This is a genomic window from Streptomyces sp. NPDC007917, assembly GCF_042959105.1.
Classification (GTDB): Bacteria; Actinomycetota; Actinomycetes; order Streptomycetales; family Streptomycetaceae; genus Streptomyces.
This window is the reverse complement of record NZ_JBIBKK010000002.1, coordinates 228,869-285,663: the sequence shown is the minus strand read 5'-3', so window position 1 is coordinate 285,663 and position 56,795 is coordinate 228,869. Positions and strand designations below refer to the sequence as shown.

The following is a 56,795-nucleotide window of genomic DNA, read 5'->3' as shown; positions in this document are numbered from 1 at the left end:
CGGTGAAGGCGACCGAGCATTCCAGGCCGCGGGGCAGCCCGGGCAGCACCGTGACGGCCCCGTCGGCGGGCGGGAAACGTCCGTCGGCGGCGTCGAGGAAGGAGGTGAGCAGCGGATGAGGTGGCGCGAGAGTGGTCCGGTGGGCGTCGAGGAAGGCCAGCAGGCCGGCGTTGAACCGCTCCGGCTGCTCCAGGTTCGGCAGGTGGGCGGCGTCGTCGATGACGGAGAGGGCGGAGCCGACGACGGACTCGTGGATGAGCCGGGCTTGTTCCACCGGCGTACAGGGGTCGTCCGCACCGACCACCACGAGGGTCGGTACCCGCACCTCGTGCAGGGCGCGGCGGTAGTCCGGCCGTTCGGCCCGGCCGCGCAGCGCCGCGGCGGCGCCGGCCGGGGCGGTGCCGCGCACCATGCCCAGGACGTGTTCGGCGACCTCGGGCAGGTCGGCCACGTGGCGCGGCAGGATCATTTTGTCGATCACCTCGGCCGCGTATCCGTCCATGCCCTCGGCGAGCAGCCGGTCGGCGAGCGCGGTACGGAAGGCCCTGCCCTGGTCGGTCTCGGCGATCGGAGAGGTGTCGGCCAGCACCAGCGCGGCCACCTTGTCGGGGTAGCGCTGGTGGAACTCCATGGTGATCTGCCCGCCCATCGACAGCCCGACGACCACGGCGCGCGCCACGCCGAGATGGTCGAGCACGGCCGCAAGGTCCTGCGCGAAGTCCGACAGCAGCGTCTTACCGGGTACGACGGTGCTCTCTCCGTACCCGCGCAGGTCCGGAACGACCACCCGATACCCCGCGGTCACGAGCGCGTCGACCTGCCGACGCCACATGCCGCGGTTGAACGGATGCCCGTGGACCAGCAGCACCGGCACGCTGTCAGGACCACCGAGATCGTCGTAGTGGACGGTGACACCGGCCGCGACGGCGACGGTGCCCGGCCTGGACCCGGTCGTTCGTGTCGGAGCTGCGCTGGGGGAGGCCATGGCGGTCGTCTCTCTGCTCAGGTGCGGGGCTTGACGGCGTGCAGGATGTGCAGTCCCCGCGGCCCGGTGTCCGTGTGCAGTATCTCCAGGCCGGCGGCCCGGTAGGTCGGTGCCGCCTCGGCGTAGCGCCGGCGGCCGGCCTCGGTGATGCTCGCGGCCACCGCCCGCCCGTCGCCGGGTGCGGCGGCCCGCTCGGCCAGGTTCTGGGCCTCCAGCCGGGCCACCAGGCGGGTCACGGGTTTCACGTTGGAGGGGCCGGTTCTGGAAGGCACGCTCGTGCGCCTGGAACCTCTGAGCGAGGGGTGTCGTAAACGGCTCGGGTGTCCTGGGCGCTGGGGTGTCAGTCGGTGATGACGGGGCTGCGGTGGATCCACTCGTCGCCGTTGACCGCCTGGTGCATGAAGGCGGCCACATCCGCGCGGCTGATCGTCGGGTTGCCCTTCATGGGCAGCCGGTCCCCGGCGCGGTAGGCGCCCCGGGCGGGGCCGTGGGTCAGCCGGGTGGGACAGACGATCGTCCAGTCCAGCGTGGTGGAGCGGATGCGCTCGTCCGCGATCTTCTTGTCGGCGTAGATCGACCGCAGCAGCGTACGGTAGATCGCCTTCTGGGTGGTGCTCGCCCAGTCGTAGGTGTGGCCGACACCGAAGGACGACAGCCACACCAGCCGGGACACCCCCGTCTGCTCGGCCGCGGCGATGACGGCGGCCGAGGAGCGCGTGAAAAGTTCCTCGGCGCGTACCGACGTGCTCCTGCCGAGCGCGGAGACGACCGCGTCATGGCCGGCCGCGGCCGCGGTGAGGTCGTGCTGCGAGGTGGCGTCCCCGGTCACCGGCGTGACCTTCTCGGCCAGGTCGCCCAGGTTCGCCGGGGTGCGTACCAGGGCCGTGACCGTGTCACCGGAGCGCAGTACCAGGTCGGTCAGGAGACGGCCGGTGGGGCCGGTCGCGCCCAGGACGAGCAGCTTCATGGCAGAGGGACCTTTCGTGGGACGGGCGCCGTCAGGGGTGGCACCGTCAGTGGTACGGGGAGACGAAGGGGCGTGTCGGGACCGCGTCGAGGGCGGCGAGGGTTTCCTCGTCGAGGGTGATCGCGCCCGCTCGCAGGTTCGCCTCGAGGTGGTGGGCGTCGGCGGTGCCCGGGATGAGCAGGACGTTGGGGGCTTGGTGCAGCAGCCAGGCCAGGCCGATCTGTGCCGGTGTGCGGCCCAGCGCCTGGGCGGCGGCCTGCACGGCCGGTTCGTCGGTCACCTTCGGCAGGCCCGGGAGCGCGCCGCCGAGGGGGAAGTAGGGCACCCAGGCGATCTGCTCGTCCGTGCACAGCCGGCGCGTGTTCTCCTCGTCGCGCGCCACGAGGCTGTAGGCGTTCTGTACGCAGACGATGCCCGCGGGCAGCGCGCGGCGCAGGATGTCGAGGGTCACGCTGCTGAGCCCGATCGAGCCGATCTTGCCTTCGTCGCGCAGGGCGATCAGCTCCGCCAGCTGGTCGTCGAGGTCGACTACCTGGTCGTCCGGGACGGGGATCGTGATCCCGGCATCGGCGCGGCGGAGGTTCACCACGGGGATCTGCTCCAGCTGGAGCGTGGCGAGGCTTTCCTCGACGCTGGTCCGCAGCTCCTCGGGCCGCTGCGCCAGACGCAGCGGTGTCGGGCCGCCGGGGTCGGAGGCGGCGCCGACCTTGCTGACGATCAGGACGTCGTCCTGGGGCCGCAGCGCCTCGCGGATGATGTCGTTGACGAAGCCGGCGCCGTAGAACTGTGCGGTGTCCACGTGGTCGACGCCGAGCTCGACCGCGCGGCGCAGCAGGGCGACGGCGGTGCTGCGGTCGCCACGCAGGCGCTCCAGCTGCATCGCGCCGTATCCGACGCGCGAGACCGTGCGGCCGGCCATCGAACCGGGGCCTCCGGGGCGCGGGACCCCGGCCGGAGCGGTCTCGGAGGTGGGGGTGCCTTCGGACGTCATGACGACCTGCTCTCGTGAGAGAATGAGGGAAACGGAGGTTCCTCCGTTACAGCCACCGTAACACTACCGGAGGTGCCTCCGCTTTGAGTGGGTCCGAAACACCCCCGACCCGCGGTCCGGCGGGCTCGCCCGATCCCGCCGGGCAACCGGTCCGTCGCGACGCGCGGCGCAACCGCGAAAAGCTCATCGCCACCGCCCAGGCCGCCTTCGCGGCCAGCGACGGCCCGGTCGCGCTGGAGTCCATCGCCCGCCAGGCCGGAGTCGGGATCGGGACCCTGTACCGCCACTTCCCCACCCGCGAGAGCCTCGTCGACGCCGTCTACGCCGCCGAACTCGACAGCGTCACCGCGAGCGTCCCCGCCCTGCTCGAACAGCACCCCGCCGATGTCGCGCTCCGGGCCTGGATGGGCCGCTACGCGACCTTCGTCGCCACCAAACGGGGCATGAGGGAGACCCTGCGCGCCGGGTTCGCCTCCGGGCGCATCGCACCACCCTCGCGAGAGCGCGTCACCGTCACGATCGCCAAGATCCTCGAACAGGGCGCCGAAGCGGGCACGCTCCGTGGTGACGTCGTCCCCGACGACGTCACCACGATGCTCGTCGGTGTGTTCCTCGCCATCACGGCCGGCGCCCCCCAGGAGCAGACCGATCGCCTGCTCGACCTCCTCACCGACGCTCTCCGCCCGCGAGCGAGCGCCGGTCCAAACGCGTGATCAGCGGGCGACGTCGCCGTCAGCCGTGTCCACGCCCTGGAAGGTGATCGGCCATTTCGGTGAGCTTCTGGCGCACCCCGCGCCGCGCGATGCCGAGTCTCTCCGGCTCGCGGACGACGGCCTTCGCCGCCTTCTTGCCCTGCGCGGCCATGGTCCGCGGAGGGATGGGGGCGATTTCGGGGTCGACCTTGAATTCGAGCACCATCGGCCGGTCGCTCGCCAGAGCCAAGTCCCACGCGGAGCCGACCTTCGAGGGTGCCTCGCAGCGGATGCCGTCCAGCCCCAGCAGTTCGGCGTAGGCGGCGTAGGGGACATCCGGGATGTCCTGCGAGCCGGGGTATTTCGGATCGCCGGCCATGGCCCGCTGTTCCCAGGTGACCTGGTTGAGGTCCTGGTTGTTGAAGACGCAGAAGACGAACGGCGCGGGCCCGGACAGGCGGTCGAGATACCGCTTGACGGTGATCATCTCGTTCATGCCGCTCATCTGGAACGCGCCGTCCCCGACGAAGGCGATGACCGGGCGCTCGGGACAGGCGAAACGGGCGGCGATGGCGTACGGCACCGCCGGCCCCATGGTGGCCAGGGTGCCGGAGAGAGACGCGCGCATGCCCTCGCGGAGCCTGAGGTGGCGGGCCCACCAGTTGGTGCCGGAGCCGGAGTCGGCGGTGACGATGGCGCCGTCGGGCAGCCGAGAGGAGAGCTCACTGGCGACGGACTGGGGGTTGATGACGCGGTCGAAATGCTGGCGTGCGCGCCGGTCGCAGACGTCGTTCCACTCCTGCACGTCTTTTTCGATCTGTTTGCGCCAGTGGCGTGCGTCCTTGCGGCGCAGATGCGGCAGGAGGGCCTTGAGCGTCTCCTTGGCGTCGCCGACCAGATGGGCGTCCATGGGATAGCGGATGCCGATCATCCGTCCGTCGATGTCGATCTCGACGCCGCGGGCCTGGCCCTCCTCGGGGAGCCATTCGGAGTACGGGAAGCTGGTGCCGATCATGAACAGGGTGTCGCAGTTCTGCATCATCCTGTCGCTCGCGGTGCTGCCGAGCAGGCCGATCGGGCCGGTGACGAAGGGCAGGTCGTCGGGCAGCACTTCCCGGCCCAGCAGCGCCTTGGCCACGCCTGCGCCGAGCAGTTCGGCCGCCTCGGCCACCTCGCCCGCCGCCTCGGCCGCGCCCTGTCCGATGACCATGGCGACCTTCTCGCCCCTGTTCAGGACGTCGGCGGCGCGGCGCACCTCGTCCGGGTCGGGGAGTACCCGGGGGCGGCTCCAGCCAACGCTGGAGAAGACCGCGCCGTGTGTCCTGGGCGGCGAGGGCTGGGCGTCTTCTTCCTGGACGTCGTCGGGGACGATGACGGTGGCTACGCTCCGGGTGGTCAAGGCCGTTTTGAAGGCCCGGTCGATGACATGGCGGGCCTGTGCCGGGTGCACCACCATCTCGCAGAATTCGGAGACGTCGGCGAACAGGCGGTCCAGGTGGATCTCCTGCTGGTAGTGGGCGCCGAGGCTGAGCCGCTTCTGCTGGCCGACCAGGGCGACCACCGGCTGGTGATCGAGCTTGGCGTCGTAGAGGCCGTTGAGCAGATGTACGGCGCCGGGCCCGGAGGTGGCGGTACACACCCCGACCTGCCCGGTGAATTTGGCGTGGGCGCACGCCATGAAGGCGGCCATCTCCTCATGACGGACCTGGATGAACTCCGGGTCGCCCTGCGCCCGGTCGAACGCCCCGAGCAGACCGTTGATCCCGTCTCCGGGATAGCCGAACACCCTGTGGATGCCCCAGTCGCGCAAGCGTTCGAGCATGAAATCCGAGACCTGCGCCATGGCGTCCTCCTTGGTCGTTCCTCGAGCGCTCGGAGTCTCCGGGGCCGCACCGCTGTGGCCTCCCTCTCGATGGGTCCCCTCGGATAACCACGACGAGCGGGATCAATCACGGGCGGATCAATCACGGGCGGCGCCCCCGGCCTCGCCGGCCCGCCGCCCGAACCCTCCTCCGAACGGTGGAACACGCGTTTTGACGCCGGCGCTCCCAGGGGACCTCTCTGTGGCGACCGGCCTGGCGGGCGGCGACCAGGAGGTGGAGGCGCGGTGTCGGCGTCACGTGAGCGGTCCCGGGCGAAGGGCGCGGTGGCGCGCGGCGAGCGGGTGGCGGTGGCGCTCGACGGCCGGCTGCCCCTGATGAAGGCCGGCAAGGAGGCGCTGCGCAAGGCCTTTCCCGACCACTGGTCCTTCCTGCTCGGTGAGATCGCCCTCTACAGCTTTCTGGTGCTGGTGGCGACCGGTGTCTACCTCACCTTCTTCTTCGACCCCAGCATGTCGGAGCTGCCGTACGACGGCTCCTACGCGCCCCTGCGCGGCAACTACGTGTCCCAGGCCTACGCGTCCGTCCTGCGCGTCAGCCTCGACGTCCGGGGCGGTCTGCTCATCCGCCAGATCCACCACTGGGGTGCGCTGGTGTTCGTCGCGGCCATCGGATGCCACCTGCTGCGCATCTTCTTCACCGGCGCCTTCCGGCGTCCCCGCGAGGTCAACTGGACGATCGGCTTGACGCTGTTCATGCTCTCGCTGCTGGAAGGCTTCTGCGGCTACTCGCTCCCCGACGACCTGCTGTCCGGCACCGGGCTGCGCACCTTCCAGGGCATCGTGCTCTCGGTCCCCGTGATCGGCACGTACCTCAGCTTCTTCCTCTTCGGCGGCGAGTATCCGGGAGACGACATCATCCCGCGCATGTACCCCGCCCACATCCTGCTCTTCCCAGGTCTGCTCATCGCCCTGATCAGCGCGCACCTGATGCTGGTGGTCCACCTCAAGCACACCCAGTGGTCCGCCCCGGGGCACACCAACCGCAACGTCGTCGGAAAGCCGCTGTTCCCCCAGTACGCGGCCAAGTCCCTCGGGCTGTTCCTGTTCCTCGCGGGCGTGCTGTCGCTGCTGGCGGCCCTCATCCAGATCAACCCGATCTGGGAAGTCGGCCCCTACCGGGCCGACACCGTGTCCATCGACGCGCAGCCCGACTGGTACGTCGGCTTCCTGGAGGGAGCCCTGCGGCTGATGCCCGCCGCCGAGACGGACCTGTGGGGACACACCGTCGTCTGGGACGTCTTCCTCCCCGGTGTGGTGCTTCCCCTCGTCCTCTTCGCGGTCCTGTACACCTATCCCTTCTTCGAGCGCTGGGTCAGCGGCGCCACCGGGGAACACCACCTGTGCGACCGGCCCCGCAACCAGCCGACCCGCACCGCGCTGGGGGTGGCGGGCGTCTGCTTCTACGCCGTCCTGCTCCTCGCCGGGGGCCAGGACGTCCTGGCGTATGTCCTCAAGGTGCCGGTCGAGGCGCTGACGTACACCTTCCGTGGCGCCCTGTTCGCCCTTCCCGCCTTCGCGTACTGGGCCACCAAACGCCTGTGCCTGGGGCTGCAGGCGGCTGACCGGCGGCGCCTGCTGGAAGGGGAGGGCACCGGAGAGCTGCGCTGGACGGCCGCGGGCGGATACCAGGAGGGCCGCACCCTGCTGTCCGCCGAGACGGCACACAGGATGCTGGTGCGGGACACCCCTCGCCCGCTCACCGGTGGTGTCGAACCCGGCCGCCCCTCCCGCCGGCGCCGACTGCGTAACGCGCTGAGTGCCTGGTACGTCCGCGACCGGATCGAACTGCCCACGACCGATGGACAGCGCCGTGAGATCGCCGCCGTCACCGCCGGCCCCGAGGAGGTGTCGCAGGAGGGGAAAGAAGGTGAATGAGCTGTTTCCTCCCTCCGCGTTCGGGTGACTCGCTGAGAGAACACAAGGCCCTACGAGGAGGGACACGGCGATGAGCGACGCGGACACCGAACGCAGGCTCGCGGCACAGATGCCGGAAGGGGACGTGGTCGGGATCCTGCTGGAACAGCACGCCCGGATCCGGGACCTTTTCGCGGATGTGAAGAGCGCGGAGGGCAAGCACAAGCAGCAGGCGTTCGACGAGCTGCGGGCCCTGCTGGCGGTGCACGAGACGGCCGAGGAAATGATCGTACGGCCGGTCGCGCGGGAGACCGCCGGGAAACAGGAGGCCGACGCCCGCAACCACGAGGAGGCGGAAGCCAACAAGGTGCTCGCCGCGCTGGAGAAGATGGACGTCACGAGCGCCGAGTTCGACATCCGCCTGGCGGAGTTCGAACGAGCCGTGGTGGACCACGCCGAACACGAGGAGAACGAGGAGTTCCCCCTGGTGCACGAAGGGCGCAGCGAGGACCAGCTCAGGCGCATGGGCACCATGCTGCGCGCGGCCGAGAAGGTCGCCCCGACCCATCCGCACCCCACGGCGGCCGGCTCTCCGGTGGCCCAGTGGAGCGTGGGCCCCTTCGCCTCCCTGGTGGACCGGACCCGGGACGCCATCAACGCGGCGACGCCGGGCCGCTGAGCCGGGCCGGGTGGCGTTGCCGGGTGTCGCGTAGTTCTTCGGCGGTGGCCCAGCGCCAGGTGACGGCCATCGCGACGGCTCCGAGGGGCAGCATGCCCACGATCATCGACAGACCGCCGACGGCGTCTCCCTGAGCGATCACCAGGAGGGCGGGCAGGTCGAGGAGCGGGATGGTGAGGAAGAGATAGGGGCAGCGCCCCGGCTCGCTGAGCCGGTGTCGGCCGCCGAGCACGGGAAGCCAGAAGAGGAAACCGCTGCCGATCAGGGCGGCCTCCCAGAACCAGTGGATGGCCGCGGTCGCCACTCCGTGGAATGCCGCGCCGAGGGTGGTGGCCGTGTGCATGACCAGAAACAGCGGCAGGGCCACGCCCGCGGGGAGGGAGACGTGGTGCCACACGGGGTGCGACCGGGTGGCCCGGATGATGCCGGGGACCAGGGCCGCGACGACGAATCCGGGCACCCCCATCGCGAGAGCGTCGTCCATCAGCCGTCCATCCCCGCCATCACCCGTCCCGTCCGGAACGCCTCCACCAGGCGACGGGCCAACCGGCGTCCATGACATGGGCAACTTTACGTCGGTGCGCATCAGTATGTGGTGTTTGCTGACTGCTCTGGAGGGTTGGTTTCCCTCGGCCTGGCTTCGGTGCCGGAAGTCGTACATGTCGTCGCCTCATGCCGCTCGAACCCGGCTGTGGTCGTTGTTCGCCCGGTCTTCAAGCGATGGGCACAGCTGTTACACACATGGCCCGCGTAGACCCCGGCCGGGGTGCCGATCTCCGCGTCGGTCATGACCGTCGTTGGCCGAAATGACGTGCACCACCTCGCGAAAAGGGCGTGGTGTCTTGCCGTAAGAGTGACCGTCCTGTGAGGGAAAGGCACCGATGACGTGCTCGAACAGGGCCCTCGCATGATCGGAAAGTTGCGGAATGCCCGGTTCCGGAGATTGGCTGATTCGCCGCGCCGCGTGCCCCGTGGTTACATCCCTTCCGCGCCCAGGCATCCACGAATCCCAGGTCCTCCCGGGATCTCGTGACCATGCCCAGGGAGCCGACGTCCGTCGGCACCCATGCGCGGTCGGAAGCTCAACGAGACTGTCACCCAAGGGAGACGCAACAATGAACAACGCGCCCAAGGTCGCCACCCAGGAGATCTCCGACGCCGAGCTGGACAACGTGGCGGGCGGGATCGGTCTGGTGGGCGACACCCTCGGCACCGTCGACTCCCTCACCGGCGCCGTCGGCATCGCGGCCACCGCCACCACCACGGTCGACGGTGTCACCGGCCTGAACACCACCGGCATCATCGGTGGAGCCGTCAACAGCCTCTGAGGCCGGTACGCCGCCTTCCCTGTGCCCCGGGCCCGCCTGGTCCGGGGCATTCGGCGGTCCGCGGCCGTATCCACGCCCACTTCCGGAGCCGGAGCCCGGGCATCCGGCCACTTCTCCCGCGGTTGAGGAAAGACTTTCGTGCAGTTCCGCCAGCAGGCGCTCGCCAAGCTGCAGTCGGCAGAGGACATCGATCTGCCGGTGCGCTACGCCCGCCCCCAGGGATGGCTGGCGCTGGCGGTCACGCTGGTCGTGATGGCCGGCGCCGCCGTATGGGCCGTCACGGGCACCGTGTCGAACACCTTGCAGACCACCGGCATCCTCACCCACGGGCAGGGCAGCTATGTGCTGCAGAGCCCCATCGCCGGCCAGGTGACCTCCGTCCTCGCACAGGAGGGCAGCACCCTCCGGGCGGGCGCACCGCTGCTGAAGGTCCGCACCGCCCGCGGCACCACGGTGGTGCGCACCATCGCCGCCGGCCGGCTCACCACCCTCTCCGTCTCGATCGGCTCCGTCCTCGCCACCGGCGCGAACGTCGCCTCCGTGGAACGCATGCGCCACTCCGGAGACCCGCTGGTCGCCACCTTGTACGTACCGGCGGACCGGGCGGCCTCGGTGCGGCCGGGAGCGTCGGTGGACCTCAGCGTGCAGTCCGCGCCGGCGCAGACCTACGGTGTGCTGCGCGGTGAGGTCAGGGCCGTGGGCCGGACGGCCCTGACGCGCCAGCAGATCGGCTCCTACCTCGGAGCCGAACAACTCGGTGAGGAGTTCTCGAAACACGGCCCGCCGGTCGCGGTCCAGGTGCGCCTCCACCGCACCTCCGCCACCCGCTCCGGCTACCGCTGGTCGTCCCCCGAGGGCCCGCCGTTCACCCTCGGCTCCATGACCCTGACCGGCGCCACCATTCACCTGGCCGCCCAGCACCCCGTCGATTGGCTTCTCCCGTGACCGCGACGCATGAGGGCGGACCGCCCCGCCCCGCACCCGCCGGAAGCAGCGGGGCGCGCCGCCCCCAGCCGGCCCGCGGACGGCGGCGCGCCCCGCGCGGCGGATCCGGGCCGGGGAAACCCCGGCGCCGGGCGGTGCGCACCCCCACCGTGCTGCAGATGGAGGCCCTGGAGTGCGGTGCGGCGTCGCTCGCCATGGTGCTCGGACACCACGGACGCCATGTGCCGCTGGAGGAGCTGCGGATCGCCTGCGGTGTCTCCCGGGACGGGTCGCGCGCCGGCAATCTGCTCAGGGCCGCCCGGAGCTACGGTCTGCGGGCCAAGGGCATGCAGATGGAGTTCGAGGCCCTCGCGGAGGAGGTGCGGGCCCCGGCGATCCTGTTCTGGAACTTCAACCACTACGTCGTCTACGACGGTATGGGACGGCGGTTCGGCAAGCGCGGCGTCCACATCAACGACCCCGACAAGGGGCGCCGTTTCGTCCCCGTCGAGGAGTTCGACACCAGCTTCACCGGAGTGGTCCTGGTCTTCGAACCCGACGAGTCCTTCCGCCGGGGCGGACGCCGCCCCGGTGTGCTGGGCGCCCTGCCCGCGCGCATGCGGGGCACCAAGGGCACCCTGCTCGCCTCGCTGCTGGCCAGCCTGCTGCTGGTGGCGGTGGGGGCCGCGGTCCCGGCGCTCAGCCGCACCTTCATCGACACGTTCCTGATCGGCGGCCAGGACTCGATGCTGGGGCCGCTGTTCGCGTCCATGGCGGTGGCGGTGGTGCTCACCGCCGTACTGACCGGCGTCCAGCAGGCGAATCTGCTGCGCGGACGCATCATCTCCTCCACCCTCAGCAGCGCGCGTTTTCTGCGGCATCTGCTGCGGCTGCCCGTCACCTTTTTCGCCCAGCGCAGCCCTGCGGACCTGGTCCAGCGGCTGCGCTCCAACGACACTGTCGCCGAGACGCTCGCCCGCGATCTGGCCGCCGCGGCCGTCGACGGGGTCGTGGTGGTCCTCTACGCCGTACTGCTGTGGGCCTATGACCCCCAACTCACCCTGATCGGCGGTGGGTTGGCGCTGCTCAACGTGGTGGCGATGCGGGTGGTGATCCGGCTGCGGGCCACCAGGACCCAGAAGCTGCGGGCGGACACCGCGCGGCTGACCACCACGTCGTACACCGGTCTCCAGCTCATCGAGACGGTGAAGGCCACCGGCGGGGAGACGGGCTACTTCCGCCGCTGGGCGGGGCAGCACGCCATCACCCTGGAGGAGCAGCAGCGCCTCGGGGTGCCGAGCGCCGCACTGGCCGTGGTCGCCCCCACCCTCGCCACGCTCAACAGCGCCCTCATCCTGTGGATCGGCGGGCTGCGGGCCGTCGAGGGCCATATCTCGATCGGTCTGCTGGTGGCCTTCCAGGCGCTGGTGGCCCGCTTCACCGCGCCCATCGCCCGGCTCAACGGTGTGGCGGGCCGCATCCAGGACTTCTCCGCCGATGTGACCCGGCTCAAGGACGTGGAGAACTTCCCGGTGGACTCCCTCTACACCCGCGACGAGCCGCGCGAGGACACCCGAAGGCTGACCGGACAGGTGACGCTGGAGAACATCACCTTCGGCTACAGCCCGCTGGACCAGCCGCTGCTGCGCGACTTCTCGCTGTCCGTCGGCCCCGGCCGGCAGGTGGCGCTGGTCGGCGCCTCCGGCAGCGGCAAGTCCACCGTCTCCCGGCTCGTCTCCGGCCTCCACACCCCCTGGGAGGGGGTCATCCGCATCGACGGGCAGCGTCTTGAGGACATCCCCCGCGGGGCGCTGGCCGCCTCGGTCTCCTTCGTCGACCAGGACGTCTTCCTGTTCGAGGGAACCGTGCGGGACAACGTGGCGCTGTGGGATCCGTCCATCCCGGACGACGCGGTGGTGGACGCCCTGCGGGACGCCGCGCTCTACGACGATGTGATCGCCCGGCGCCCGGAGGGGATCCACTGCCGGGTGGAGCAGGACGGCCGCAACTTCTCCGGCGGCCAGCGGCAGCGTCTCGAGATCGCCCGCGCCCTGGTCCGCCGCCCCAGCGTGCTGGTGCTTGACGAGGTCACCAGCGCCCTGGACGCGCGGACCGAGCAGCTCGTCATGGACAATCTGCGCCGCCGCGGCTGTGCCTGTGTGGTGATCGCCCACCGGCTGAGCACCGTGCGGGACAGCGACGAGATCGTCGTCCTGAACCGCGGCACGGTTGTCGAACGCGGACGTCACGAAGACCTCGCCGCCGCCGGAGGCCCGTACGCCGAGCTGATGAAGGAGCACTGACATGGCGTCCGTTCATCCGGCCGCACCGGTGGCCGCGGACGGCGGCGACGCGGTGATCCAGGCGCTCGGCGCCCTCGGCACGCCCGTCGACTGCACCGGACTGCGCAGGCTTCCGCTGGAGGGCCCACAGGTGCTCTGGCTGGTGACCGGCGGTGCCCTGGACCTGTTCGCGGTCGACGCCGCCGAAGAGGGACAGTGGCACTTCCTCGGCCGCCTGGAGACCGGCGCGGCGCTCCCCGGCCCGGTCGACGGGCCGCTCCACACCCTGCTGGGCCGCCCCTCGCAGGACTGCCTGGTGCGCCGCGTCCCGCTGCGCGAGCTGTACCGGCCGGAGGGGTACGACGCGTACGGCACGGGCCACGCCGGCGATCCGTACGGCACCCACGGCGGCGGCGGATTCCAGGACACCCCGCCCACCCCGCTGGAACACGCCGTGGCGCTCGGGCTGAGCCGCAGCCTCGGCGTCCTCTTCCAGGCCCTGCTGGACGGCGGGGCCGCGCCCGACGCGGAGGCGGCCGACGAGGACCTGCTCTGGCTGCCGGTCCCGCCCGGCAGTGTGCGGTACGGCGCCGAGTACAGCGCCCAGGCCGCCGGCGATCTGCTGATCGACGGCGCGCTGTGGCAGCGGATGGTCAACCAGCAGTACCGGCTCGGCACCGCCGTGGACCGCTGGATCGAGACCATGGAGCGGGCCCACGCGGACCGCACGGCGGCCGGCATCCGAGCCGGTGAGGCCATGCGCTCCCGCGCCGACCAGGCGCTGATCGCCTCCATCGGAGGGCCGCGGCGCGACCGGCGGCCGCCGGAGGAGGGCACCGACGACGCCGTCCACGCGGTGTGCCGCGAGGTGGCGGAGGCCGCCGGGATCACCCTGCCCGAACCGCCGCGGGGCCGCGCCGCCGACGACCGTACGGACCCGGTGGAGCGCATCGCCGCACACGCCCGGATCCGCACCCGCGCCGTCCGTCTTGAGGGCCGCTGGTGGCGGGAGGACACCGGACCGCTGGTGGGCTACCGCGCCAAGTCCGGGGCCCCGGTGGCGCTGCTGTGGCGGCGCGGCGGGTACGAGGCGGTCAACCCCGTCTCCGGCCTGCGGATCCGCGTCGGCAGGAGCAACGCGGAGGAGTTCGAACCGCGGGCCGTGATGTTCTACCGTCCGCTGCCCGACCGGCCCATGACGATGTGGCGGCTGATGCGCTTCAGCGCCCGGGGCGCCGCCGGGGACGTCCGCAACCTGCTGATCAGCGGGCTGGTGACGGTGGCGCTCGGCGCGCTGGTACCCCTGGCCACCGGACAGGTGCTCGGCGGATTCGTGCCCCGCGCCGAGAAGAGCCCGATCGTCCAGATCTCCCTGGGGCTGATCGTCGCCGGCATCGTCGCGGCCGCCTTCATGCTGCTGCAGAACCTCACCCTGCTGCGGCTGGAGGGGCGGCTGGAGAGCAACCTCCAGCCCGCCGTGTGGGACCGGCTGCTGCGGCTGCCCACCACCTTCTTCGCCCGGCGTTCCACCGGAGAGCTGGCAAGCGCGGCGCTGGGCATCAGCGCCATGCGCCGGGTGCTGTCCGGGATCGCGCCGACGGTCCTCCAGGCCGGCACCGTGGGCGCGGTGAACCTCGCCCTGCTGCTGTACTACAGCGCCTCCCTGGCGCTCGCGGTGGTCGCCATGCTGCTGGTGGTCTCCGGGGTGTTCCTGGGGATGGGGCTGTGGCAGGTGCGCTGGCAGCGGCGGCTGGTGGAGAGCGAGAACAAGCTCAACAACCAGGCGTTCCAGATGCTGCGCGGCCTGCCCAAGCTGCGGGTCGCCGCGGCCGAGAACTTCGCGTACGCGGCGTGGGCCCGCGGCTTCGCCCACTCCCGCGACCTGCATCAGCGCACCGGGCGCATCAAGAACCTCACCCAGGTGCTGGACGCGGTCTACCTTCCGCTGGTCTCGCTCATCGTGTTCATGCTGCTGGCCGGTCCGGCGCGGGGGAGCATGTCGGCGGGGGCGTTCCTGACGTTCAACACCTCCGTGACCATGCTGCTCACCTCGCTCACCCAGCTCACCAACGCCCTGGTCTCGGTGGTCGCAGTGCTGCCGATGTTCGAGCAGGTCAAGCCGATCCTGGACGAGCCGCCCGAGGTCCGTGGCGGCAGCGCCCCGCCGGGAGCGCTCTCCGGTGACCTCAAGGCCAGGAACCTCACCTTCCGCTACGGCGACGACGGGCCGCTGGTGCTCGACGACGTCTCACTGGAGATCCGGCCGGGCGAGTTCGTGGCCGTCGTCGGCCCCAGCGGCTGCGGAAAGTCGACGCTGCTCCGGCTGCTCATCGGCTTCGAACGGCCGGTGTCCGGCAGTGTGCTCTACGACGGTCAGGACCTCGCCGCCCTCGACCAGACAGCGGTGCGCCGCCAGTGCGGGGTGGTCCTGCAGAACGCCCAGCCCCTGGGCGGAACGGTGCTCGACTGCATCCGCGGCGCCGAGCCGTACACCCCCGAGGAGGCCATGGCGGCCGCCGAACTGGCGGGCTTGGCCGAGGACATCGCCCAGATGCCCATGGGACTCCAGACCATGATCTCCGGCAGCGGCGCCATCTCCGGTGGCCAGCGGCAGCGGTTGATGATCGCCCAGGCCCTGATCCGCCGCCCGCGCATCCTCTTCTTCGACGAGGCCACCAGCGCCCTGGACAACGAGACCCAGCGCATCGTCATCGACAGCACCCGCCGCCTCAACGCCAGCCGGCTGGTGATCGCGCACCGGCTGTCCACCGTCATGGACGCCGACCGCGTCCTGGTCATGGAGGGCGGCCGGATCGTGGAGCAGGGCGCCCCGGCCGAGTTGATGCGCATCCCGGGCGGAAAGTTGCACGAACTGGTGCGGCGCCAGATGTGATGGCGGAGGATACGGGTGGGGGAGTCCGAGCAGTTCGGACTGCCCGCTTGTCATCCTGCTCTGTCAAAGGATCAATGGTGGGCGCACAGGACGCGCAGGACACGCAGCATGCGCGGGACACGGCCAAGAGGCTGCGGGCGATCAGCGACGAACTGTCGGACCGTTTCTACGAGCGGGCCGAGGTGGTGCGGATGCTGGTCGTGACGCTGCTGGCCGGGCAGCACTCGTTGGTGCTCGGCCCGCCCGGAACGGCGAAGTCCGAGATGGCCCGGGAACTCACGGGCCGCATCGAGGGGGCGGCCTACTGGGAGATCCTGCTGTCGAAGTTCACCGCGCCGACGAGGATGTTCGGCCCCATCGACGTCGCCGCGCTGGCCCGGGGCGAGTACCGCCAGGTCTACGACGGCCGCGCCACGACCGCGCACATCGCGTTCATCGACGAGATCTTCAAGTGCTCCACGGCGGCGCTGAACGAGACGCTGGGCTACCTCAACGAGCGGATCTACCACCCCGAGAGCGGTGGCGAGCCGATCCGCTGCCCCCTGATCGGGGCCATCACGGCGAGCAACGAACTGCCCGGCGAGGAGGACGCGGCCGCGATCTACGACCGGCTGCTGGTGCGGATCGAGGTCGGGTACCTGGAAGACCCCTCGAACTTCGCCGCGCTGGTCCGCTCCGCCGTCAGCCGCCCGGCGGCACCGACCCGGACCACGGTCGAGCTGGCCGCGCTGCGGCACGCCGTGACCGAAGCCGTCCCGGCCGTGGACGTCCCCGACGCGATCGTGGACGCGGTGTGCACGCTGCGGGCCGCCCTGCGCCGCAGGGAACTCCTCGCCTCCGACCGCCGCTGGCGGCAGGCGGTGGGCCTGCTCCAGGCGTCCGCGTACCTCGACGGCCGCCCGGCGGTCGCCGAGACCGACCTGTCGGTGCTGACTCATGTGCTGTGGGACTCTCCCGCCGAACGCCCGGCCGTCGAGCGCGAGGTGCTGCAACTGGTCAACCCCGACGCCAAGGAGGCGCTTGACCTGGCCGACGCCATCGAGGAACTGGAGGCCCAGCTCGACGCCATGGCCGGGCAGTCCCGCGAGGCGCTGAGCGAGTGGGTCATCAAGAAGGCCCACAACAAGCTCGCCATGGCGGGGAAGCGGCTGGAGAAGCTGCGCGAGGAGGCGGCGAGCGCCGGTCGCTCCACCGCCGCCATCGACCGGGTCACCGGCCGCCAGCGCGCCGTCCGCGCCCGCGTTCTCACCGAGGCCCTCGGCGTGGACGCGAGCATGGTGCAGGCCCAGCTGTGACCACCGGCGGCACAGGGCCACGGACAGGACACCGAGATGGACAGGACACCGGGCAGGTTCGACGAGCCGGTGAGCAGGTCCGGGCAGCGGCCGGGCCTGCCCGCCCCCGCTCCCGTGCGGCACACCGCAGCCGTGGTCGCGGACCGGTTCGACCGGATCGCATGGCGCGACACCTACGAGCAGTCAGCCGCCCTGCGCGAACTGGCCGAGGAACTCCACGAGCGCCACGCCGGCACCACCGACCTCCTGACCGACGCGTTCCTGGCTGCCTACAAGGTCCGCCCCCGGTTGCGCGACCGCGCGCAGATGGACCCCTCCCGGCTGGTCAACCACCAGGTCATCACCGCACTGATGGAGTCACCGGAGTTCGCCGGGCTGCACCGGGAGACGGCCGGCGACCCGTACGCCGCCGCCATGGCCGTACTCGCCCAGGCCGCCGCGCTGCGCCGGATGCTGGAACACTCCCGTCAGGCCCAGGAGCAGGCCGAGCGGGCGAAGAGGGCCCAGCAGGCCGCCGAAACCGCGGCGGCCGCCGCGTCCGCCGCGGCCTCGGCCCAGCAGGCCGCGCGGTCCCTCGCGGCGGCGGCCCCCGGCGTCCGTGCCGCCGCGCGGAACGCGGCCGCGAAGGCGGCCGAGGCCGTGCGGCAGGAGGCCGCGCTGATGCGGGCATGGGGCGTTGGCCCCGGCGAGCTGGAGCGGATGCCGTTCGACCGGCGCGCCCGGCTCGCCGAGCGACTGCGCACCGGCCGTCTCGCACAGTGGGCCGAGCTGATCGGTCGCTTCCGGCAGATGGCCGGTGGTGAGCGCGCCCGCAAGGTGGAGAACGCCACCGGGGAACTGGTCGGCGTCACACTCGGCAACGACCTCTCCCGCGTCATCCCTTCCGAACTGGCGGGCCTCGGCCTGCCCGAGCTGCGTGCGGTGTTCGCCGTGCGCTACGCCGCCGGGGAGCTGATGCTCTACGACAGCCAGGGAGAGCAGACCACCGGCCGGGGTGCCGTCATCGCGTGTGTGGACACCTCGCACTCCATGTACGCGGCGGGGCCCGGCGGAGTGAGCCGGGAGGCGTGGGCCAAGGCGTGCGCCCTGGCGCTGCTGGATCAGGCCCGCGACGCGGGGCGTGACTTCGTCGGCATCCTGTTCTCCGCCGCCGACAAGATCCAGGTCTTCCGCTTCCCGGCCGGCCGGCCCGCCGGTATCGACCGGATCCTCGACTTCGCGGAGACCTTCCTCGGCGGTGGAACCAGCTACCAGGCGCCGCTGAGCGCGGCCGGTGACTCCTGGAAGAGGAGTTCAACGACGCCGCCCGCACACGCGGCGACATTGTGATGATCACCGACGACGAATGCGGCGTCACCGAGGAATGGATGCGCGGCTGGAACGACGCCAAGCGGCTGTTGGGCTTCCGGGTCTTCGGCGTGGCCATCGGCGCCCCGCGCGCCGCCGAAGCCGGCTCGGTCCTGGAGGCCCTGTGCGACAACCTCCGCTCCATCGAGGACCTCACCGACGTCCACGCCGCCGCCGACCTCTTCCGCGTGATCTGACCCGGCCCACACCGTCCGGTCCTCGCCGGAGGGTTCACCGCGTCAGAACAGCGGTCCCCTTTTGATGGTCGATGAACTCGGAGGACCAGTCCGGATACTCGCGGCACCAGCGCTCGACCATCTCCCGCTCATCGGGACGGCTCGCATCGTCCACGAATATCCGCGCTTCGCCGCTCACCTTGGATTCAAGCATCGGGAGCGCCGGGTACCTGGAAAGTGGATGCAGGAATCCCGGAGGCCCGTCGACCACCACCATGTCGCAGTCTTCGACATCTTCCATCTGTGCCGGGTCGTACCAGTGCCACCGCTCGCCTTTGATATCCACCTCCACCAGTGGGGCGATACGCACCCGCGCATAAGTGTCCAGCCCTTGCTGCCGCAATGTGGCGACTGTCGCATCGCCGTAGCTTTTGTCGTGATCAATCGAGACGATGTTCCCGGGGATCTCGAAATGGCGAAGCGCGTTTGCCATCCAGACCGTCGAAGCGCCGCTCCCTATGTCCAGGATGGAGACGGGACGTCGCACCTGGATATGTGAGACCAGGAGCAGCAGGAAGTCGGGCGAGGCCGTCCAGTTCGTGGGCTGTGGCATGGCGTGCTTGACGGGGACCATGCTGTAGAGATTCGTCAGGGCCTCAACCTGCCTGAAATGGTTCACCATGACCTGCCGAAGGTCAGCGATCTCCTTCAGGATGTCATCCATCGACGTCATTATTCGTCTCTCGTTCATGATCGTGATTTGCGTGGATCTTATCCGACGTCACCGGCGCCGTCGCTCGAAGATCCCCCGGTGAGAGGGTGCGCGAGGTCACCTCCGCACTGGCAGGCACGGTCGGCTCGCGTGAATTCGACGCTTGCCGCGCGCCTGCCGGAGACGCTCCTTCAGCCGCTCCAAGTCCGTTGGAGGTTCAGCTTGATCGTCCGGTGTGCGTACGTGTCGCCCTTCTGCTGCCGAAAGTGCGTTTATCTTCCTACACCGTTGGCGCGGTGAGTCAGTTGTCCGTGCCATCGCGCGGGGCCCACCGGGCGATCACCGTCACCGCCTGCTCGATCTGGCTGTCGGTGAGGTCGCCGCGTGCGGTGAGCCGCAGCCGGGAGTGGCGGTCGGGCGTGGACGGGGGCCGGAAGCAGCCCACGGCCACGCCTGCCTCCCGGCACGCCTGCGCCCATCTCACGGCGGCTTCCGGCGAGGGCGCGCGGACGGACACCACAGCGGCGTCCGGCACGCCGGCTTCCAGCCCGGCGGCCGTCAGGCCCGACCAAAGCCGCCGGGCCACCTCCCGGGCCCGCGCGGCGCGTTCCGGCTCCTCGCGCAAGAGCCGCAGCGCGCCCAGGGCCGCGCCCACGCTCGCCGGGGCGAGCCCGGTGTCGAAGATGAAGGTGCGGGCCGTCTCCGTGAGATGCCGGATGACCCTGCGGGGGCCCAGCACCGCCCCGCCCTGCGACCCCAGCGACTTCGACAGCGTCACGGTGGCCACCACGTCCGGTGAACCGGCCAGACCGGCGGCCGACAGGGCGCCGCTGCCCCCGTCGCCGACCACGCCGAGGCCATGCGCGTCGTCCACCAGCAGCGCGGCGCCGTGCGCACGGCATGCCCGGGCCAACTCCGTCAGCGGCGCGGCATCGCCGTCCACCGAGAAGACCGAGTCCGTCACCACCAGGGCACGGCCCCCGCCGTGCCCGGTGAGCGCGGTGCGCACCGCGCCCGGCTCACCGTGCGGCACCTGCGCGACCTTCGCCCGGGAGAGCCGGCAGCCGTCGACCAGGGAGGCGTGGTTGTGGGCGTCGAAGACGATGAGCGTGCCCGGCCCCGTCAGAGCCTGGAGGGCGGCCAGGTTGGCCGCGTATCCGGAGGAGAAGACCAACGCGGCCTCCGAGCCGCAGAAGGCCGCCAGTTCCTCCTCGAGCTCCAGGTGCAGCTGCGTGGTGCCCGTGACCAGGCGTGAGCCGGTGGCGCCGCCGCCCCAGCGCGCCACCGCCTCCGTGGCAGCCCGCACCACGCGCGGGTGGCGGACCAGGCCCAGGTAGTCGTTGCTCGCCAGATCCAGCACCGGCTCGTCGGCCGCCCGCGGGCGCGGCCGACGGGTCAGGCCGGCGCGGCGGCGCAACTCGGTGCGCCGGTCGATCCAGTCGAAGACCGCCGCCGGGGCGGGGCCGGGTGGATCGATCCGGCTCGCGGCGGGCGCTGTGGCATCGGGCGCGGGTGTGGTCGGCTGGACGGGGTGCTGGGCCATGACCGGCACTCTGACACGCGCGGGGCGGTCGACAGGCGGGTGGGGGAGGCTTCCCGGCCGCCCGGGGACGCCGCTGACGAGGTTCGCCGCCTGCGAGATCGGCGCCGACGAGGCCGCCGCCGCGTGCTCGAGTGATGCCGCGCACATGGCGGCGGCCGACGCGCGGTGACGTGTTACCGTCCGTCCGTGATCACCCCGGCCCTGGACACCTCCGCACCCGGTACGGGGGTCCGCGGCGCCGGGCCCGATGCCCACGGCGCGGCGGCGGGGCCCGTACCGCCCGGCGCCGGCGACCCGCTGGGCGTTCTCGACCTGTTCGGGGACGGCTTCGTCCGCGACCCTCACCCGTGGTTGGACGCGCTGCGCTCCCAGGCGCCCGTGCACCACGACGCGGGCACCGGCCTGTGGCTGATCAGCCGCCACCGGGACATCCGCCGGGTTCTGCTCGACCCCGACACCTTCCGTCCGGACAACGCCCAGCACGCGGTCACCCCGCTGCCCGTGGCCGTGCTGCGGGTGCTCGCCCGGGCCGGTTTCCAGCTCCCGCCCGCACTCGCCAACAACGGAACCGAGAGCCACCCCGGTCTGCGCCGGGTCATCACCCGGTTCTTCAACGCCCGGCGCGTCGAGGCCGCCGTACCGGTGATCGAGCGTGTTGCCGGGGAGCTGCTCGACGCGGCGCGGGCGCGGCTCGACGCCGACGGTGCGTACGACCTGTTCACCTCCTTCGCCCAGGTCCTTCCCTGCCGGGTGCTGATGGAGCTGCTGGGCATCCAGGACGTCGACCCGGCCACGCTGATCCGCTGGAGCGACGCCTCACTGGAGCTGTTCTGGGGCAGGCCCGCCCTGGACCGACAGCTGGAACTGGCCCAACGGGTCGGCGAGTTCCACCAATGGCTGACCGCGACCGTGCGCGCCGGCGAGGCCGCCGCCGACTCCTTCGTCGGAGCGCTCGCCCGCCACCGTCTGCCCGACGGGGCGCCGTTGGACCCCCGGACGGCGGTCGGCGCCTGCTTCTTCGTCTTCATCGCCGGGCAGTCGACCACCGGGCAGCTCATCGCCACCGTGCTGCGCCGGGCGCTCACCGAGTCCGGGCTGTGGCCGCGGGTGGCACAGGAGCCGGAGGCGGCCTGGGCCTGGGTGGAGGAGGTGCTGCGGCGCGAGCCGCCGGTGACCACGTGGCGGAGGGTCGTGGCGCGACCGGCGCGACTCGGCGGGGTGGACCTGCCTGCGGGGGCAAAGCTGCTTTTGATGCTCATGGGCAGCGGCTCCGATCCGGAGGTCTTCGAGGACCCGGAGCGGATGTGTCCGCAGCGCGCCAACATCCGCCACCACCTGGCCTTCGGCGCCGGTCGCCACCGCTGCCCTGGCGCGTCCCTGGCGCGAACGGAAGCGGCGGTGGCCCTGCGGGCGGCGGCTCGTGGCCTGCCGAAGGCGCGGCTCGCGGCGGGCACGGAGGGCACGCCGATGCTCGGCCTGCTGTCGTTCCGGGCGCCTCTGCGCGTGGCCGTGGCCGACGGATGAGGAGGGGCACCGCCTCTCATCAGCAGGGCGGGCCGTGCCTGGTCGCCGGACGGGGCGCGGCCGGAGGCTGTGTCCGCCGCGCGGCCGTCAGGAGCCGGCGGTGGACACATGGCGGGCCAACTCGGTGGCCAGGCGTCGCATGACCGTGCGGTTGGCGCGCCGCATCGTGGGCCGTACGACAGGGGACAGCAGCCGGTCGGCGAGAGGGGCGCGCACCCACGCGTACGTGAACGAGATGCGGCTGCCGTCGGCCGGCAGCGGTTCGATGGTGTAGGTGCCGTGGGCCAGGCGGCGACCGGCCGCGCTGACGTTGCGCTCGACGATGCGCCGCGGCGCGTCGGCCTCGACGACCTCGATGGTGACGTCGGTCTTCGTGCCGCCGAGCGCCGCGGTGACCGTGGCGCACGATCCGATGCCGCGGTCGGGGCCGCTGTAGCGCCAGTTGGTGAGGTAGTGGTCGGTGAATCGCTCGTGGTGAGCCATGACGTCGAGGAAGTCGTAGACCTGCTCGGGCGTCTGCGGTACGTCGATCGACACGGTGACGGACTTCATGTACCACACGGTACAGGGGCCATGTACCAATTGGTACACTCGCGCTGTGGTGAACACGGACGACTCGCATCCCGAGGGCGGCGCCGGGCAGGGCACGGACGCGGACCGGCGCACCCAACTGGTCGACGCGGCCGTCGACCACGTCGCGGCGCACGGCATCGCGGACCTGAGTCTGCGCCGCCTGGGCGCCGCGATCGGCGTCAGCCACCGCATGCTGATCCACTACTTCGGCTCCAAGGAACAGCTGTTCATCGAGATCGTCCGGGCGTCGGAGCGGCGCCAGCGCGAGCTGCTGTCCCGGCTCTACCAGGAGCCCGGCCTCTCGCCCGCCGACGTCGCGCGGCTGCTGTGGCAGCGGCTGACGGATCCTCGGCTGGCCGGTCAGGAGCGGCTCTTCTTCGAAGTCTGCGGGCACGCGCTGCGGGGCCGTCCCGAGGCCGCTCCGGTCCTCGAAGGGCTCGTGACGGACTGGCTGGAGCCGCTTGTGGCCGCCGAGGTCGGCGCGGGGACGGACCCCGCCATGGCCCAAAGCCGCGCCAGGCTGGGACTCGCCACCGTCCGCGGGCTGCTGCTCGACCTGCTCGCCACCGGTGACCGCGCCGGCGTCGACGCGGCGATGGAGGAGTTCCTGCGGCTGTACTACGGCGCGGAGTGACGGGGCCGGCGACTCCGTCGTCCCTCGTGGGCGGGGCGGCGGCGCAGGAGGAGGGCGGCCAGTGCGGCACCGGCCAGGACCGCCGCTCCCGCCGCGGCGTAGGCGCTGTGGACGCCCAGCCCGCCGGCCAGGGGAGGCAGAGCACCCTTCGCCCCGCCAAGAAAGACGCGGTTGGCCGTGGTCAGCAGGGTCTTCATCCGGCCGCGCATCTGCTCGGCCGCCAGCAGGGACACGAAGGTCACGGCCAGCACCCCGACCACGTTCGTCGCCGCTCCCTCCAGCACCTTGGCGGCGAAGGCCACCGGCGGCGAGGTCGTCGCGGCGGCCGTCAGCAGGGAGCCGCCCAGCAGCAGCACCGCGCCTGTGGTCACGGCGGGGATGCGCTCGGGCCGGCCCAGGCGGCCGGAGGCGATGAGGGCCGCGGCGGCGGTCTCCCCGACGAGGGCCGCGGCCCCGTACGGGCCGGCCCACACGTGCGCCGGCAGGCCCAGGCGTTCGTCGACATAGGCGACGTAGAGGGTGTCCTTGGCCCCCCACGCGATGCCCGCCACGGTGTACAGCACGGCCGTGTAGAGGGCCGCCGGCCGCCCGTGCAGATAGCGCAGGCCCTCGTGGAACTGGCGGGCCACGCCGGCTCCGGTGCGCGTGGCGGTGGCCGGGGCCGGCAGGCGCAGGGCCTGGAAGGCGACGGCGGTGACGGCGAAGGTGACCGCGTCGGCCACGAAGACGGCCGGCCCCAGCGTCTCGGCGAGGAAGGGGCCGGCGGCGACCCCGGCGGCGGTGGCCAGCCGGCCGGTGAGCGACATCGTCCCACTGGCCTTGGCCACGGGCACGGCGGCGCGGGCGGCGGCGGCCGGCAGGAGGCGGGTCAGGGCCCCGGAGAGGGCGACCTCCCACGGGGTGCGGACGGCCAGGATCAGGGCGTACCACCAGGCTCCGTAGTGGAGCATCAGGGCGGTGAGGACCGCCAGCACCGTCGAGGAGACGACCAGGCCGCGGCGGGCGTCGTGGCGGTCCACCAGGACGCCGATCCAGGGGGCGCACACGACGGTGGCGGCGAGCGGGATTCCCTGCACCAGGCCGAGGGCGGGGACGCCGGAACGGACCGTCACCAGGTAGGCCACCGCTGCCGCGTTGATCCCCGAGCCGGCCAGCGACACCGCCTGGGCCGCCACCAGGACGCGCAGCCCCGTCATCGCTGCGGCTCGCCGGGGGAGAGGTGGCAGGCCGCGTGGGCGGTGGCGGCGCGGACGGCTTCCCGGGCGGGCAGGCGCAGGCCGTGGAGCGCGTGGGCGAGGGCGGCGGTGAAGGCGTCGCCCGCCCCGGTGGTGTCGGGAACCGGTCCGACGTCCACGGCCGGGGTGGGCCAGCAGTCGGCGTCGTCGGGCGTGAGGGCGAGGCTGCCGTCGGCGCCGAGGGTGAGGACGAGCAGCGAGGCGCGGGAGCGCGAGCGCAGCGCGCGCAGGAAGCCGGACAGGTCCTGGCCCGCAAGGCGCTCGTGGCTCATGACGAGGGTGTCGGCGGCGAGGAAGTCCTGGTCGTAGGGGTTGTCAGGGCCGCGTACGTCCTGCAGGTCCACCACCACCGGCACGCCGAGACCCCGGGCGGCGGGCAGCAGCGGGCGGGAGAAGCCGAGGTTGCCCAGGACGCATGTGTCCGCCCCGGCGGCGGTGGCGCGGAACGCGGCCGGGTCGAAGGAGACGGCCAGGGCCCCGCCGAGGTCGGTGTTGACCTGGCGACGCCCGGCGGCGTCCACGAGGATGACGGACCGCGGGGTGCGCTCAAGGGACCGGGTGCACAGGCCGGTGCCGACGCCCAGGCGGCGCGCCGCGGCCAGCACCGCCCGCCCCGGGGCGTCGTCGGCCAGCGGCGCGATCAGCTCGACGGCGGCGCCCAACCGCGCGAGGGCCGCGGCGACGTTGAAGCCCACCCCGCCGACCGCGTCCTCGATCCCGCCGGGCAGATGCCGCGCGGGGCTGTAGGGGTGGGGGAAGCCCTCGACCGGCAGCCGGGTCTGCTGGTTGGCGATGCCGGCGACGACGGCCCTCATCCGCTCGCCTCCAACTCCCGCTCCTTCGCAGCCCCCTCCTCGCCTTCTTTCTCCCGCGGGCCCGGTACGGCCAGGTCCAGCAACTCGTACAGCGCGCCGCGGGTACGGGCCGCGGCCTGACCGGGGTGGCTGACGAACCGGGGCGCGAGGTCGGCGAGCCCGGGCGGCGCCCCCGTCTCCAGGGCGAGTTCGAGCGCCTGCGGCAGCGAGGGCTCGGCCAGTTCGGGCGTCATGGCGCGCAGCGCGTCCACCGGGGACCCGGGGGTGACGGCACCCGGTTCGGCAGGCACGGCGACCATCGGCCTGGGCCGCAGGGCGAAGCGCAGGGCGAGCGAGCCGAAGTCGTACACCGCGAGGTCGGCGGCGGCGTACGCGCCCATCCAGGACTGCCACGGCGGGACGAGGCAGACCGTCTCAGGGGCGGCGGCGAGGGCGCGGGCGAGGTGGGAACGGGGGCGTCCGCGCTGGTCCCAGTTGTGGGGGTGTGGTTTGAGGACGACCCGGACATGCCCGGGCAGCCGACGGGCGCTCTTGAGCAGGGCGGGGCCGTGCCACGCGAGCATTCCGGCATCGCCCCAGGTGGCCGAGAGCAGAACGAGAAGGTCCTCGGGGCCGACGCCCAGCAGGGCGCGGGCGGTGGCGCGGCGCGCGAGGACGGTGAGGAACTCGTCGGTCTCCAGGTCACCGACGACCCGTATTCGCCCGGCGAGCCGAGGGGTGATGTCCTCGGCCCGCTCCCGCCCCTCCTCGCTCGCCTCGAACATGGCCGTGTAGATCGGCTCTCCCGAGCGCAGGACGAAGTCCGGGCCGTAGGTGAAGTCCTGGCCCAGCGCCTGTTTGCCCGCGCCCACCCCGTGCGGGACGAACACCCGGGCCCCGGCCCGGGTGAACAGGTGGGCTCCGCCGTGGTTGCCGAAGACCGCCAGGTCCCACGGCTCGGCGGTCGCGGCCTCGAACGGCACCAGGGGCAGGCCCCAGCGTCCCACCTCCGCCTCGCAGCCCCGCCCGAAGCGGTCCGGCGCGAGCGTCGCGGCGAAGGACAGCCGGCCGTCGCCCGCCAGCAGCCGGTGCACCCGGCGCAGGGTTCGCAGCGAAACCTGGTTGTGGACGGTGTAGAGGACGGCGCGTGCCTTCCCCGCGGCGCGGACGGAAGAGGGCCTGACTCCGGGGGATAAACCCACGCGTATTCCTCTCGGTGACATGATGAACGGACGAGAAAGCAGAGATTACAACAGTCAATCTATTGTGGTTCAACTCCGTTTCCCTTTTGGGAACATTCGGTAGCAGAAAGCCGGGGGGTACGTTTTTTTGGAAAAGCCTGCAAATCGTGGGGAAGGCGAGAGAAAGCGAGAGGAGCGGTCATGTCACCGCTGTACGACGACATGGGCACCGCCGTGCGCCTGGCCCGTCCGCCACGCCGGGTGGTGTCCCTCGTGCCGTCGCTCACGGAGGCGGTCGCCGCCGGTCGTCCGGGCGCCCTGGTGGGGGCGACCCAGTGGTGCACCCATCCCGGTGATCTGGACGTGGTACGGGTGCGAGGCACCAAGAACCCCGACCGGGAGGCGATCCTCCGGCTGCGGCCGGATCTCGTGATCGCGAACAAGGAGGAGAACCGCGAACTCGACGTCACCCGGCTGCGCGCTGCCGGAGTGCCGGTGTGGGTGACCGTCATCGAGACCGTCCCACAGGCCCTGGACTCGCTGGAGCGGCTGTTCACCGAGGCCCTTCGAGCTCCGGTCCCCGACTGGCTCGACGCGGCACGGGAGCTCTGGTCGGGCCCCCTTCCCGAGGTCACGGTCACGGCGGCGGTCCCGGTCTGGCGGAACCCCTGGATGGTGGTGGGGAGGTCCACCTTCACCGGCGACCTCCTGCGCCGGGCCGGTATCGCCAACGTGTTTGCCGGGCATCCGGACCGCTATCCGCACATGGCCCTGGAGGAGATCGACCGACCGGACGTGGACGTCGTCCTGCTGCCGGACGAGCCGTATGTGTTCACCGGGAGCGACGGCCCCGAGGCCTTCCACCGCACACCGACCCGCCTGGTCAGCGGCCGGCTGATCACCTGGTACGGCCCGTCGCTGCTGCCGGCGCACGAGATGCTGAAGCGGCTTCTCGCCGCGCTGTGAGCGGGGGTTCGCCCGCTGTGCTTCGCTTCACACCGTCCTCACCTTCAGTAATTTACTAGGACGTCCTAGTATCTCTTTGGTCAGCGATCCTGACCTGTCTGGGAAGGCCCTCATGAGCGATCTCCACCGTCCCGTGCACCCTGTCCGCCTGGTTACGGCTTCGGCGCTGTTCGATGGGCACGATGCGTCGATCAACATCATGCGGCGGATCTTCCAGTCCCAGGGCGCCGAGGTGATCCACCTCGGACACAACCGGTCCGTGCGCGAGGTCGTGGACGCGGCGCTCGAGGAGGACGCACACGGCGTCGCGGTCTCCTCCTACCAGGGCGGACACGTGGAGTACTTCGAGTACCTGGCCGCGTCGCTGCGCGAGCGGGGAGCGGAGCACGTCCGGGTGGTGGGCGGCGGAGGCGGCGTCATCGTGCCCGAGGAGATCGCCCGGCTGCGCGAGTGCGGGGTGACCATCTTCTCCCCCGAGGACGGCCAGCGGCTGGGCCTCGCCGGGATGGTCAACTCGGTGGTGCGGGACTGCGATTTCGACCTCTGGGACGGCAAGCCGGCCGACGCCGCCGCCGTACTCGCCGGCGACCGGTTCGCGATCGCCCGCGCCATCACCGGTGCCGAGCTCGGCAAGCTGCCCCCGGACCTGCTGGAGCAGGTGCGTGCCGCCGCGGCGGCCCGGGTCACGCCGGTGCTCGGCATCACCGGCACCGGCGGCTCGGGGAAGTCTTCGCTCACCGACGAGCTGGTGCGCCGGTTCCGTGTCGACCAGCATGACAAGGTTCGTATCGCGGTGATCGCGGTCGACCCGACCCGCCGCCGTGGCGGCGGTGCGCTGCTCGGCGACCGGATCCGGATGAACTCCCTGGACGGGCACCGGGTCTTCTTCCGGAGCCTGGCCACGCGCGGCAGCCGCGAGCTGCCGGAGCACCTGTCCGACGTCATCGACGTGGTCAAGGCCGCCGGGTTCGACCTGGTGGTCGTGGAGACGCCGGGCATCGGCCAGGGGGACGCGGCGATCGTGCCGTTCGTCGACACCTCGCTGTACGTGATGACGCCGGAGTTCGGCGCCGCCTCACAGCTGGAGAAGATCGACATGCTCGACTTCGCCGACGTGGTGGCGATCAACAAGTTCGAGCGGCGCGGCGGCAAGGACGCACTGCGTGACGTGGGCCGCCAACTGGTCCGCAACCGCGAGGCGTTCGGCATGCGGCCCGAGGACATGCCGGTGTTCGGCACCTCGGCGGCCACGTTCAACGACGACGGTGTCACCGCGCTCTACCAGTACCTGAGGACCGCCCTGGGCGAGCGGGGACTGCCCCTGTCCGAGGGCGCGCTGCCGCCGGTCGACGTGCGCCACTCCTCGGGCATCCGGCAGGTGGTGCCCGCGGACCGGGTGCGCTACCTCGCCGAGATCACCGAGACGATCCGCCGGTACCACGCGGAGACCGAGCGGCTGACCGAGGCGGCCCGCAGGGTGCAGCGCCTCGACGCGGTCAGGGGCGAGCTCATCGAGGCCGGCTCCGACGCCGGGGGCGTCCAGTCGCTGCTCGACGGCGCCCGCAGACAACTCCCGCCCGACGTCACGGAGCAGATCGAGAACTGGCCCGCCGTCGTGGCCGCCTACTCCGGTGACGAGCAGGTCGTGAAGGTCCGCGACAGGGAGATCCGCACCAAGCTGACCCGCGAGTCGCTGTCCGGCAACAAGGTCCCCCGCGTCGCCCTGCCCCGGTTCACCGACCACGGGGAGCTGGTGCGGTTCTGGCGCCGGGAGAACCTGCCGGGCTACTTTCCCTTCACGGCCGGGGTGTTCCCGTTCAAACGCGACGGGGAGGACCCGGCGCGGATGTTCGCGGGCGAGGGCGATCCGTTCCGTACCAACCGGCGCTTCAAGCTGCTCTCCGAGGGCCAGCCGGCCACCCGGCTGTCCACCGCCTTCGACTCGGTCACCCTCTACGGCCGTGACCCCGACGCACGCCCCGACATCTACGGGAAGGTCGGCACGTCCGGAGTGTCGGTGGCCACGCTGGAGGACATGAAGGCCCTCTACGACGGCTTCGACCTGGTCGCGCCGACCACCTCGGTCTCCATGACGATCAACGGACCCGCGCCGACCATCCTGGCGTTCTTCCTGAACACCGCGATCGACCAGCAGGTCGAAGCGTTCCGCGCCGCCGAGGGCCGCGATCCGTCACCCGAGGAAGCCGCCGATCTGCGCGCACACGCGTTGGCGAGCGTGCGCGGCACGGTGCAGGCCGACATCCTCAAGGAGGACCAGGGCCAGAACACCTGCCTGTTCTCCACCGAGTTCTCGCTTCGGATGATGGCCGACATCCAGGAGTGGTTCATCGCGCACAAGGTCCGCAACTTCTACTCGGTGTCCATCTCCGGCTACCACATCGCCGAAGCCGGGGCGAACCCCATCAGTCAGCTGGCCTTCACCCTGGCCAACGGTTTCACCTACGTCGAGGCCTACCTGGCACGCGGTATGCACATCGACGACTTCGCCCCGAACCTGTCCTTCTTCTTCTCCAACGGCATGGACCCCGAATACTCCGTGCTCGGCCGGGTCGCCCGCCGCATCTGGGCGGTGGCCCTGCGGGAGCGCTACGGGGCGAACGAGCGCAGCCAGAAGCTGAAGTACCACGTCCAGACCTCGGGCCGCTCCCTGCACGCCCAGGAAATGGACTTCAACGACATCCGCACCACCCTGCAGGCGCTCATCGCCATCTACGACAACTGCAACAGCCTGCACACCAACGCCTACGACGAGGCGGTGACCACCCCCACCGAGGACTCGGTCCGCCGGGCCCTGGCCATCCAGCTGATCATCAACCGGGAATGGGGCCTGGCGATGAACGAGAACCCCCTGCAGGGCTCGTTCATCATCGATGAACTCACCGACCTGGTCGAGGAAGCGGTGCTCGCCGAGTTCGAGCGGATCAGCGAGCGCGGCGGTGTGCTCGGCGCCATGGAGACCGGCTATCAGCGCGGCCGTATCCAGGACGAGTCGATGCTGTACGAGCAGCGCAAACACGACGGCACCCTGCCGATCGTCGGAGTCAACACGTTCCGCAACCCGCACGCGGACACCGCCGAGCCCGGCGCCCTCGAGCTGGCGCGCGCCACCGAGAAGGAGAAGGAGTCCCAGCTGGAGCGCGTGGGGGACTTCCAGGCCCGCCACCGCGAGCAGGCCCACACCGCCCTGGCCGCCCTCAAGGACGCGGCGGTGAGCGGCCACAACGTCTTCGCCGTCCTCATGGACGCCGCCAGGGTCTGCTCGCTCCAGCAGATCACCGAGGCGTTCTTCGAGGTCGGCGGCCAGTACCGGCGCAACGTCTGACCACGGTGGAGATTCAGGACCCCTCGTCGTCCACGAGAGCGAGCAGCGGCCCCCGCTCGCTCTCGGGGACGTAGCCGGCGTAGTAGTCGTAGAGTTTGCGCCGCGAGATGCGCGCCGCCGCCGCGCCGTCCCGTGCCCGGATCGCCTCCAGCACATCCTGGTGGTGCCGGAGCGATTCCCGCATGAGCGCCTTGCTGTTGTGCGCGTGGGCGACCTTGTCCGAGATCAGCGAGAGGACAGCGCCCCTGACCACCTGGTTGCAGACCTCGATGAGGGAGTTGCGGCCGGCCACGGCCACCGCCTCGTGGAACGCGACGTCCGCCTTGCTGAACTCGTCGTACCCCGCCTCGATCGCGTCCGACATGACGGCGATCGTCCGCTCCATGGCGGACAGCTCCTCCTCGGACCGCAGCCGGGCCGCCAGCATGCTCGCCGAGCCGTCGAGGATCATGCGGAACGAGATCAACTCCGCCATCGACACATTGTCGAACTGGACGAGCCGGGTCATCTCCTTGGTCAGGCCGGCCGGGGAGAACGGCAGGATCTCCGGGCCGTTCGGGTCACCCGGGCGCGAGCGGATGAGCCCGTTGCTCTCCAGTACGCGCAGGGCCTCCCGCACGGTGGGGCGGCTCGCCCCGAACTGCGTCACCAACTCTCGTTCGCTCGGCAGGCGCTGGCCGGGCTTGAGGTCGCCGCGCGTGATCGCCTGCTCGATCTGCTCGACGATGCGCTGGTAGAGCCGTACCGGCGAGACCTGCTGGAACTGCGCCCCGTCACTCACGGCTTCTTCCCTTCGAGCGTTGTCGAATTTCCCCCGGTCGTCTTCCCGGTCGTCTTCCCGGTGGTCACCCCGGGGGTGCTGTCCGGCCAGTTGGGGACCGCCTCGGCAGGCCGGTTCCGTTCGTACCACGCCGCCGCCCGCAGAACACCGAGATCGTCGAAACGGCGGCCCGCGATCTGCACCCCGATGGGCCGACCGTCCGCCGTCAGACCGCAGTTGACGGTCGCCGCGGGCTGGCCCGACATGTTGTACGGCGCGGTGAAGCCGATGTGGGCCATGGTCTTCGCGTCCTCCAGGAACGGCATCGGCTGCTCGGCGGGGAACGCCGCCACCGGGGCCACCGGCGAGAGCACCAGATCGTACGGGAGCGTCGCCGCCACGGTCCGCTCCTGGATGCGCATGATCTGCTGGTAGCACTGGAGCACCCGCGTGCCCGGCACATCCGCGCCCCCCTGGCACCATCGGATGATGTGGGGGAGGACGCGCAGCTTGGCCTCGGCCGCCAGCTCGCGGAAGTCGTTCCAGGACCGCACCCGCCAGAACAGATCCAGGTCGTCGAGGAGATCTTGGCTCATGAACGGGTCCACCGGCTCCACGACGGCCCCCGCCGCCTCGAAGAGCGCGGCGGCGCGGTTCACCGCGTCGAGGATCTCGGTGTCGCACGGCTCCCCGCAGCCGGCGTCCAGATGCACCCCCACCCGCAGTCCGCGCACCTCGCCGGCCGGCGCCGACCAGTCGATGTCCTGCGGCGGCAGACTTGACCAGTCCCGGGGGTCAGGTTGGCTCAGGACACGCATGAACAGCGCCGCGTCCGCCACGGTGCGCGCCATGGGGCCGGCGGCGCGCCCCAGGTACGGGGCGTCCAGCGGGATCCTCCCGTAGCTGGGCTTGAGCGTGGCGAGGCCCAGCCAGGTGCCGGGCAGCCGGATCGATCCCCCGATGTCGGTGCCGACGTGGAGCGGACCGTATCCGCCGGCGGCCGCGGCCCCCGCACCTGAGCTGGAACCGCCCGTGGTCCAGGCGGCGTTCCAGGGGCTGCGCGAAATGCCGTGCAGGCTGGAGACTCCCGAGGAGAGCATGCCCCAGTCCGGCATCACGGTCGACCCGAGGACCACCCCACCGGATTCGAGGACCCGCGCGGTGATGGGCGCGTCCGCCTCGGGGACGACCGGCTCGGTCCCCGCGTTGCCCGAGGGCATGGGGACGCCCCTGCGGGCGACGTTCTCCTTCAGCGTCACGGGCACGCCGTCGATGGGCCCGAGCGGTTCCCCCGCCGCCCAGCGCGCCTCGCTGGCCAGGGCTGCCTTGCGGGACTCGTCCGGATCGCGCACCCAGAACGCGTTGAGCACGCTCTCGCGCGCCTCGATCACCGCCTGGACGGCGTCGTGGACCTGGACGGGTGACAACGTGCGGTCAGCGAATCCGGCCACCATCTCGACGGCCGGCATGGTGGCCAGGCCCTGTTCGGTGAGCACTCGCACTCTCCTTCTCCCCAGCTACCGCTGGGCGGTGCCCCGTCGCGATACCCGGGGCATTCGAACCCTTGACAAGTACAGCCTCAGTCGTCACGGTACCTGGCAAGTCAGCTTACTGGTCAGGCCAGTCAGAACGAAAGGTGGCGTCTATGACGCGGGACCCCGACGTCGTGCGGCTCGCCGTCATACCGGGCGACGGAATCGGCCCCGAAGTCGTCTCGGCGACCGTGCCCGTGCTACGGGCGGCGCTGGAGGCCGACGGCCACCGGCTCGACGTGACCTCGTTCGACTGGGGAGGCGAGCGGTTCCTCCGGCAGGGCGCGGCGATGCCGGCCGACGCGGCCGACCTCGTCAAAAAGACGGACGCCGTGTTGTTCGGCGCCGTCGGACGCCCCGATGTGCCGGATCACGAACTGGTCTGGGGCCTGATCATCGGCCTGCGGCAGCAACTCGACCTCGCCGTGAACATCCGCCCGGTGCGCGCGTTCCCCGGCGTGCCCACCAAGGTGCGCGACACCGACGGCGTGGACCTGGTCATCGTCCGCGAGAACACCGAGGGCGAGTACGTCGGCGCCGGCGGGGTGGCGCACGCCGGCAGCGGACACGATCTCGGCATCGAGGTCGCGGTGCACTCCCGCCGCGTCATCGAGCGGGCGGCACACCATGCCTTCGCCCTGGCCGGCCGGCGGTCGGGGCGGCTGTGCCTGGTGACCAAGTCCAACGCGATGCGATACGGCTATCCGCTGTGGGACCGGGTGGTGCGCGAGGTCGGCGAGCAGTACCCGGAGGTCCAACTGGAAACCGTGCTGGTCGACGCCATGGCCGCCCGGATGATCCAGGCGCCGCGCTCCCTCGACGTGCTGCTCGCCGGCAATCTGTTCGGCGACATCCTGTCCGATCTCGCCGCGGTGCTCGCCGGCGGTATGGGCATGGCGCCCAGCGCCAACATCCTGCCCGGCGCCGATGTGCCGGGCATCTACGAACCCGTCCACGGCTCCGCACCCGACATCGCCGGGAAGGGCCTGGCGAATCCGGTGGCGTGCATGCTCTCCGGTGCGCTGCTGCTCGACGACCTCGGACGCACCGGCGCGGCCCGCCGTGTCCGCGACGCGGTGGCGGCCACCTTGCGCGATACCAGGCACCACACGGCCGACCTCGGCGGCAACGCCACCACGGCGGACGTGGCATCCGCCGTTCTGCACACCATGGAAAGCCAGGGGTAGACCATATGAGACACAAAAGGCGGCTGACGCGGCTCGCCGGAACGGTCGCGGCCACGCTCGCATGCCTGCCGCTGGGAGCCTGCTCGGCCGGGTCCACGGCAACCGGCGGCACCGGGAAGAACAGCCTGAACATCGGTCTGACCGCCGAGCCGGCCAACCTCGACTTCACCAAGACCGACGGGGCCGCCATTCCGCAGGCGCTGCTCTACAACGTCTATGAGAACCTGGTGAAGCTGGACCAGTCCGGGAAGATACGGCCCGCTCTGGCCACGTCGTGGAGCCTGTCCAAGGACCGCAGGACCTACACGTTCCATCTGGTGAAGAACGCCAGGTTCAGCAATGGCGCACCGTTCACGGCCGAGGACGCCAAGTTCTCCATCGAGCGCGTCCCCTCCAAGTGGACAGTGGCGCAGAAGGGCCAGATGGACGTCGTCGACACGGTGCGGGCGGTGTCACCCAACGAGCTCCGGGTCACCCTGAAGCAGCCGAGCAACGACTGGCTCTACCGGATGACCACCCGGCTGGGCGCGATGTTCAGCCGGACCGGCGTGGACAAGCTCGCCACCGAGCCGGTGGGCACCGGCCCGTACGTGGTGAAGAAGTGGAACCGCGGCGACTCGATCACGCTGGCCCGTCGCCGTGGCTACTGGGGGCGCGAACCGCACTTCGCGTCGGTGACCCTCAAGTACTTCAAGGACCCGACGGCCATGAACAACGCGCTGCTCACGGGCACCATCAACGTGATCGGCACGATGCAGTCCCCGGATTCCCTCTACCGGTTCCAGAACAACCCGAAATACAAGGTCATCGAGGGCTCGACCAACGGTGAAGTGGTCCTGTCCCTCAACAACGGCTCCGGCCCGCTGCGGAACCTGAAGGCGCGCCAGGCCGTCCGCTACGCCATCGACCACAAGGCCCTGATGGACACCTGCTGGGGAGGCCGCGGCAAACTCATCGGCAGCATGGTCCCCCCGACCGACCCGTGGTACCAGGACCTCACCGACCAGTATCCGTACGACCGCGAGAAGGCCAGGCAGCTCCTCGAGGAGTCCGGCCAAGCGGACCGGACGCTCCGGCTGCGCATTCCGACGCTGCCCTATGCCACCGCGTGCGGCACCGTGGTCAAGAGCCAGCTGGAACAGGCCGGGTTCAAGGTCAGGCTCGACCAGCTGGAGTTCCCCGCCGCCTGGCTGACCACGGTGTTCAAGAACGCCGACTACGACATGTCCATCATCGGCCATGTCGAGCCCCGCGACATGCAGACGGTGTTCGGGAACAAGACCTCCTACACCCGCTACGACAACCCGGAATTCCGCGCGCTGCTGAAGAAGGCGGACCAGGGCACCCAGGAGGAGCAGCTCACCGCCATGCGCGCGGCCGCCCGGCTGCTGTCGAAGGACGCCGCGGCCGACTGGCTGTTCCTGCTGCCGAACCTGATGGTGGCGGACGAGGACATCACCGGCCTGCCGGTGAACTACATCTCCGAGTCACTGGACCTCACCGGCCTGGGCCGGTCATGAAAGGCGGTCTCAACCGATGATCGTCCGTCTGGTACAGCGGATCGCGATCCTCCTGGCCGGCCTTGCCGTGAGCTCCGTACTGGTGTTCGCGTTCATGGCCGTGCTGCCGGGGGACCCGGCCCGCGTCGCTCTCGGCACCAGCGCGTCCGACGCCGCGGTGGCGCAACTGCGCGGGGAGTTCGGGCTCGACCGCCCGCTCGTGTCCCAGTACTTCAGCTGGGTCCACGGCCTGGTCACCTTCGACCTGGGGAACTCCTACATCTCGCACACACCGATCGGCCCGCAGCTCGCCGACCGCCTCCAGGTCACCCTGTGGCTCGTCGGCACCGGGATGGCGCTCGCCTGCCTCCTGGCGGTCCCCATGGGCACGCTCATGGCCGTGCGGCACCGCAAGCCGTCCGGGCTCATCCTCTCGGCCCTGTCTCAAATCGGCGTGGCCATCCCCGCTTTCCTCGCGGGCATTCTCCTGATCACCGTGTTCGCGGTGGGGCTCGGGTGGGTGCCGGCGAACGGCTGGACACCCCCGAACCAGGACCCGGTCCTGTTCCTCAAACAGCTGGCGCTGCCCGCGCTGTCCCTGGGAATCGTGCAGGCTGCCGTGGTCACCCGCTACGTCCGCAGCGCCGTGCTCGACGTCCTCAGGGAGGACTATCTGCGCACCGCTCGCGCCAAGGGACTCCGCCCGACGCGGGCGCTGCTGCGGCACGGCCTGCGCAACGCGGCGGTGCCCGTGGTCACCGTCCTGGCGTTGCAGCTCGCCACGCTGCTGGTGGGCTCCGTCGTCATCGAACGGGTCTTCGTCATCCCCGGGCTCGGGAGCCTGCTGCTGGACAGCGTCTCCAACCGGGACCTCATCGTGGTGCAGGACGTGGTCATGATCATCGCAATGGCGGTGCTGCTCCTGAACTTCCTGGTGGACATGGTCTACCTGGTGATCGACCCGCGGCTCAGGGGAGGTGTGTCATGAGTGTTCCGGACACGGAGGCCACCATCGCGTCCGCGGTGTCCGACGGCCGTCGGCGGCGCCGCCCGGTGACGGGCAGCCTCCTGGTGGGCGGTCTCATCGTCGCGCTCGTGATCGGCACGGCGCTGCTGTCCTTCGTGTGGACCCCGCACGACCCGACCCTGGTGAATCCCGCGGCGCGGCTGCAGGAGCCGTCCGCGGAGTACTGGTTCGGCACGGACAAATTCGGCCGCGACGTGTTCAGCCAGATCCTGATCGGCTCGCGCACCACCCTGTTCGTCGGTTTCGTGGCGGTGGGGGTCGCCGCCCTGGTCGGCGTGCCGCTGGGCATCGTCGCCGGCATGGCGCCCCGCTGGCTCGGCGAACTGCTGATGCGCTCCAACGATCTGCTTCTGGCCTTCCCGGCGCTCCTGCTGGCCATCATGTTCGCTGCCGTGTACGGCGCCGGCACGCTGGTGGCGATGGTCGCCATCGGCATCGCGTCCATCCCCGGGTTCGCACGGCTGATCCGCGGCGGCACGCTGCAGGTCATGAAGACCGAGTACGTCACCGCGGCGCGCGCGGCCGGCCGCGGGCCGTTCGCCATCGCCGTGCGACACGTCCTGCCCAACGTCAGCAGCCTCATCATCGTGCAGGCGTCGGTCGGCTTCGCCATCGCCGTACTCGCCGAAGCCGCCCTGTCCTTCCTGGGCTTCGGCACCCCGCCCCCCACACCGTCCTGGGGCCGGATGCTGCAGGAGAGCCAGGAGTTGCTGTCGCTGGCCCCCCGGCTCGCCGTCTTCCCGGGCATCGCGATCGCGGTGGCGGTGCTCGGATTCAACCTGCTCGGCGACGGGCTGCGCGACCGTTTCGACCCCAGGCTGGAGGACCGCCGATGACCGCGGCACCTGACACGGCACAGGCCCCGGAGCCGGACGCCCCCGGCCCCGATGACGTACTGGCCGTGCGGAATCTCAATGTGGCGGTGAACGGCCGCAAGCTCGTCGAGGACGTCGACTTCACCATCCGCGCCGGCGAGCGGGTCGGCCTGATCGGCGAGTCGGGGTCGGGCAAGTCGCTGACCGCGCTGAGCGTCATGGGCCTGCTCCCCGAAGGGCTCCGGGCCACGGGCTCGGTGCGGCTCGCCGGAGTCGACCACGACCTGGTGGGCGCCGACGAGGCGCGGATGTCCAGGGTGCGGGGCAAGGAGATCGCCATGGTCTTCCAGGAGCCCATGACCGCCCTGAACCCCACGATGCGGGTCGGGCGGCAGATCGCCGAGGTGCTGCTGATCCACCGGACCAGGCCGGACCGGGCGTCCGCCCGGGCCGCCGCCGTGGAACTGCTCGCCCAGGTGGGACTCCCCGATCCCGCGGCCGCCGCACACGCCTACCCGCACCAGTTCTCCGGAGGCCAGCGCCAGCGCGTGGTCCTGGCCATCGCCCTCGCGAACGACCCCGCTCTCCTGGTCTGCGACGAACCCACCACCGCGCTGGATGTCACGGTGCAGGCGCGGGTGCTGGACCTGATCGTGCGCGGCGTCCAGGACCGCAGGTCGGCCATGCTCTTCATCACCCACGACCTGGCCGTGGTGGCCACCGCCTGCGAGCGGGTCATGGTCATGTACGGTGGGCGGCTGGTCGAGTCCGGCCCGGTGCGGGAGGTGTTCACCCGCCCCCGGCACCGCTACACCCAGGGCCTGATCGGCGCGTCGGACCTGACCGTGGTCGACGACCGCGGCCGGCTGGCCACGATCCCCGGATCGGTTCCGCCGGCGGGCCGGTTCCCCGCCGGATGCGTGTTCCGGAACAGATGCGCCCATGCGACCGAGGCGTGCGCCACCAGACCGGAGTGGATCCCGACCGGGCCGGACTCCGGCTACGCCTGCTTCCACCCGGTGTCCGAGAGCGGCACCCCCATGAACCAGGAGGCCGGCCGTGGCTGAGCAGCCGACCAGCGCGCCCCCCGCATCCGGACCGCAGACCGGCGATCCCGCCCATGCCGACGCCGACGCCGACGCCATCAGCGTCCGCGACGTCACACGCGTCTACCAGCGGCCCCGCACCTCGCTGCGCCACCCCAGCCCGCCGGTGCACGCCCTGCGTGGCGTCAGCTTCACCGTCCCCCAGGGGCAGCGGTTCGGCATCGTGGGGGAGTCGGGGTGCGGCAAGTCGACGCTGCTGCGGATTCTGGCCGGGCTCGACCGCCCCACCAGCGGCAGCGTCGCGATCGACGGCCGCGACATCACCGGGCTCCGGGAGCGACAGCTCGGGTTCGTCCGCGAGCGGCTTCAACTGGTGTTCCAGGACCCGATGAGTTCGCTGGACCCGCGGATGCGCGTCGGTGACATCGTGGCCGAGCCGCTTGTCGCGCAGGGGCACCCGAACCGCCGGGAGCGCGTGGCCGAGTTGCTGGAGGCCGTCGGTCTGCGAGCCGACGCGGCGGAGCGGTATCCGCACCAGTTCTCCGGCGGCCAGCGGCAGCGCATCTCGATCGCGCGCGCCCTCGCCCCCCGCCCGAAGATCATCGTGGCCGACGAGCCGGTGAGCGCCCTGGATGTGTCCGTACGGGCCCAAGTGCTCAACCTCATCGCCGACCTCGTCGAGGAGCTGTCCCTCACGCTGGTCTTCGTCTCCCACGACCTGTCCGTGGTCCGCCATGTGTGCGACCGGGTCGCGGTCATGCACGACGGACAGATCGTGGAGACCGGGCCCACGGAGCAGGTGTACGAGGAACCGCGACATTCCTACACACGCAGGCTGATCGCCGCCGTTCCGACTCTGGACAAGGCACTGTCCGGAGTGTCGGCGGCCGACCTGAACCGGGAGTACTGACCGTGACCACCCACGTCGAACCCGTCGGCGGCGAAAGCCCCCAGGCGTCGGAGTTCCACCAGTTCCCGACGGGGTTGCCCATCGGCGACCACTGGGTGGCCGCACCCGCCGCCGAGGACGTCCGCTTCCCCTACGACGGGACGCTCGTCGCGCGGGCCCCGGTCGGGGACGCCGACCTCGCGCGCCGCGCGGTGGACGCGGCCGTCGCGGTCCGCGACCGGGTCGGCCGGCTCCCCTCGCACACCCGCAGGGCGGCGCTGCTCGCCACCCACGAGGCGATCGCCTCCCGCCGCGCGGACTTCGAACGGCTCCTGGTTCTGGAGACCGGTAAACCGCTGGTCGACTGCCGTGTCGAGGTGGAGCGCACCCTGCTGACCCTGCTGACGGCGGCCGAGGAAGTGGCCCGGCTGCACGGGGAGACGGTGCCGCTGGACCTGCTGCCGTCGGGCGAGGGACTGCTCGGCTTCTGGACCCGTAAGCCGATCGGCGTGGTGGTGGGCATCGCGGGCTTCAACTACCCGCTGCTGCTCGCCGCGCACAAGGTCGCGCCGTCGCTGGCCGCCGGCTGCCCGGTCGTCGTCAAGCCCGCCCCGCAGACGCCGCTGGCCACCCTGTGGCTGGTGCACCTCCTCCGCGAGGCCCTGCGCGCCGCCGGCGCGCCGCAGGCCGCGGTGCAGCTGGTGACCGGGGGCCCCGAGGTGGGCTCCGCGCTGACCTGCGACCGCCGGATCGGGGCGGTGTCCTTCACCGGTTCCGCCGCCGTGGGCCACCGGATCGCCCGGGACGCGGCCCCCACCAAGGTACTGCTCGAACTCGGCTCCAACGCCGCCCTGGTGGTCGCCGCCGACGCCGACCTCGACGCCGCCGCCGACGCGGTGGTGCGCGGCGGGTACTACGCGTCGGGCCAGGCGTGCATCAGTGTGCAGCGGGTCATCGTGGTGGACGCCGTGCGCGAGGAGTTCCTGGCCCGCCTGACGGAGCGGGTGGCCCAGGTGGCCGTGGGCGACCCCCGCGATCCGGCGACGAGGGTTTCGGCGCTCATCGACAAGCGGTCGACCGAGCGGGTCCGCGCCTGGCTGGACGAGGCGGTGGCGGCGGGGGCGTCGCTGGTGGCCGGGGGCCAGGTCACCGACGGGGTGATCGAGCCCACCGTGCTGCTCGATGTGGACCGCGCCCTGGCCGTCTGGGGTGAGGAAGTCTTCGGCCCCGTGGTCGCGGTACGGTCCGTCCCCGATCTGGATACGGCCTTCGACCTGGTCAACGACTCGCGCTACGGACTCCACGCGAGCGTCTACACCAGCGCCCTCGACACGGCGTTCGCCGCTCTCGACCGCCTGGAGGTGGGCGGGGTGGTCGTCAACGAGGTGCCCGGTTTCCGCTCCGACGTCATGCCGTACGGCGGCGTGAAGGACTCCGGGGCCGGACGGGAGGGCCCGAGGTTCGCCATCGAAGAACTCACCGTCACCCGTATGGCAGTGATCCGTCCGACGACAACGAAACCGTGAGGACCATGCAAGCAAAGGACCGCACCGATGCGGTGGACGCGTACTCCCGCCTGTTCAGGCTCGACGGCCGCAAGGCCGTCGTGGTGGGCGCGGGCAGCGGGATCGGCCGCGAGAGCGCCCTGGCGCTGGCCGCGCACGGCGCCACGGTGGTGTGCGCCGACCGCGACCTGACGGCGGCCACGGAGTCGGCGTCGAGGGGCCCGGGCCTTGTTCCGTACGCCCTCGATGTGCTCGACGGCGAGGCGGTCGCTCGCGCCGCCGATGAGCTCGGCCCCGTCGACGTGCTCGTCTTCACGGCCGCCACGAATGTGCGCAAGCGCCTGCTCGATTACACGACGGAGGAGTTCGAGCGGGTCGTGGCGCTCAATCTGCGCGCGTCCTTCGACCTGGTGCGGGCGTTCGGCCGTGGCATGGCCGAACGCGGCAGGGGGAGCATCATCGGCTTCAGCTCGATCCGCGCGGTGGCCGTCGAGCCGGGACAGGGGGTGTACGCGGCCACGAAGGCCGGCCTGGTCCAGCTGGTGCGGACCGCGGCGGCCGAACTGGGCCCCTCGGGCGTGCGGGTGAACACCATCGCCCCCGGCATCGTGGACACGCCGCTGACCACGCAGATCAGGGCCGTGCCCGAGTGGTCGGAGGCCTACGCGAGCAAGAGCGCCCTGGGCCGCTGGTCCCGGCCCGACGAGCTGGCCGGCGCGGTCGTCTACCTCGCGTCGGACGCGTCGTCCTTCGTCACCGGGAGCCAGCTCTTCGTGGACGGGGGCTGGACGGCGATCGACGGTCGCTATACGCCGCCCAACTGACCGGATAGCCAACGGGGAGCGACGCGGGCCCCGAAGGGCTCCGCGTCGCTCCCCGTCGCGTGGCGGCGGGAGCCAGTCCCAGGTGCTGCCGTCCGCGGTGGCGCCGCGCAGCCCGTGCAGGGTGTCCGGGCCGACGAGCGCCGGAAGGCGCGAGTCCTGCAAAGAGGCGAAGGCGACCGTGCGGGCCGGGCGCGGTGGGGCTCATGACGCGTCGTGGAAGACCAGGCCCAGGGTGTGCTGGCGGCCGGAGCGGACGGTGCTCACACCGTGCCGCATCGGCCCGTTGGACCAGCCCCGTTTGGTGGCGACCGGCCGGTCGCGGGTGGTGAAGACCAGCCCGTGTCCCTGGGGCAGGGTGGTGGACGAACCTCGCGACTGGGCGCGGGGGCGCTGCTCGGTCATCAGGAACTCCCCGCCGGTGAAGTCCGCCCCCGGTGCGTCCAGGCCGATGACCACCTGGAGCGGGAAGATCATCTCGCCGAACACGTCCCGGTGCAGCGCGTTCCAGTCACCGGGGCCGTACCGCAGCAGGATCTGCGCGGACTTGGACTGTCCGGCCTCGTGGCACATGGCCACCCACTCGCGAAGCGTGTCCGGCCACGGGGCGGGCCGGCCGAGCTTGGCCGCCCAGTCCCGGGCGACGGGGAGCAGACGCGGGTAGAACGCCTCGCGCAACTCCCGTACGACCTCGGGCAGGTCGTGGGTGAAGTAGCGGTACTGGCCGGAGCCGAAGCGGTGACGGGCCATGTCGACGGTCGTACGGAAGTGGCCGGGCTCGTGGTACAGCGCGGCGATCTCGCGGCACTCGGCGGAGTCGAGAAGCCGGCCCGTCAGGGCGCTGCCGTACTCACCCAGTTCATCGGTCAGGGCTGCCCAGTCGCACCGGGCGACCCTGTCGACGACCGGGCCGGCGAGTCGGGTGGTCTGGCTCATGGTGGGGATCCTCGAGTCGGATGTCGGACTCAGGGGCGAGACGGCCCCGGACACATCCGAGCATCGCGTCCGTCCCGACCGGATGCTGGCGGTATTCGGACATCACTTTCCCTGGCAGAGGTGCGATGCCAGGCGTCGCGGGCCCGCGAAGATCGCCAGGGCAGGCCCTGGCGGCCCGGGCTCAGGCCTTCCGCGCCGCAGGGGCGGGGTGCTCGCCCGAGCCGCGGACGATCAGCCGGGTGGCGACGGTGATCGTACGGGCGCGGGTGCGGTCGCCGTCGAGGCGGGCCAGGGCGGTGGTCGCGGCTGCCCTGCCGATTTCCTCGGGGTCCTGCGCCACGACGGTCAGCGCCGGTTCAAGCGACTCGGCGAGCGGCAGGTCGTCGAAGGAGACGACGGCGATGTCCTTCCGCTTGGTGCGGGAGAGTTCGGCGACGATTCCCAGCGCGATGATGTTGTTCCCGGCGAACAGGGCCGTGGGGGGATCCGCCTGGTCGAGCAGCCGGGAGGTTTCGGTGGCGGCGGCGCCGGGGTCGTGGGCGCTGGCGACGAGGGAGCGGTCGTAGGGGAGATCGGCCTCCTGCAGGGCCGAGCGGTATCCGGCCAGGCGTTCGCGGCGTGTGTACAACGTGAGCGGCAGGTCGCCGATGAACCCGATGCGGCGGTGGCCGTGGGTGACCAGATGGGCGACACCGCCGTGGGCCCCGGACCGGTTGGAGCTGACCACGCTGTCCGTGGCCAGGCCGGCCCCGGGACGGTCGACGAAGACCACGGGCAGCCCGGCGGCGCGGTGTGCCTTCAGTGCGGAGTGGTCGGCGCCGACGGACGGCACGACCATCAGGATGCTCACGCGGCGGGCCAGGAACTTCTCGGTCAGCGCGCGCTCGCGTTCGGGGTCGTCCGCGGACGAGCCCATCAGCAGGGTCAGGCCGCGGTCGCGCACCGTGTCCTCGATACCGCTGGCCACGGCCCCGAAGAAGGGGTTGCCGAGGTCGGGGACGACCAGCCCGATGGTGGTGTCGGGTCCGCCGACGCGGATGTTGCGTGCCATGAGGTTCGGCTGGAAGCCGAGCTTGGCCACGGCGGCGAGAACCTGTTCCCTGGTCCGGGGGGAGACGGGTCCGTCCTCGTTGAGGACACGGGAGACCGTCTTGGCGCTGACGCCCACCTCTCGGGCGACATCGGCCAGGGTGGGGCGGCGGCTCGCTGCCATGGAGGAAAACCGCTTCCTGTGTGCTCGCGGGTTCCGGCTGTGGCTCCGGCCGGAACCCGCGAGTGCTGTCAGTTGGCTTGGACTCCGGCGGCCTTCGCGGCCTTGGAGTCCGCTACGACAGTACCGCCGGCCTCATCGAGGGTGAGCGCGCCGGTCATGATGGAGACGACCTCCGCCATGGAGAAGTCGGAGGGCTTGATCAGGGCTGCGCGCCGGCCCAGCCGGTGGACGTGGATCCGGTCGGCGATCTCGAAGACATGGGGCATGTTGTGGCTGATCAGCACGACCGGCATGCCTCTGTCACGGACACGGCGGATGAGGTCGAGGACCTGACCGGACTCCTTGACGCCGAGGGCGGCCGTGGGCTCGTCCATGACGACGACGGTGCGGGCCCAGGCCACGGCGCGGGCGACCGCCACGGCCTGGCGCTGTCCGCCGGAGAGGGTTTCGACCGCCTGGGTGAGCGACCGCAGGCCGATCTTCAGATCGGCCATGTGCTCGGCGGCCTCCTGACGCATGCGCTTCTTGTCGAGCATCCGGAAGGCGCTGCCGAGGATGCCGGGGCGGCGCAGCTCGCGGCCGAGGAACACATTGGAGGCGATGTCCATGGAGGCGGCCACGGCGAGGTCCTGGTAGACCGTTTCGATGCCGTGGCTGCGAGCGCTCTGCGGCCCCGAGAACTGGATGGGTTCACCCTTGAGGCGTATCTCGCCCGCGTCGGGGACCAGCGCGCCGGTGAGGGCCTTGATGAGGCTGGTCTTGCCGGCTCCGTTGTCGCCGATGACGGCAAGGACCTCGCCGGGGAGCAGGTCGAAGTCGGCGCCGTCGATGGCGGTGACGTGGCCGTAGCGCTTGACCAGACCGCGGGCCTGCAGAACGGGGGTGGGGGAAGGGGTGGTCATCGGGCCTTCTTCCGGGAGATCTGGTCGACGGTCACCGCGAGGATCACCAGAATTCCGGTGATCAGGGTCTGGTAGATGGAGGCGACGCCCATCAGCTGCAGGCCGTTGCGGAAGACGCCGACGATCAGGACGCCGATGAAGGTGCCCAGGACCGATCCGCGTCCGCCGAAGAGGCTGGTGCCGCCGAGGACCACGGCGGTGATGCTGTCGAGGTTGTCGGTCTGCCCCGCCTGCGGGTCACCGACTCCGGTGCGGGAGATGAGCAGCAGGGCGGCGATTCCGTACAGCAGGCCGGCGGTGGTGTAGATGCCGATGGTCAGCCGGGAGTTGCGGATGCCGTTGAGCCGGGCGGCCTCGGCGCTGTTGCCCAGGGCGTAGACATGACGACCCCAGGAGGTGCTGCTCAGCGCGTAGGCGAGCAGGAGGAACAGGCCGATGGTGACCAGGGAGCCGTAGGTGATGTCGGTGTGGCCGAGCGGGAAGGTCCGCCCGAGGGCCGTCAGCGGCGCGGGCAGGGTGGTGATGGTCTGCTCTTCGGAGTAGATGTGGGTCAGGGCGAACGCCACGTTGAGCATGCCGAGGGTCACGATGAACGGGGGCAGCGGGATCTTCTGCACCAGCAGCCCGTTGACCATCCCGAAGCCGCCGCAGACGACCAGGCCCGCAGCGATGGCGAGGAGCGGTGGCAGCGAGCCCTCGGCGGCCATCTTCGCGATCACGATGCTGCCGAACGCCATCACGGCCCCGCACGACAGGTCGATGCCCGCCGTGAGGATGATCAGGGTCTGTCCGATGGCGAGGGTGCCGACGACCATGACCTGCTGGACGATCAGGGAGAAGTTCCCGCCGGTCAGGAACTGGTCGGTCGACAGGGAGAAGAACACACAGGCGAGAAGGAGGGCGACCAGCGGGCCGGTGGTCGGTGCCGTGAGCAGTCTGCGGGCCGTGGTCGGCCCCTTGAGCTCGGCGTACGGCGTGGACGTGGCAGTCATGCGAAATCCTCGTCGGAAGACAAGCGGGCGGCCGGCCCCTGGTCGGGGACGTCAGGGGCCGGCCGCCCCGCTGAGGGGAGAGACGGTGTCAAACGGTCATCCGGGGCTCAGCCCCAGCAGTTCTCCAGGCCGAACGCGGTGTCCTTGGAGGCGACCCCCGACTGCGCCTTGTCGGTGATCAGGGTGACGCCGGTGTCCGTGTAGCCGGACGCCTTCTTGCCGTTCTTGGCGTACGTCGCGACGGCCTTGACGCCCTCGGCCGCCATCTTCAGCGGGTACTGCTGGGAGGTGGCGGCGATCTTGCCGTCCTTGACCGCCTTGGTGCCGGTGCAGCCGCCGTCGACGGAGACGATCAGGACGTCCTTCTCCCGACCCTTGGCCTTCAGTGCGGTGTAGGCACCGAGCGCCGCCGGTTCGTTGATGGTGTAGACGACGTTGATGCCGGGCGCCTTCTGCAGACAGTTCTCCATGGCGGTCTGCCCCTTGGCCTGGTCACCGCCGGTGTCCTGGGAGCAGACGACGGACGGGTCCTTCTCGCCGACGCCGAAGCCCTTCAGGAAACCGTCGTGCCGCTGGACTCCGACCGCCACGCCCGGCGCCAGGTCGAGCGTGGCTATCTTGGCCTGCTTGCCCTTCATGGCGGCCTTGGCGTACTCGCCGATCAGCTGGCCGGCCTTGAAGTTGTTGGTGGCGAAGAGGGCGTCGACCGCGCTCTGCGGCTCGGTCGGGCTGTCCAGGGCGATGACCAGGACCCCCTTGGCACGGGCCTTCTGGATCGCGGGCACGATCGCCTTGGAGTCGCTCGGGGTGATCAGGATGCCCTTCACCCCGGAGGCCACCATGTTCTCGATGGCGGTGATCTGCCCGGCGTTGTCCCCGTCGAACTTGCCTGCGGCGGTGGACAGTTGGACGCCGTTCTCCTTGGCGGCCTTCTCGGCGCCCTCCTTCATCTTCACGAAGAACGGGTTGGTGTCGGTCTTGGTGATCAGACCGACCTTGACGCCCTTGCCCGATCCGCCGCTCGCGGAGCCCGATCCGGAGCCACAGGCGGTCAGGGTGAGGGCCGCGATGCCCGTGCACGCGGCGACTCGGAGGACGGAGGGGGACAGACGAGTGGTGCGGGACATGAACGACTCCTGCGGGATTGCGGGCGGCGCGGCCGGCATCGAAGCATGCCGTCTGCTGGTGACATCGTTGACTTATGTCATCGTTGACACCGCTTGCCGAGGATGATGGACTCCGGTTCCCGGCAACGTCAATGCCTTGCCCCCGTCACAAATCGGCAACGTCCACGGCCGCCCCCGGCTTCCGCCACCGGCGCCCGCCGAGCAGCGGCCCGCGCCGCGACGTGCCACGTCTGCCATACCGTCCGGAGAGGAGAGCGGCTCATGAGCCTGCGCGAGATCACCGTCCTGGGGGAGTGCGTCGCGGACGCCTTCGCCGAACCCGTAAGCGCCTCGCATGAGCTCGCCCTGCGGGTGCTGCCCGGTGGCGGACCCGCGAACACGGCGGTGGCGCTGGCCCGGCTGGGCACCCCGGCCCGCTTTCTCGCGCGGCTGTCCGGTGATGTGTTCGGCCGCCTCTTCCGGGCCCACCTGGAGGCATCCGGGGTGGATCTGGCGGACGCCGTCGCGGCCGCCGAGCCCAGCACGCTGGCCGTGGCCGAGCTGGACGCCCAGGGCCAGGCCGCGTTCTCCTTCCATGCGCAGGCCACCGCAGACTGGCAGTGGACGGGCGCGGAGCTGGCCGGGGTGGACCTGTCCACCACCTCCTGCCTGCACACCGGATCGCTCGCCCTGGTCAGGGAGCCCGGTGCCGCGGTGGTGGAGGAGTTCCTGGCGACGGCCTCTCCCCGGGCCACCATCAGCATCGACCCCAACGTCCGGCCGCTGCTGGTGCGCCCCGAGGTCTACCGCGCCCGGCTGGAGCACTGGTGCCGACTCGCCGATGTGCTGCGGCTGAGCGAGGACGACCTGGAACTCCTGCTGCCCGGAACGTCACCCGAGCGTGCCTGCGACATCTGGCATGCCGCCGGAGCGCGGCTTGTTGTGATCACCCGCGGCGCGGAGGGCGCCCTGGCCTCCCTCGACGGTGAACGGCTGCGGGTGCCCGCGGTGGCGACCCGGGTGGTCGACACGGTCGGGGCGGGGGACTCCTTCACCGCCGGGCTGCTGCACTATCTCGGGGCCCGTGGATTTCTCGGCGGCAGGCTGATCGACCTCGGCCTCGGAGAGGTCGCCCAGGCATGTCTGTTCGCCACTCAGGTCGCGGCCCTGACCTGCTCGGTCGCCGGCCCCAATCCACCCTGGCAGAGCGAGCTGGCGCAGCTCGCGACGGCCGGCGGCGGCTGAGCGGCGGGCGAGCCGCGCCGGAGCAATCGTGCCCGGACCGTTGACGGGTCGGCCGGGTTGCGCCCATCATCGGGCCACTCGATGTCATCGATGACACACGTCATCGATGACACCAGTCGACGATGACCCTCCTCGTCGGCGCCGTGGACGACGGCGCCCGCACGACGTCACTTTCGGTCCGGCCACGCCGAGCGGAGGACTCCGCCGCGCGGACGGCCGCAGCACAGGAGACACCATGAGCTCTGGACGTGTATCCCGGCATGCCCGCATGCGGTTGACGGTGGCGGTGGCGACCGTCTGCGCCCTGACCGCCGCCCCGCTCGCCGCTCAGGCCGTCGCCGCCGACACCCCGCCGCACTCCGAGACCTACCGGCCGCAGTTCCACTTCACGCCGGAGAAGAACTGGATGAACGACCCCAACGGCCTCGTGTACTACCAGGGCGAATACCACCTCTTCTACCAGTACAACCCGAACGGCAACTCCTGGGGAGACATGTCCTGGGGGCACGCGGTGAGCCAGGACCTCGTGCACTGGAAGCAGCTGCCGCTCGCCCTGTCGCACGACGACAAGGAGATGGTGTTCTCTGGAAGCGCGGTCGTCGACTGGAACAACACCACCGGCTTCGGCACGGAGAAGAACCCGCCCATGGTGGCGGTCTACACCAGCGCCTACAAGGACGGCGGCAAGCAGGCCCAGTCGCTCGCCTACAGCACCGACCGGGGCCGCACCTGGACCAAGTACCAGGGCAATCCCGTCCTCGATATCGGCTCCAACAATTTCCGGGACCCCAAGGTCCAGTGGTACGCGCCCACCAAGAGCTGGCTGATGACGGTGTCACTGTCCGAAGAGCACAAGGTGCGGTTCTACTCGTCCAAGAACCTCAAGGACTGGAAGCAGCTCAGCGAGTTCGGGCCGGCCGGAGCGACGGGTGGGGTGTGGGAGTGCCCCGACCTGTTCCCCCTCGCGGTCGACGGGGACGAGAACAACATCAAGTGGGTCCTGGTGGTCAACATCAACCCCGGGGGCATCGCGGGCGGTTCGGCCGCCCAGTACTTCATCGGCGACTTCGACGGCGAGAGGTTCACCGCCGAGGACAAGGGCACCTACACCCCACCGGCCGGGCAGGTCGTGCAGGACTTCGAGGGCGGCGACTTCGGTACCTGGACGACCACCGGCACCGCGTTCGGCCAGGCGCCGGCACCCGGGGCGGTGGACGGGCAGGGCACGGTCGACGGTTTCGACGGCAAGGGCCTGGCCAACAGCTTCCACGCGGGCGATTCCACCACCGGCACCCTCACCTCGCCCTCCTTCACCGTCGACAGCCCGTACCTGAACTTCAAGGTCGGCGGCGGACGGCATCCGCACGTGCCCGGAACCGTCATGGAGCAGCCCCAGCCCGAGGGGACGGTCCTCGCCGACTTCGAGGGCGGCACCTACGGCGACTGGACACCGACCGGTGACGCCTTCGGCGCCGCACCGGCCACCGGCACCCTTCCCCATCAGCAAGAGGTGTCCGGCTGGCTGGGGGACGGCCTGGTCAACACCTTCCTGAACGGCGACTCCAGCACCGGCACCCTCACCTCGCCCGAGTTCACCATCGACAAGGACCACATCAACTTCCTCATCGGCGGCGGCCACCACCCGGCAGGCTCCGGCAACCCCACCGCAGCCGAACTCCTCGTCGACGGCAAGGTGGTCCGCAGCGCCACCGGAGGGGACGCCGAAGCACTCAACTGGGCCTCCTGGGACGTCCGGGACCTTGCCGGCAAGACGGCGCGGATAAAGATCGTCGACGACAACACCGGCGGCTGGGGCCACCTCAACGTCGACCACATCGTGCTCTCCGACACCCAGGCCCAGCCCCTCTCCCAGGAGACATCCGTCAACCTGATCGTCGACGGCGAGGTCGTCCGCAGCGCCACCGGCGCGGGCAGCGAGACCCTGGACTGGGCCTCCTTCGACATGCGCCCCTACGCGGGCAAGAAGGCGCGGATCCAGATCGTCGACATGAACACCGCCGGCTGGGGCCACATCCTCGCCGACCAGTTCACCGCCGCCGAGAAGCCCGCCCGCTCCGTCGTGCAGCGTGCCGACTGGGCCGACTACGGCAAGGACTACTACGCGGCGGTGTCCTGGGAGAACGCCCCGGGCGGCAAACGGTACATGATCGGCTGGATGAACAACTGGGACTACGCCGGCTCCATCCCCACCTCCCCGTGGCGCGGCGCCCAGAGCGTTCCCAGGGAAATGGCGCTGCGCACCATCGACGGCCGGATCCGGCTGACCAGCAAGCCGGTCAACAGCCTGACATCCCTGCGGGAGGGGCGCCCGGCGACGGCGTCCGACGTCACCGTCAAGAACACCTCACAGCCCCTCATCGGCCCCGCGGCCACGGGCAAGGCGCTCGACATCGAGGCCACCTTCTCCCTGAAGGACGCCGAACGGTTCGGTCTGAAGGTGCGCACCGGCGCCGGACAGGAAACCGTCATCGGCTACGACACCACGACGCGGGAGCTGTACGTCGACCGCACCCGCTCCGGCGCCGTGGACTTGGGCAGCACCTTCCCCGGCGTCCAGACCGCACCCTTGAAGGCTGAGAACGGCAAGGTCAAGCTGCGCGTCCTCGTCGACTGGTCGTCCGTCGAGGTCTTCGGCGGCAGCGGCGAGGCAGTGATCACCGACCAGATCTTCCCCGACCCCGACAGCCAGGGAGTACAGGTCTTCGCCGAGAACGGCTCGGCGAAGCTGGACCAGGCCCGTGTCCGGCACCTCGGCTCCTACCGCGAGTGAGTGACCGGCCGACCCCACGACACAAGGAGGAGGAAACCGTGAAGAAGACCCTGCTGGCCGAGTTCACTGCCCGTGAGGGATCGGAGGACGAGGTCGCCCGCCTGCTGCGGGACTACGCGCGGAAGGTGCGCGAGGAAGAAGGCAACCTCGCCTTCGACGTGTACACCAAGGAGACCAGCCCACGCGCCTACTGGATCTTTGAGGTGTACCGGGACGAGGACGCCTTCCAGGCGCACCTGAACGCCCCGTACGGCGGCCCGTTCAACGCCGCCCTCGCCCCGCTGATCGAAGAGGACGCCTCCGTTCTGACGTTCCTCCATCCGGTGGCCTGACCCCGGGAAACCCCCCCCACGTCGCCGGGCCCGCCGAGCGGGCCCGGCGGCTGAGAAGTGACGACTGCATCCCCATCGTGGCCCCTTGCGCTCTCATGGCATGATACAAACAACATCCAGATGATGACGTCATCGGGAAAACGCAAGCATCGGGAAATCGTTGAGCACGCCGCCCGGAATGCCCGCTCCCACGATCCGAACCGCACACGGGGGGACACGACATGACCTGGTCCGAAACCCACGCACCGGACACCAGCCTGGTGGTGCTGCACGCCCTGCGCTGTGCCGGCGCCGCCAGCCTCGCCCGCCTCCACGGGGTCACGGGGCTCGACGAGTCCGACGTCGAGTCCGAGCTCATCGATCTCGGGGCCGAGGGCCTCGTCACGCGGACGATGTCCGGGGACATGCCCTTCTGGCTGCTCACGGACGCCGGCCGCACCGCGGACGCCGAGCGCATCACCGGCGAACTCACCTCGGCCGACGCCCGCGCGGCCGTTGAGGCGGCGTTCGACCGGTTTCTCGTTCTCAACCCGGAACTGCTCGACCTCTGCACGGCATGGCAACTGCGAACCGTCGACGGCAACATGAACGCCAACGACCACAGCGACCCTGCCTACGACTCCCGGGTCCTCGACCGATTCGCCGACCTCGACCGACGCGCCGCCCCCGTCTGCGCCGAGCTGTCCGCGGCACTGCCACGGTTCGGCCGCTACCGCGACCGCCTCGCCGGGGCCCTGGAGCGTGCCGCCTCCGGCTCGCTGGAGTACGTGACGGACAGCACCGCCTCGTACCACACCATCTGGGCGGAGCTGCACGAAGACCTGCTCGCCACCCTCGGGCTGCGGCGATGAGATGGATCCGCACGCTCTGCGCCCAGGTCGAGGAGGCGGCGGAAACGCTGGGCGGCAAGGCGCTCGGCCTGGTCCTCCTGCACCGCCTCGGGTTGCCGGTGCCGCCCGGGTTCGTCGTCACCGCGGAGGCCTGCCGGGCCTTCCTGCGGGAAGGACGCCTGCCCGGCGGCCTCGACGACGAGCTCGCGACGGCCGTCGCCGACCTCGAACGCTCCACCGGGCGCGCCTTCGGCGGGCCGGGGAGGCCGCTTGCGGTCTCCGTGCGCTCCGGGGCCGGTGTGTCGATGCCCGGCATGATGAGCACGATCCTCAACCTCGGCCTGACGAACGAAGCCGCCGCGGGCCTTGCCGTCGAGACGGGCGACCGGCGGTTCGCACGGAACTCGCGGCTGCGTTTCCTGGCGAGCTTCGCCTCCGCGGTCACACACGCGGACCCGGGCGACGTCGGGGCCGTCCGCGCAGGAGATCCCGGACGGGGGACCAAGGACGAGGAGGCGCGCCTCACCGATGCGATGGAGACGGTCGAGGAGTTCGTACGCAGGCGGTGCGGACAGCCGATCCCCGACGACGCGACCGGCCAGCTGGCGTGGGCGGTCGAGGCCGTGTTCTCCTCCTGGGACGCACCGCGCGCACGCACCTACCGCGCGTTGCACGACATCCCGCACGACCTGGGAACGGCCGTGATCGTCCAGGCCATGGTGTTCGGGAACCGCGACGAGCACAGCGGCACCGGTGTCGCCTTCAGCCGCGACCCCAACACCGGTGAGAACACCCCCTTCGGTGAGGTCCTGTTCGGACACCAAGGAGAAGACGTCGTCTCCGGCCGGTCGATGACCCGGCCGCTGCGCGAACTCGCCGAGCGGGAACCGGCGGTGTGGGCGGAACTGCTCGACGCCCTGAGCCGGATCGAGGGACACTACCGCGACGCCTGCTACGTCGAGTTCACGTACCAGGCCGGCGAGCTGTGGATCCTGCAGGTCCGGCCCGGCCGGTTCGCCGGAGGTGCCGCGGTGCGCGTGGCCACCGAACTCGTCGACGAGCAGGTCATCGAACGGCACGAAGCGCTGCTCAGGGTTTCGCCGGGCCACCTCCGGCAGGTCCGTACGCCACGCATCGCGTCATCCGAGGAGGCCGACGTCTTCGCCCGGGGCCTCGGCGCCTGCCCCGGTGTCGCGGTCGGCCGGGTGGCGACCACGGCGGAGCGAGCGGTACGCATGGCCGAAGCGGCCCCGGTCGTCCTGGTGCGCCCGGAGACCTCACCCCATGACATGCACGGCCTCGCCGCCGCCATGGGGATCGTCACCGCTCGCGGCGGGCCGGCCAGCCACGCCGCGGTCGTCGCGCGAGCCATGGGGAAGCCCGCGGTCGTGGGTGTCGCCGGCCTGACCGTCGACATCGGCAACGGCACCGTGACGGCGGGCGGGCGCACCATCGCCGACGGCACCCTCGTCACCATCGACGGCACCAGTGGCGAGGTGGCCCTCGGCAGCCCCCGCGTCGTCGCGAACGCGGCCGACGAGCACCTTCACCGACTGCTCGCATGGGCCGACGACACCTCGGGGGACCGCTCCGAGCGCGAGGAATCCCAACGGCTCGAAGCGGCCCATGCCGCACTGCGGTCCTCGGGCACCTGATGACATGGCAGTTCCGAGAGGAGATCAGCGATGCCCACGCGCCACGTCTACCTGGTACGGCACGGAGCGGCGGACCCGTTCGGCGAGCTGACCGACGTCGGACACCGGCAGTCGGAACTGCTCGGGCGGCGCCTGGCCGCACTTCCGATCCGAGGCGCCCCCGGCGTGGGGGGCGTTCTTTGACGGATACGACGCCGAGGAGGCCGCGGCGGGAGCACGCCTCGCCCATGCCCTCACCGCCAGATTCGCGTGCCCCGCCGAATCCGAGACCCATGAGGTCCTGGTCACCCATGATCGAGTACCGCGACGGCCTGGCGCCGACGGTGCTGCTCTACAACGACATGGGCCACCTGCCGACCGAACTGCGGTGGACGGGGTTCGGTAACGGCACGCGGCCATGAGAGACAGCGTGACCGCGGCGCTCGCCCTCAGTGCCCGTCGAGGCGGGAGACCTGGTAATGGCTGATGAGCCAGCCGGCCTCCGAGCGCTTCAGCAGGACGAGGAGGTTGACGCTGATCGCGGGCCGGTCCGTGAACGAGAAGTCGACGCTCAGGTATCCGAGCACCATGTCCTCGCACAGGCGCCGGCTTTCCAGGACGCGGTACGCGGCCGACAGGCCGGCAGGCTGGGATCCGTAGTAGTCGGCGACGCCCTGCCTTCCCACGCTGTAGGGACGCAACCCCTGGAAGATCGCGTCCTCGGTGAAGAGGGATGCGACCCGATCCGGCTCGTGGCCGTCCACGCCTGCCTTCCACCGGTCGAGGACGTCCCGCAGGACCGCTTCGGTGTCCGTCATGCCGGGCATCATGGTTCTCCTTCAGTGACCCGCGCTCATGCCACCGTCGACGTGGAGGATCTCGCCGGTGACGAACGGGGCGTTCTCCAGATAGATCACCGCGTCCACGATGTCGCTCTGCTCGCCCATCCGGCCCACCGGGTGCAGGGCGGCGAGGGCCTCGTGGGTCTCCTCGGGGTGCATGGGCGTCTTGATGGTGCCGGGTGAGACGGCGTTGACGCGGATGCCGCGGGTGGCGTACTCGATGGCAAGGGACTTGGTGGCGGACTGCAGGCCGCCCTTGGTCAGCGAGGCCAGTACGGAGGGGACTCGGGAGTCGGCGTTGTCGACCAGGCTCGTGGTGATGTTGACGACGTGACCGCCGCCCTGCGCGAGCATCCGCTCGATGGCCAGCTGGGTGATGCGGAAGGAGCCGGCGAGGTTCACACCGATCACGGTGGCGTAGTCGTCCTGGGTGTACTCGGTGAAGGGCTTGGCGACGAAGATTCCGGCGTTGTTGACCAGAGTATCGACGCGGCCGAACCGCTCCATGGCGGCGGCGATGACACGTTCGGCGGTGGCGGGGTCGGAGATGTCGCCCGGGACGGTCAGGACGGCCGCGTCGTCGGAGGGGGCGATGGTGCGGGAGGTGGCGACGACGGCGTAGCCGTGCGTGCGGTAGGCGTCGACGAGACCGGCGCCGATGCCCTGCGAGCCGCCAGTGATGACGGCGACCTTCTGAGTGCTCATGATGACCTTCTCCGAAATGGGGTGGGGATGTTGCGAACGAACTAGCCGACCGGTCGACTAATCGAGAACGTAGGCGGCTGGACGGGGGAAGTCAAAGGTCAGGAGGGCTTGGCGCGGGACGCGCTTCCTCGTATCTGGTAGGCCCGGACTCTCAGCGCACGTCGATGCGACGGTGGGGCCCCGAACGGTGTGGTGCGGTCGCGTGCGGGGCGGGGGAGCGGCGGAGTTTCCTAGGACCGATACGGGTCGCCGTCGGGCAGCCAGACGTCCGGGCCGTGGATTCCCGCGTCGCCGACGCCGTCGCAGAGGGCGTCGACGACGGCGAGGACCGCGGGACGGACTTCGCTGCGGCGCCACACCAGGGACCAGGTCCAGTGGATCTGCGGCGCGATGACGGGGCGTCGGACGAGGTCGGGCGGGAGCGGGACGGTCTGGCCCTTGGGCGAGTTGATGACCGGGCGGCCGCTGCGGCGGACGTGGTCGAAGAAGGCGGGGCCGGTGATGCCGCCGTCGGAGATGTGCGTCGCGTGGGCCCCGGTGTCCTTGGCCAGGTGTTCGGCGTAGGTGTTCCAGGACGACCAGGAGGTGATGTCGTCGTCCAGGAGGACGACGGTGTCCCGCGCGGTCACCTCGCCGGTGTCTTTGCCGGTGGCGACGGCATGGAGCCGGTCAGCGCCGAGGAGCCGGGCGCGCAGGTCGAGCTGTTCCAGGTCCGCGGTGCGTACCCAGCACACGGCGAGGTCCAGGCTCCCGTCGGCGACCCGGGCGGCCTGGCTGTGCGAGGGGGCGATCCACGCGTCGATGTGGACGTGGGCCACGGCGGACGTGCGGTCGGTCAGGTCCGGGGGCAGCCAGTTGACGTAGCCGAGCCGGACCGGTTCGGAGCCCGACAGCCGACGCGCACGTTGGTGCAGGTCGTCGGCGCGATCCAGCAGAGCGCGGGTGTGCGGGAGCAGGGCCGAGCCGGCCGGAGTGAGGGACACCGAACGGCGGTCCCGGTCGAACAGCCGCACCCCCAGGTCACGTTCGAGCGCCTTGATCTGCTGGGACAGGGACGGTCCTGCGATCAGGAGCCGCTCGGCGGCCCGGCCGAAGTTCAGCTCCTCGGCCACGGCGACGAAATAGCGAAGTTGGCGCAGCTCCACGCCCGCCATCGTACGTCGGTGAGAGGCCGAGCCTCCCAGGAGAGAGAAAGCCGGTCGTGGCGTGGCTTCCGAGGGCAGGCGACCGCGGGCTCGGGCGCCGACCTGGCCACCGCCAACTACATCGGCTACCTCGTCGGCGCGCTCACCGGCATCCTGGCGCCCGCGCTCGTCCGCTCGCCCGTCCTCCTGCGCGCTTCCCTGATCGCGCTGACCGGCAGCCTGGCCGCCATGCCCGCCACCC

At 71.1% G+C, this 56,795-nt stretch carries 49 protein-coding genes and 2 pseudogenes (2 of these 51 running past the window's edge); 29 read left to right on the top strand and 22 right to left on the bottom strand.

Annotated elements, in window-relative coordinates:
- The 4 genes from ACFZDL_RS04330 to ACFZDL_RS04315 all read right to left on the bottom strand — a co-directional run.
- Positions 1-985: the 5' portion of an alpha/beta fold hydrolase gene (locus ACFZDL_RS04330; protein ID WP_353591305.1), read on the bottom strand. The gene continues 515 nt to the left of window position 1, outside the view; 985 of the gene's 1,500 nt are visible here — the first part of the coding sequence; its start codon is at positions 983-985; its stop codon lies beyond the left edge, outside the window.
- A 17-nt stretch (positions 986-1,002) separates the two neighbouring features.
- Positions 1,003-1,221 (bottom strand): hypothetical protein, encoded by a 219-nt coding sequence (locus ACFZDL_RS04325; protein ID WP_353591304.1) that lies wholly within the window; start codon positions 1,219-1,221, stop codon positions 1,003-1,005.
- Between the two features lie 104 nt (positions 1,222-1,325).
- On the bottom strand, positions 1,326-1,952 hold the full coding sequence (locus ACFZDL_RS04320) for an NAD(P)-binding oxidoreductase (protein ID WP_353591303.1): 627 nt from the start codon (positions 1,950-1,952) through the stop codon (positions 1,326-1,328).
- 46 nt (positions 1,953-1,998) lie between these two features.
- Complete coding sequence (locus tag ACFZDL_RS04315; protein ID WP_353591302.1) at positions 1,999-2,943, bottom strand: aldo/keto reductase; 945 nt, start codon at positions 2,941-2,943, stop codon at positions 1,999-2,001.
- Between the two features lie 83 nt (positions 2,944-3,026).
- Between ACFZDL_RS04315 and ACFZDL_RS04310 the strand changes: the two genes are divergently transcribed.
- Positions 3,027-3,656 carry a TetR/AcrR family transcriptional regulator gene (locus ACFZDL_RS04310; RefSeq protein ID WP_353591301.1) on the top strand — a complete coding sequence of 210 codons (630 nt, stop codon included), beginning with the start codon at positions 3,027-3,029 and terminating at the stop codon, positions 3,654-3,656.
- A gap of 19 nt (positions 3,657-3,675) precedes the next feature.
- Here the strand turns inward: ACFZDL_RS04310 and ACFZDL_RS04305 are convergent, their stop codons facing one another.
- Positions 3,676-5,478 (bottom strand): thiamine pyrophosphate-requiring protein, encoded by a 1,803-nt coding sequence (locus ACFZDL_RS04305; RefSeq protein WP_353591300.1) that lies wholly within the window; start codon positions 5,476-5,478, stop codon positions 3,676-3,678.
- A 354-nt stretch (positions 5,479-5,832) separates the two neighbouring features.
- Here ACFZDL_RS04305 and ACFZDL_RS04300 point away from each other — a divergent pair, with 354 nt between their 5' ends.
- Positions 5,833-7,392, top strand: a complete 1,560-nt coding sequence (locus ACFZDL_RS04300) for a ubiquinol-cytochrome c reductase cytochrome b subunit (protein WP_353591376.1) — start codon at positions 5,833-5,835, stop codon at positions 7,390-7,392.
- Positions 7,393-7,462: 70 nt separating this feature from the next.
- A complete protein-coding gene (locus ACFZDL_RS04295) occupies positions 7,463-8,050 on the top strand; it encodes a hemerythrin domain-containing protein (protein WP_353591299.1) in 588 nt (195 codons plus the stop codon).
- Here ACFZDL_RS04295 and ACFZDL_RS04290 read toward each other — a convergent pair.
- Positions 8,025-8,534, bottom strand: a complete 510-nt coding sequence (locus ACFZDL_RS04290) for a cytochrome c oxidase assembly protein (protein ID WP_353591298.1) — start codon at positions 8,532-8,534, stop codon at positions 8,025-8,027. The genes ACFZDL_RS04295 and ACFZDL_RS04290 overlap by 26 nt on opposite strands.
- Positions 8,535-9,165: 631 nt before the next feature.
- On the opposite strand from ACFZDL_RS04290, the gene ACFZDL_RS04285 reads away from it, so the two are divergent.
- From ACFZDL_RS04285 to ACFZDL_RS04260, 6 genes and pseudogenes are all read left to right on the top strand, one after another.
- Positions 9,166-9,378: a type A2 lantipeptide gene (locus ACFZDL_RS04285; RefSeq protein WP_353591297.1), complete on the top strand. Its 213-nt coding sequence runs from the start codon at positions 9,166-9,168 to the stop codon at positions 9,376-9,378.
- A 138-nt stretch (positions 9,379-9,516) separates the two neighbouring features.
- Positions 9,517-10,323 carry an HlyD family efflux transporter periplasmic adaptor subunit gene (locus tag ACFZDL_RS04280; RefSeq protein ID WP_353591296.1) on the top strand — a complete coding sequence of 269 codons (807 nt, stop codon included), beginning with the start codon at positions 9,517-9,519 and terminating at the stop codon, positions 10,321-10,323.
- Positions 10,320-12,605: an NHLP family bacteriocin export ABC transporter peptidase/permease/ATPase subunit gene (locus ACFZDL_RS04275; protein WP_391190348.1), complete on the top strand. Its 2,286-nt coding sequence runs from the start codon at positions 10,320-10,322 to the stop codon at positions 12,603-12,605. Before ACFZDL_RS04280 ends, ACFZDL_RS04275 begins: the two co-directional genes overlap by 4 nt.
- 1 nt (position 12,606) lies before the next feature.
- Entirely contained in the window at positions 12,607-15,477 is a 2,871-nt protein-coding gene (locus tag ACFZDL_RS04270) for an NHLP bacteriocin export ABC transporter permease/ATPase subunit (protein ID WP_353591295.1), read from the top strand.
- Between the two features lie 77 nt (positions 15,478-15,554).
- Positions 15,555-16,772 (top strand): AAA family ATPase, encoded by a 1,218-nt coding sequence (locus tag ACFZDL_RS04265; protein WP_391190346.1) that lies wholly within the window; start codon positions 15,555-15,557, stop codon positions 16,770-16,772.
- A gap of 36 nt (positions 16,773-16,808) precedes the next feature.
- Positions 16,809-18,316, top strand: a pseudogene (locus ACFZDL_RS04260) (VWA domain-containing protein).
- A 34-nt stretch (positions 18,317-18,350) separates the two neighbouring features.
- Here ACFZDL_RS04260 and ACFZDL_RS04255 read toward each other — a convergent pair.
- Positions 18,351-19,019: a class I SAM-dependent methyltransferase gene (locus ACFZDL_RS04255; protein ID WP_353591293.1), complete on the bottom strand. Its 669-nt coding sequence runs from the start codon at positions 19,017-19,019 to the stop codon at positions 18,351-18,353.
- 289 nt (positions 19,020-19,308) lie between these two features.
- A complete protein-coding gene (locus tag ACFZDL_RS04250; RefSeq protein ID WP_353591292.1) occupies positions 19,309-20,550 on the bottom strand; it encodes an 8-amino-7-oxononanoate synthase in 1,242 nt (413 codons plus the stop codon).
- Between ACFZDL_RS04250 and ACFZDL_RS04245 the strand changes: the two genes are divergently transcribed.
- Both ACFZDL_RS04245 and ACFZDL_RS04240 read left to right on the top strand, forming a co-directional pair.
- Positions 20,549-20,719 carry a hypothetical protein gene (locus tag ACFZDL_RS04245; protein ID WP_353591291.1) on the top strand — a complete coding sequence of 57 codons (171 nt, stop codon included), beginning with the start codon at positions 20,549-20,551 and terminating at the stop codon, positions 20,717-20,719. The two genes, ACFZDL_RS04250 and ACFZDL_RS04245, sit on opposite strands and share 2 nt — an antisense overlap.
- 17 nt (positions 20,720-20,736) lie before the next feature.
- A complete protein-coding gene (locus ACFZDL_RS04240; protein WP_353591290.1) occupies positions 20,737-22,074 on the top strand; it encodes a cytochrome P450 in 1,338 nt (445 codons plus the stop codon).
- An 87-nt stretch (positions 22,075-22,161) separates the two neighbouring features.
- Here ACFZDL_RS04240 and ACFZDL_RS04235 read toward each other — a convergent pair whose 3' ends face one another.
- Positions 22,162-22,626, bottom strand: a complete 465-nt coding sequence (locus ACFZDL_RS04235) for an SRPBCC family protein (protein WP_353591289.1) — start codon at positions 22,624-22,626, stop codon at positions 22,162-22,164.
- A 46-nt stretch (positions 22,627-22,672) separates the two neighbouring features.
- On the opposite strand from ACFZDL_RS04235, the gene ACFZDL_RS04230 reads away from it, so the two are divergent.
- Positions 22,673-23,281, top strand: coding sequence for a TetR/AcrR family transcriptional regulator (locus ACFZDL_RS04230; RefSeq protein WP_353591288.1), 609 nt, complete (start codon positions 22,673-22,675; stop codon positions 23,279-23,281).
- On the opposite strand, the gene ACFZDL_RS04225 is transcribed toward ACFZDL_RS04230, so the two are convergent.
- Genes ACFZDL_RS04225 through ACFZDL_RS04215 form a run of 3 tightly spaced genes read right to left on the bottom strand, consistent with a single transcriptional unit; the run spans position 23,266 to position 26,512 of the window.
- The gene (locus tag ACFZDL_RS04225; protein WP_353591287.1) at positions 23,266-24,477 is read right to left on the bottom strand and encodes an MFS transporter; all 1,212 of its coding nucleotides are present in this window, start codon (positions 24,475-24,477) and stop codon (positions 23,266-23,268) included. The two genes, ACFZDL_RS04230 and ACFZDL_RS04225, sit on opposite strands and share 16 nt — an antisense overlap.
- On the bottom strand, positions 24,474-25,331 hold the full coding sequence (locus ACFZDL_RS04220) for a carbohydrate kinase family protein (protein ID WP_353591286.1): 858 nt from the start codon (positions 25,329-25,331) through the stop codon (positions 24,474-24,476). Before ACFZDL_RS04220 ends, ACFZDL_RS04225 begins: the two co-directional genes overlap by 4 nt.
- The gene (locus ACFZDL_RS04215) at positions 25,328-26,512 is read right to left on the bottom strand and encodes a hypothetical protein (protein ID WP_353591285.1); all 1,185 of its coding nucleotides are present in this window, start codon (positions 26,510-26,512) and stop codon (positions 25,328-25,330) included. Before ACFZDL_RS04215 ends, ACFZDL_RS04220 begins: the two co-directional genes overlap by 4 nt.
- A gap of 180 nt (positions 26,513-26,692) precedes the next feature.
- On the opposite strand from ACFZDL_RS04215, the gene ACFZDL_RS04210 reads away from it, so the two are divergent.
- Both ACFZDL_RS04210 and icmF read left to right on the top strand, forming a co-directional pair.
- A complete protein-coding gene (locus ACFZDL_RS04210; RefSeq protein WP_353591284.1) occupies positions 26,693-27,457 on the top strand; it encodes a helical backbone metal receptor in 765 nt (254 codons plus the stop codon).
- A gap of 112 nt (positions 27,458-27,569) precedes the next feature.
- Positions 27,570-30,800 (top strand): fused isobutyryl-CoA mutase/GTPase IcmF, encoded by a 3,231-nt coding sequence (icmF, locus tag ACFZDL_RS04205; RefSeq protein WP_353591283.1) that lies wholly within the window; start codon positions 27,570-27,572, stop codon positions 30,798-30,800.
- Positions 30,801-30,813: 13 nt separating this feature from the next.
- On the opposite strand, the gene ACFZDL_RS04200 is transcribed toward icmF, so the two are convergent.
- Entirely contained in the window at positions 30,814-31,581 is a 768-nt protein-coding gene (locus ACFZDL_RS04200) for a FadR/GntR family transcriptional regulator (RefSeq protein WP_353591282.1), read from the bottom strand.
- On the bottom strand, positions 31,578-33,056 hold the full coding sequence (locus ACFZDL_RS04195; RefSeq protein WP_353591281.1) for an amidase: 1,479 nt from the start codon (positions 33,054-33,056) through the stop codon (positions 31,578-31,580). Before ACFZDL_RS04195 ends, ACFZDL_RS04200 begins: the two co-directional genes overlap by 4 nt.
- 149 nt (positions 33,057-33,205) lie before the next feature.
- Between ACFZDL_RS04195 and ACFZDL_RS04190 the strand changes: the two genes are divergently transcribed.
- Genes ACFZDL_RS04190 through ACFZDL_RS04155 form a run of 8 tightly spaced genes read left to right on the top strand, consistent with a single transcriptional unit; the run spans position 33,206 to position 41,884 of the window.
- On the top strand, positions 33,206-34,279 hold the full coding sequence (locus ACFZDL_RS04190; protein WP_353591280.1) for an isocitrate/isopropylmalate dehydrogenase family protein: 1,074 nt from the start codon (positions 33,206-33,208) through the stop codon (positions 34,277-34,279).
- A 5-nt stretch (positions 34,280-34,284) separates the two neighbouring features.
- On the top strand, positions 34,285-35,799 hold the full coding sequence (locus ACFZDL_RS04185; protein WP_353591279.1) for an ABC transporter substrate-binding protein: 1,515 nt from the start codon (positions 34,285-34,287) through the stop codon (positions 35,797-35,799).
- A 16-nt stretch (positions 35,800-35,815) separates the two neighbouring features.
- On the top strand, positions 35,816-36,766 hold the full coding sequence (locus ACFZDL_RS04180) for an ABC transporter permease (protein WP_353591278.1): 951 nt from the start codon (positions 35,816-35,818) through the stop codon (positions 36,764-36,766).
- Positions 36,763-37,641, top strand: a complete 879-nt coding sequence (locus ACFZDL_RS04175; RefSeq protein WP_353591277.1) for an ABC transporter permease — start codon at positions 36,763-36,765, stop codon at positions 37,639-37,641. Before ACFZDL_RS04180 ends, ACFZDL_RS04175 begins: the two co-directional genes overlap by 4 nt.
- A complete protein-coding gene (locus ACFZDL_RS04170) occupies positions 37,638-38,687 on the top strand; it encodes an ABC transporter ATP-binding protein (RefSeq protein WP_353591276.1) in 1,050 nt (349 codons plus the stop codon). Before ACFZDL_RS04175 ends, ACFZDL_RS04170 begins: the two co-directional genes overlap by 4 nt.
- The gene (locus tag ACFZDL_RS04165) at positions 38,680-39,576 is read left to right on the top strand and encodes an ATP-binding cassette domain-containing protein (protein ID WP_353591275.1); all 897 of its coding nucleotides are present in this window, start codon (positions 38,680-38,682) and stop codon (positions 39,574-39,576) included. The genes ACFZDL_RS04170 and ACFZDL_RS04165 overlap by 8 nt, the downstream gene beginning before the upstream one ends.
- A 2-nt stretch (positions 39,577-39,578) precedes the next feature.
- Positions 39,579-41,081 carry an aldehyde dehydrogenase family protein gene (locus ACFZDL_RS04160; protein ID WP_353591274.1) on the top strand — a complete coding sequence of 501 codons (1,503 nt, stop codon included), beginning with the start codon at positions 39,579-39,581 and terminating at the stop codon, positions 41,079-41,081.
- 5 nt (positions 41,082-41,086) lie between these two features.
- Positions 41,087-41,884: an SDR family oxidoreductase gene (locus ACFZDL_RS04155; RefSeq protein ID WP_353591273.1), complete on the top strand. Its 798-nt coding sequence runs from the start codon at positions 41,087-41,089 to the stop codon at positions 41,882-41,884.
- Positions 41,885-42,085: 201 nt separating this feature from the next.
- On the opposite strand, the gene ACFZDL_RS04150 is transcribed toward ACFZDL_RS04155, so the two are convergent.
- From ACFZDL_RS04150 to ACFZDL_RS04130, 5 genes are all read right to left on the bottom strand, one after another.
- Positions 42,086-42,817 carry a 2OG-Fe(II) oxygenase gene (locus tag ACFZDL_RS04150; protein WP_353591272.1) on the bottom strand — a complete coding sequence of 244 codons (732 nt, stop codon included), beginning with the start codon at positions 42,815-42,817 and terminating at the stop codon, positions 42,086-42,088.
- A gap of 181 nt (positions 42,818-42,998) precedes the next feature.
- Positions 42,999-44,030, bottom strand: coding sequence for a LacI family DNA-binding transcriptional regulator (locus ACFZDL_RS04145; RefSeq protein WP_353591271.1), 1,032 nt, complete (start codon positions 44,028-44,030; stop codon positions 42,999-43,001).
- Between the two features lie 68 nt (positions 44,031-44,098).
- Positions 44,099-44,932 (bottom strand): ATP-binding cassette domain-containing protein, encoded by an 834-nt coding sequence (locus tag ACFZDL_RS04140; RefSeq protein ID WP_353591270.1) that lies wholly within the window; start codon positions 44,930-44,932, stop codon positions 44,099-44,101.
- Entirely contained in the window at positions 44,929-45,924 is a 996-nt protein-coding gene (locus tag ACFZDL_RS04135; protein WP_353591269.1) for an ABC transporter permease, read from the bottom strand. Before ACFZDL_RS04135 ends, ACFZDL_RS04140 begins: the two co-directional genes overlap by 4 nt.
- 107 nt (positions 45,925-46,031) lie before the next feature.
- Positions 46,032-47,051, bottom strand: a complete 1,020-nt coding sequence (locus tag ACFZDL_RS04130) for a sugar ABC transporter substrate-binding protein (protein ID WP_353591268.1) — start codon at positions 47,049-47,051, stop codon at positions 46,032-46,034.
- Between the two features lie 261 nt (positions 47,052-47,312).
- Here ACFZDL_RS04130 and ACFZDL_RS04125 point away from each other — a divergent pair, with 261 nt between their 5' ends.
- The 6 genes from ACFZDL_RS04125 to ACFZDL_RS04100 all read left to right on the top strand — a co-directional run bounded on the left by ACFZDL_RS04125 (position 47,313) and on the right by ACFZDL_RS04100 (position 54,066).
- Positions 47,313-48,275, top strand: a complete 963-nt coding sequence (locus ACFZDL_RS04125; protein WP_353591267.1) for a carbohydrate kinase — start codon at positions 47,313-47,315, stop codon at positions 48,273-48,275.
- 235 nt (positions 48,276-48,510) lie between these two features.
- The gene (locus tag ACFZDL_RS04120; RefSeq protein ID WP_353591266.1) at positions 48,511-51,066 is read left to right on the top strand and encodes a GH32 C-terminal domain-containing protein; all 2,556 of its coding nucleotides are present in this window, start codon (positions 48,511-48,513) and stop codon (positions 51,064-51,066) included.
- A gap of 38 nt (positions 51,067-51,104) precedes the next feature.
- Positions 51,105-51,398 carry a putative quinol monooxygenase gene (locus tag ACFZDL_RS04115; RefSeq protein WP_353591265.1) on the top strand — a complete coding sequence of 98 codons (294 nt, stop codon included), beginning with the start codon at positions 51,105-51,107 and terminating at the stop codon, positions 51,396-51,398.
- Between the two features lie 221 nt (positions 51,399-51,619).
- Complete coding sequence (locus tag ACFZDL_RS04110; RefSeq protein WP_353591264.1) at positions 51,620-52,249, top strand: transcriptional regulator; 630 nt, start codon at positions 51,620-51,622, stop codon at positions 52,247-52,249.
- Positions 52,246-53,883 carry a pyruvate, phosphate dikinase gene (locus ACFZDL_RS04105; protein WP_353591263.1) on the top strand — a complete coding sequence of 546 codons (1,638 nt, stop codon included), beginning with the start codon at positions 52,246-52,248 and terminating at the stop codon, positions 53,881-53,883. Before ACFZDL_RS04110 ends, ACFZDL_RS04105 begins: the two co-directional genes overlap by 4 nt.
- Positions 53,884-53,913: 30 nt before the next feature.
- On the top strand, positions 53,914-54,066 hold the full coding sequence (locus tag ACFZDL_RS04100) for a hypothetical protein (RefSeq protein ID WP_353591262.1): 153 nt from the start codon (positions 53,914-53,916) through the stop codon (positions 54,064-54,066).
- Positions 54,067-54,311: 245 nt separating this feature from the next.
- Here ACFZDL_RS04100 and ACFZDL_RS04095 read toward each other — a convergent pair whose 3' ends face one another.
- From ACFZDL_RS04095 to ACFZDL_RS04085, 3 genes are all read right to left on the bottom strand, one after another.
- Positions 54,312-54,689, bottom strand: a complete 378-nt coding sequence (locus ACFZDL_RS04095; protein WP_353591261.1) for a nuclear transport factor 2 family protein — start codon at positions 54,687-54,689, stop codon at positions 54,312-54,314.
- 12 nt (positions 54,690-54,701) lie between these two features.
- The gene (locus tag ACFZDL_RS04090; protein WP_353591260.1) at positions 54,702-55,409 is read right to left on the bottom strand and encodes an SDR family oxidoreductase; all 708 of its coding nucleotides are present in this window, start codon (positions 55,407-55,409) and stop codon (positions 54,702-54,704) included.
- 230 nt (positions 55,410-55,639) lie between these two features.
- On the bottom strand, positions 55,640-56,563 hold the full coding sequence (locus ACFZDL_RS04085) for a LysR family transcriptional regulator (RefSeq protein ID WP_353591259.1): 924 nt from the start codon (positions 56,561-56,563) through the stop codon (positions 55,640-55,642).
- A 72-nt stretch (positions 56,564-56,635) separates the two neighbouring features.
- On the opposite strand from ACFZDL_RS04085, the pseudogene ACFZDL_RS04080 reads away from it, so the two are divergent.
- Positions 56,636-56,795: pseudogene (locus ACFZDL_RS04080) on the top strand (YbfB/YjiJ family MFS transporter); its annotated part runs 209 nt beyond the window's last position; the annotation flags it as partial.

Bases quoted from the DNA above. Each gene is read 5' to 3' on its own strand.
- ACFZDL_RS04320 (WP_353591303.1), bottom strand. From the start codon at position 1,952: ATGAAGCTGCTCGTCCTGGGCGCGACCGGCCCCACCGGCCGTCTCCTG.
- ACFZDL_RS04315 (WP_353591302.1), bottom strand. From the start codon at position 2,943: ATGACGTCCGAAGGCACCCCCACCTCCGAGACCGCTCCGGCCGGGGTC.
- ACFZDL_RS04305 (WP_353591300.1), bottom strand. From the start codon at position 5,478: ATGGCGCAGGTCTCGGATTTCATGCTCGAACGCTTGCGCGACTGGGGC.
- ACFZDL_RS04300 (WP_353591376.1), top strand. From the start codon at position 5,833: ATGAAGGCCGGCAAGGAGGCGCTGCGCAAGGCCTTTCCCGACCACTGG.
- ACFZDL_RS04295 (WP_353591299.1), top strand. From the start codon at position 7,463: ATGAGCGACGCGGACACCGAACGCAGGCTCGCGGCACAGATGCCGGAA.
- ACFZDL_RS04290 (WP_353591298.1), bottom strand. From the start codon at position 8,534: ATGGACGACGCTCTCGCGATGGGGGTGCCCGGATTCGTCGTCGCGGCC.
- ACFZDL_RS04285 (WP_353591297.1), top strand. From the start codon at position 9,166: ATGAACAACGCGCCCAAGGTCGCCACCCAGGAGATCTCCGACGCCGAG.
- ACFZDL_RS04270 (WP_353591295.1), top strand. From the start codon at position 12,607: ATGGCGTCCGTTCATCCGGCCGCACCGGTGGCCGCGGACGGCGGCGAC.
- ACFZDL_RS04255 (WP_353591293.1), bottom strand. From the start codon at position 19,019: ATGGATGACATCCTGAAGGAGATCGCTGACCTTCGGCAGGTCATGGTG.
- ACFZDL_RS04245 (WP_353591291.1), top strand. From the start codon at position 20,549: ATGACCGGCACTCTGACACGCGCGGGGCGGTCGACAGGCGGGTGGGGG.
- ACFZDL_RS04250 (WP_353591292.1), bottom strand. From the start codon at position 20,550: ATGGCCCAGCACCCCGTCCAGCCGACCACACCCGCGCCCGATGCCACA.
- ACFZDL_RS04235 (WP_353591289.1), bottom strand. From the start codon at position 22,626: ATGAAGTCCGTCACCGTGTCGATCGACGTACCGCAGACGCCCGAGCAG.
- ACFZDL_RS04225 (WP_353591287.1), bottom strand. From the start codon at position 24,477: ATGACGGGGCTGCGCGTCCTGGTGGCGGCCCAGGCGGTGTCGCTGGCC.
- ACFZDL_RS04220 (WP_353591286.1), bottom strand. From the start codon at position 25,331: ATGAGGGCCGTCGTCGCCGGCATCGCCAACCAGCAGACCCGGCTGCCG.
- ACFZDL_RS04210 (WP_353591284.1), top strand. From the start codon at position 26,693: ATGTCACCGCTGTACGACGACATGGGCACCGCCGTGCGCCTGGCCCGT.
- icmF (WP_353591283.1), top strand. From the start codon at position 27,570: ATGAGCGATCTCCACCGTCCCGTGCACCCTGTCCGCCTGGTTACGGCT.
- ACFZDL_RS04190 (WP_353591280.1), top strand. From the start codon at position 33,206: ATGACGCGGGACCCCGACGTCGTGCGGCTCGCCGTCATACCGGGCGAC.
- ACFZDL_RS04185 (WP_353591279.1), top strand. From the start codon at position 34,285: ATGAGACACAAAAGGCGGCTGACGCGGCTCGCCGGAACGGTCGCGGCC.
- ACFZDL_RS04180 (WP_353591278.1), top strand. From the start codon at position 35,816: ATGATCGTCCGTCTGGTACAGCGGATCGCGATCCTCCTGGCCGGCCTT.
- ACFZDL_RS04175 (WP_353591277.1), top strand. From the start codon at position 36,763: ATGAGTGTTCCGGACACGGAGGCCACCATCGCGTCCGCGGTGTCCGAC.
- ACFZDL_RS04170 (WP_353591276.1), top strand. From the start codon at position 37,638: ATGACCGCGGCACCTGACACGGCACAGGCCCCGGAGCCGGACGCCCCC.
- ACFZDL_RS04155 (WP_353591273.1), top strand. From the start codon at position 41,087: ATGCAAGCAAAGGACCGCACCGATGCGGTGGACGCGTACTCCCGCCTG.
- ACFZDL_RS04150 (WP_353591272.1), bottom strand. From the start codon at position 42,817: ATGAGCCAGACCACCCGACTCGCCGGCCCGGTCGTCGACAGGGTCGCC.
- ACFZDL_RS04145 (WP_353591271.1), bottom strand. From the start codon at position 44,030: ATGGCAGCGAGCCGCCGCCCCACCCTGGCCGATGTCGCCCGAGAGGTG.
- ACFZDL_RS04140 (WP_353591270.1), bottom strand. From the start codon at position 44,932: ATGACCACCCCTTCCCCCACCCCCGTTCTGCAGGCCCGCGGTCTGGTC.
- ACFZDL_RS04135 (WP_353591269.1), bottom strand. From the start codon at position 45,924: ATGACTGCCACGTCCACGCCGTACGCCGAGCTCAAGGGGCCGACCACG.
- ACFZDL_RS04130 (WP_353591268.1), bottom strand. From the start codon at position 47,051: ATGTCCCGCACCACTCGTCTGTCCCCCTCCGTCCTCCGAGTCGCCGCG.
- ACFZDL_RS04125 (WP_353591267.1), top strand. From the start codon at position 47,313: ATGAGCCTGCGCGAGATCACCGTCCTGGGGGAGTGCGTCGCGGACGCC.
- ACFZDL_RS04120 (WP_353591266.1), top strand. From the start codon at position 48,511: ATGAGCTCTGGACGTGTATCCCGGCATGCCCGCATGCGGTTGACGGTG.
- ACFZDL_RS04110 (WP_353591264.1), top strand. From the start codon at position 51,620: ATGACCTGGTCCGAAACCCACGCACCGGACACCAGCCTGGTGGTGCTG.
- ACFZDL_RS04105 (WP_353591263.1), top strand. From the start codon at position 52,246: ATGAGATGGATCCGCACGCTCTGCGCCCAGGTCGAGGAGGCGGCGGAA.
- ACFZDL_RS04100 (WP_353591262.1), top strand. From the start codon at position 53,914: ATGCCCACGCGCCACGTCTACCTGGTACGGCACGGAGCGGCGGACCCG.
- ACFZDL_RS04095 (WP_353591261.1), bottom strand. From the start codon at position 54,689: ATGCCCGGCATGACGGACACCGAAGCGGTCCTGCGGGACGTCCTCGAC.
- ACFZDL_RS04090 (WP_353591260.1), bottom strand. From the start codon at position 55,409: ATGAGCACTCAGAAGGTCGCCGTCATCACTGGCGGCTCGCAGGGCATC.
- ACFZDL_RS04085 (WP_353591259.1), bottom strand. From the start codon at position 56,563: ATGGCGGGCGTGGAGCTGCGCCAACTTCGCTATTTCGTCGCCGTGGCC.